This window comes from Microbacterium sp. WCS2018Hpa-9, assembly GCF_031843745.1.
In the GTDB taxonomy this organism is placed as follows: domain Bacteria; phylum Actinomycetota; class Actinomycetes; order Actinomycetales; family Microbacteriaceae; genus Microbacterium.
On sequence record NZ_JAVTIY010000002.1, the window covers coordinates 112,658 to 168,656 of the forward strand.

The 55,999-nt window shown below is 68.6% G+C and carries 56 protein-coding genes and 1 riboswitch (2 of these 57 cut by a window edge); of the genes, 22 read left to right on the forward strand and 34 right to left on the reverse strand.

Annotation, left to right across the window (positions count from 1 at the left end; all coding sequences use genetic code 11):
- Positions 1-387 carry the 3' portion of a sulfite exporter TauE/SafE family protein gene (locus RQG82_RS04315; RefSeq protein WP_311257905.1) on the forward strand. Its footprint begins 363 nt before the window's first position, so only the last 387 of its 750 coding nucleotides appear in the window; its start codon lies off the left edge, out of view; the stop codon is at positions 385-387.
- 139 nt (positions 388-526) lie between these two features.
- On the opposite strand, the gene RQG82_RS04320 is transcribed toward RQG82_RS04315, so the two are convergent.
- From RQG82_RS04320 to RQG82_RS04330, 3 genes are all read right to left on the reverse strand, one after another.
- Positions 527-1,360, reverse strand: coding sequence for an NAD(P)-dependent oxidoreductase (locus tag RQG82_RS04320; protein ID WP_311257906.1), 834 nt, complete (start codon positions 1,358-1,360; stop codon positions 527-529).
- 87 nt (positions 1,361-1,447) lie between these two features.
- Positions 1,448-2,209: an SDR family NAD(P)-dependent oxidoreductase gene (locus tag RQG82_RS04325; protein WP_311257907.1), complete on the reverse strand. Its 762-nt coding sequence runs from the start codon at positions 2,207-2,209 to the stop codon at positions 1,448-1,450.
- Positions 2,210-2,380: 171 nt separating this feature from the next.
- The gene (locus RQG82_RS04330; protein ID WP_311257908.1) at positions 2,381-3,025 is read right to left on the reverse strand and encodes a hypothetical protein; all 645 of its coding nucleotides are present in this window, start codon (positions 3,023-3,025) and stop codon (positions 2,381-2,383) included.
- A 139-nt stretch (positions 3,026-3,164) separates the two neighbouring features.
- On the opposite strand from RQG82_RS04330, the gene RQG82_RS04335 reads away from it, so the two are divergent.
- The gene (locus RQG82_RS04335) at positions 3,165-3,890 is read left to right on the forward strand and encodes an aminoglycoside 3'-phosphotransferase (RefSeq protein ID WP_311257909.1); all 726 of its coding nucleotides are present in this window, start codon (positions 3,165-3,167) and stop codon (positions 3,888-3,890) included.
- Positions 3,891-3,893: 3 nt separating this feature from the next.
- On the opposite strand, the gene RQG82_RS04340 is transcribed toward RQG82_RS04335, so the two are convergent.
- The 5 genes from RQG82_RS04340 to RQG82_RS04360 form a co-directional block, all read right to left on the reverse strand.
- Entirely contained in the window at positions 3,894-5,216 is a 1,323-nt protein-coding gene (locus RQG82_RS04340; RefSeq protein WP_311257910.1) for a hemolysin family protein, read from the reverse strand.
- Positions 5,217-5,310: 94 nt separating this feature from the next.
- Complete coding sequence (locus RQG82_RS04345; protein WP_311257911.1) at positions 5,311-6,396, reverse strand: TerC family protein; 1,086 nt, start codon at positions 6,394-6,396, stop codon at positions 5,311-5,313.
- Positions 6,397-6,613: 217 nt separating this feature from the next.
- On the reverse strand, positions 6,614-7,411 hold the full coding sequence (locus tag RQG82_RS04350; RefSeq protein WP_311257912.1) for an energy-coupling factor transporter transmembrane component T: 798 nt from the start codon (positions 7,409-7,411) through the stop codon (positions 6,614-6,616).
- Positions 7,408-8,868, reverse strand: a complete 1,461-nt coding sequence (locus tag RQG82_RS04355; protein WP_396653555.1) for an ABC transporter ATP-binding protein — start codon at positions 8,866-8,868, stop codon at positions 7,408-7,410. Before RQG82_RS04355 ends, RQG82_RS04350 begins: the two co-directional genes overlap by 4 nt.
- Positions 8,865-9,521: an ECF transporter S component gene (locus tag RQG82_RS04360; RefSeq protein WP_311257913.1), complete on the reverse strand. Its 657-nt coding sequence runs from the start codon at positions 9,519-9,521 to the stop codon at positions 8,865-8,867. The genes RQG82_RS04355 and RQG82_RS04360 overlap by 4 nt, the downstream gene beginning before the upstream one ends.
- Positions 9,515-9,624, reverse strand: a riboswitch (TPP riboswitch). Its footprint overlaps the gene before it by 7 nt.
- Positions 9,625-9,706: 82 nt before the next feature.
- Here RQG82_RS04360 and RQG82_RS04365 point away from each other — a divergent pair.
- A complete protein-coding gene (locus RQG82_RS04365) occupies positions 9,707-11,368 on the forward strand; it encodes a D-alanyl-D-alanine carboxypeptidase (RefSeq protein ID WP_311257914.1) in 1,662 nt (553 codons plus the stop codon).
- A 117-nt stretch (positions 11,369-11,485) separates the two neighbouring features.
- Here the strand turns inward: RQG82_RS04365 and RQG82_RS04370 are convergent, their stop codons facing one another.
- The 3 genes from RQG82_RS04370 to RQG82_RS04380 form a co-directional block, all read right to left on the reverse strand.
- Entirely contained in the window at positions 11,486-13,729 is a 2,244-nt protein-coding gene (locus RQG82_RS04370) for an ABC transporter ATP-binding protein (RefSeq protein ID WP_311257915.1), read from the reverse strand.
- The gene (locus tag RQG82_RS04375) at positions 13,726-15,453 is read right to left on the reverse strand and encodes an ABC transporter ATP-binding protein (RefSeq protein ID WP_311257916.1); all 1,728 of its coding nucleotides are present in this window, start codon (positions 15,451-15,453) and stop codon (positions 13,726-13,728) included. Before RQG82_RS04375 ends, RQG82_RS04370 begins: the two co-directional genes overlap by 4 nt.
- Before the next feature lie 200 nt (positions 15,454-15,653).
- The gene (locus RQG82_RS04380) at positions 15,654-16,715 is read right to left on the reverse strand and encodes an enoyl-CoA hydratase/isomerase family protein (protein ID WP_311257917.1); all 1,062 of its coding nucleotides are present in this window, start codon (positions 16,713-16,715) and stop codon (positions 15,654-15,656) included.
- A gap of 121 nt (positions 16,716-16,836) precedes the next feature.
- On the opposite strand from RQG82_RS04380, the gene RQG82_RS04385 reads away from it, so the two are divergent.
- Entirely contained in the window at positions 16,837-18,801 is a 1,965-nt protein-coding gene (locus tag RQG82_RS04385) for an ATP-binding cassette domain-containing protein (protein ID WP_311257918.1), read from the forward strand.
- An 80-nt stretch (positions 18,802-18,881) separates the two neighbouring features.
- Here RQG82_RS04385 and RQG82_RS04390 read toward each other — a convergent pair whose 3' ends face one another.
- Positions 18,882-19,331, reverse strand: coding sequence for a hypothetical protein (locus tag RQG82_RS04390; RefSeq protein ID WP_311257919.1), 450 nt, complete (start codon positions 19,329-19,331; stop codon positions 18,882-18,884).
- Positions 19,332-19,476: 145 nt separating this feature from the next.
- Between RQG82_RS04390 and RQG82_RS04395 the strand changes: the two genes are divergently transcribed.
- Positions 19,477-20,880: a DUF222 domain-containing protein gene (locus tag RQG82_RS04395; protein ID WP_311257920.1), complete on the forward strand. Its 1,404-nt coding sequence runs from the start codon at positions 19,477-19,479 to the stop codon at positions 20,878-20,880.
- Positions 20,881-20,895: 15 nt separating this feature from the next.
- Here RQG82_RS04395 and RQG82_RS04400 read toward each other — a convergent pair whose 3' ends face one another.
- The 9 genes from RQG82_RS04400 to hemG form a co-directional block, all read right to left on the reverse strand.
- Positions 20,896-22,224 (reverse strand): glutamate-1-semialdehyde 2,1-aminomutase, encoded by a 1,329-nt coding sequence (locus RQG82_RS04400; RefSeq protein WP_311257921.1) that lies wholly within the window; start codon positions 22,222-22,224, stop codon positions 20,896-20,898.
- Between the two features lie 108 nt (positions 22,225-22,332).
- Positions 22,333-23,310 (reverse strand): porphobilinogen synthase, encoded by a 978-nt coding sequence (gene hemB, locus RQG82_RS04405; RefSeq protein ID WP_311257922.1) that lies wholly within the window; start codon positions 23,308-23,310, stop codon positions 22,333-22,335.
- Positions 23,307-24,098, reverse strand: coding sequence for a uroporphyrinogen-III synthase (locus tag RQG82_RS04410; RefSeq protein WP_056374518.1), 792 nt, complete (start codon positions 24,096-24,098; stop codon positions 23,307-23,309). Before RQG82_RS04410 ends, hemB begins: the two co-directional genes overlap by 4 nt.
- Positions 24,095-25,111 carry a hydroxymethylbilane synthase gene (hemC, locus tag RQG82_RS04415; RefSeq protein ID WP_311257923.1) on the reverse strand — a complete coding sequence of 339 codons (1,017 nt, stop codon included), beginning with the start codon at positions 25,109-25,111 and terminating at the stop codon, positions 24,095-24,097. The genes RQG82_RS04410 and hemC overlap by 4 nt, the downstream gene beginning before the upstream one ends.
- 7 nt (positions 25,112-25,118) lie before the next feature.
- Positions 25,119-25,796, reverse strand: a complete 678-nt coding sequence (gene hemQ, locus RQG82_RS04420; protein ID WP_042541315.1) for a hydrogen peroxide-dependent heme synthase — start codon at positions 25,794-25,796, stop codon at positions 25,119-25,121.
- 67 nt (positions 25,797-25,863) lie between these two features.
- Positions 25,864-26,145: a hypothetical protein gene (locus RQG82_RS04425; protein ID WP_311257924.1), complete on the reverse strand. Its 282-nt coding sequence runs from the start codon at positions 26,143-26,145 to the stop codon at positions 25,864-25,866.
- Positions 26,132-26,539 (reverse strand): phage holin family protein, encoded by a 408-nt coding sequence (locus tag RQG82_RS04430; protein WP_311257925.1) that lies wholly within the window; start codon positions 26,537-26,539, stop codon positions 26,132-26,134. Before RQG82_RS04430 ends, RQG82_RS04425 begins: the two co-directional genes overlap by 14 nt.
- Before the next feature lies 1 nt (position 26,540).
- On the reverse strand, positions 26,541-26,963 hold the full coding sequence (locus tag RQG82_RS04435; protein ID WP_311257926.1) for a hypothetical protein: 423 nt from the start codon (positions 26,961-26,963) through the stop codon (positions 26,541-26,543).
- 203 nt (positions 26,964-27,166) lie between these two features.
- A complete protein-coding gene (gene hemG, locus RQG82_RS04440; RefSeq protein ID WP_311257927.1) occupies positions 27,167-28,711 on the reverse strand; it encodes a protoporphyrinogen oxidase in 1,545 nt (514 codons plus the stop codon).
- A gap of 217 nt (positions 28,712-28,928) precedes the next feature.
- On the opposite strand from hemG, the gene RQG82_RS04445 reads away from it, so the two are divergent.
- Positions 28,929-29,105 carry a hypothetical protein gene (locus RQG82_RS04445; RefSeq protein ID WP_311257928.1) on the forward strand — a complete coding sequence of 59 codons (177 nt, stop codon included), beginning with the start codon at positions 28,929-28,931 and terminating at the stop codon, positions 29,103-29,105.
- A gap of 4 nt (positions 29,106-29,109) precedes the next feature.
- On the opposite strand, the gene hemE is transcribed toward RQG82_RS04445, so the two are convergent.
- Positions 29,110-30,132 (reverse strand): uroporphyrinogen decarboxylase, encoded by a 1,023-nt coding sequence (gene hemE, locus RQG82_RS04450; protein WP_311257929.1) that lies wholly within the window; start codon positions 30,130-30,132, stop codon positions 29,110-29,112.
- Positions 30,133-30,193: 61 nt separating this feature from the next.
- On the opposite strand from hemE, the gene RQG82_RS04455 reads away from it, so the two are divergent.
- The 4 genes from RQG82_RS04455 to RQG82_RS04470 all read left to right on the forward strand — a co-directional run bounded on the left by RQG82_RS04455 (position 30,194) and on the right by RQG82_RS04470 (position 33,066).
- Positions 30,194-31,501, forward strand: coding sequence for a glutamyl-tRNA reductase (locus tag RQG82_RS04455; protein ID WP_311257930.1), 1,308 nt, complete (start codon positions 30,194-30,196; stop codon positions 31,499-31,501).
- A gap of 150 nt (positions 31,502-31,651) precedes the next feature.
- Positions 31,652-32,035 carry a hypothetical protein gene (locus tag RQG82_RS04460; RefSeq protein WP_311257931.1) on the forward strand — a complete coding sequence of 128 codons (384 nt, stop codon included), beginning with the start codon at positions 31,652-31,654 and terminating at the stop codon, positions 32,033-32,035.
- Between the two features lie 36 nt (positions 32,036-32,071).
- Positions 32,072-32,644 (forward strand): HhH-GPD-type base excision DNA repair protein, encoded by a 573-nt coding sequence (locus tag RQG82_RS04465; RefSeq protein WP_311257932.1) that lies wholly within the window; start codon positions 32,072-32,074, stop codon positions 32,642-32,644.
- Positions 32,641-33,066 (forward strand): DUF1801 domain-containing protein, encoded by a 426-nt coding sequence (locus RQG82_RS04470; RefSeq protein WP_311257933.1) that lies wholly within the window; start codon positions 32,641-32,643, stop codon positions 33,064-33,066. Before RQG82_RS04465 ends, RQG82_RS04470 begins: the two co-directional genes overlap by 4 nt.
- Positions 33,067-33,123: 57 nt before the next feature.
- On the opposite strand, the gene RQG82_RS04475 is transcribed toward RQG82_RS04470, so the two are convergent.
- On the reverse strand, positions 33,124-34,509 hold the full coding sequence (locus RQG82_RS04475; RefSeq protein WP_042541298.1) for a glycine--tRNA ligase: 1,386 nt from the start codon (positions 34,507-34,509) through the stop codon (positions 33,124-33,126).
- A 104-nt stretch (positions 34,510-34,613) separates the two neighbouring features.
- Positions 34,614-35,303, reverse strand: a complete 690-nt coding sequence (locus RQG82_RS04480) for a GNAT family N-acetyltransferase (RefSeq protein ID WP_311257934.1) — start codon at positions 35,301-35,303, stop codon at positions 34,614-34,616.
- A gap of 92 nt (positions 35,304-35,395) precedes the next feature.
- Here RQG82_RS04480 and RQG82_RS04485 point away from each other — a divergent pair, with 92 nt between their 5' ends.
- Together RQG82_RS04485 and RQG82_RS04490 are read left to right on the forward strand one after the other, a co-directional pair.
- On the forward strand, positions 35,396-36,859 hold the full coding sequence (locus RQG82_RS04485; RefSeq protein ID WP_311257935.1) for a peptide MFS transporter: 1,464 nt from the start codon (positions 35,396-35,398) through the stop codon (positions 36,857-36,859).
- Between the two features lie 57 nt (positions 36,860-36,916).
- Positions 36,917-38,359: an MFS transporter gene (locus RQG82_RS04490; RefSeq protein WP_311257936.1), complete on the forward strand. Its 1,443-nt coding sequence runs from the start codon at positions 36,917-36,919 to the stop codon at positions 38,357-38,359.
- Between the two features lie 18 nt (positions 38,360-38,377).
- On the opposite strand, the gene RQG82_RS04495 is transcribed toward RQG82_RS04490, so the two are convergent.
- The 4 genes from RQG82_RS04495 to RQG82_RS04510 all read right to left on the reverse strand — a co-directional run bounded on the left by RQG82_RS04495 (position 38,378) and on the right by RQG82_RS04510 (position 42,500).
- Positions 38,378-38,773 carry a hypothetical protein gene (locus tag RQG82_RS04495; protein WP_311257937.1) on the reverse strand — a complete coding sequence of 132 codons (396 nt, stop codon included), beginning with the start codon at positions 38,771-38,773 and terminating at the stop codon, positions 38,378-38,380.
- Between the two features lie 34 nt (positions 38,774-38,807).
- Entirely contained in the window at positions 38,808-39,731 is a 924-nt protein-coding gene (locus RQG82_RS04500) for a serine hydrolase (protein ID WP_311257938.1), read from the reverse strand.
- A 179-nt stretch (positions 39,732-39,910) separates the two neighbouring features.
- Positions 39,911-41,875: a M13-type metalloendopeptidase gene (locus RQG82_RS04505; protein WP_311257939.1), complete on the reverse strand. Its 1,965-nt coding sequence runs from the start codon at positions 41,873-41,875 to the stop codon at positions 39,911-39,913.
- Positions 41,876-41,939: 64 nt separating this feature from the next.
- Positions 41,940-42,500 carry a DUF1992 domain-containing protein gene (locus RQG82_RS04510; RefSeq protein WP_311257940.1) on the reverse strand — a complete coding sequence of 187 codons (561 nt, stop codon included), beginning with the start codon at positions 42,498-42,500 and terminating at the stop codon, positions 41,940-41,942.
- A 113-nt stretch (positions 42,501-42,613) separates the two neighbouring features.
- On the opposite strand from RQG82_RS04510, the gene RQG82_RS04515 reads away from it, so the two are divergent.
- Positions 42,614-43,933 carry an MATE family efflux transporter gene (locus tag RQG82_RS04515; RefSeq protein WP_311257941.1) on the forward strand — a complete coding sequence of 440 codons (1,320 nt, stop codon included), beginning with the start codon at positions 42,614-42,616 and terminating at the stop codon, positions 43,931-43,933.
- Positions 43,934-44,061: 128 nt separating this feature from the next.
- Positions 44,062-44,253 carry a hypothetical protein gene (locus RQG82_RS04520; protein WP_311257942.1) on the forward strand — a complete coding sequence of 64 codons (192 nt, stop codon included), beginning with the start codon at positions 44,062-44,064 and terminating at the stop codon, positions 44,251-44,253.
- A gap of 12 nt (positions 44,254-44,265) precedes the next feature.
- Here the strand turns inward: RQG82_RS04520 and RQG82_RS04525 are convergent, their stop codons facing one another.
- Complete coding sequence (locus RQG82_RS04525) at positions 44,266-44,733, reverse strand: VOC family protein (RefSeq protein ID WP_311257943.1); 468 nt, start codon at positions 44,731-44,733, stop codon at positions 44,266-44,268.
- Between the two features lie 71 nt (positions 44,734-44,804).
- The gene (locus RQG82_RS04530) at positions 44,805-45,464 is read right to left on the reverse strand and encodes a TrmH family RNA methyltransferase (RefSeq protein ID WP_311257944.1); all 660 of its coding nucleotides are present in this window, start codon (positions 45,462-45,464) and stop codon (positions 44,805-44,807) included.
- Positions 45,465-45,534: 70 nt separating this feature from the next.
- Here RQG82_RS04530 and RQG82_RS04535 point away from each other — a divergent pair, with 70 nt between their 5' ends.
- A complete protein-coding gene (locus RQG82_RS04535; RefSeq protein WP_311257945.1) occupies positions 45,535-46,824 on the forward strand; it encodes an Nramp family divalent metal transporter in 1,290 nt (429 codons plus the stop codon).
- A gap of 112 nt (positions 46,825-46,936) precedes the next feature.
- Here the strand turns inward: RQG82_RS04535 and RQG82_RS04540 are convergent, their stop codons facing one another.
- A complete protein-coding gene (locus tag RQG82_RS04540; RefSeq protein ID WP_311257946.1) occupies positions 46,937-49,498 on the reverse strand; it encodes a rhamnogalacturonan lyase in 2,562 nt (853 codons plus the stop codon).
- 157 nt (positions 49,499-49,655) lie between these two features.
- On the opposite strand from RQG82_RS04540, the gene RQG82_RS04545 reads away from it, so the two are divergent.
- Genes RQG82_RS04545 through RQG82_RS04565 form a run of 5 tightly spaced genes read left to right on the forward strand, consistent with a single transcriptional unit; the run spans position 49,656 to position 52,208 of the window.
- Positions 49,656-49,958: a hypothetical protein gene (locus RQG82_RS04545; protein WP_311257947.1), complete on the forward strand. Its 303-nt coding sequence runs from the start codon at positions 49,656-49,658 to the stop codon at positions 49,956-49,958.
- Between the two features lie 14 nt (positions 49,959-49,972).
- On the forward strand, positions 49,973-50,605 hold the full coding sequence (locus RQG82_RS04550) for a metal-dependent transcriptional regulator (protein ID WP_311257948.1): 633 nt from the start codon (positions 49,973-49,975) through the stop codon (positions 50,603-50,605).
- 55 nt (positions 50,606-50,660) lie between these two features.
- Positions 50,661-51,470 (forward strand): HAD-IIA family hydrolase, encoded by an 810-nt coding sequence (locus RQG82_RS04555; protein ID WP_167948302.1) that lies wholly within the window; start codon positions 50,661-50,663, stop codon positions 51,468-51,470.
- Position 51,471: 1 nt separating this feature from the next.
- Positions 51,472-52,041 carry a YdeI/OmpD-associated family protein gene (locus tag RQG82_RS04560; RefSeq protein ID WP_311257949.1) on the forward strand — a complete coding sequence of 190 codons (570 nt, stop codon included), beginning with the start codon at positions 51,472-51,474 and terminating at the stop codon, positions 52,039-52,041.
- Positions 52,038-52,208, forward strand: a complete 171-nt coding sequence (locus RQG82_RS04565; RefSeq protein WP_311257950.1) for a hypothetical protein — start codon at positions 52,038-52,040, stop codon at positions 52,206-52,208. Before RQG82_RS04560 ends, RQG82_RS04565 begins: the two co-directional genes overlap by 4 nt.
- 18 nt (positions 52,209-52,226) lie before the next feature.
- Here RQG82_RS04565 and RQG82_RS04570 read toward each other — a convergent pair whose 3' ends face one another.
- Positions 52,227-53,393, reverse strand: a complete 1,167-nt coding sequence (locus RQG82_RS04570; protein WP_311257951.1) for an anhydro-N-acetylmuramic acid kinase — start codon at positions 53,391-53,393, stop codon at positions 52,227-52,229.
- Positions 53,394-53,595: 202 nt separating this feature from the next.
- Here RQG82_RS04570 and RQG82_RS04575 point away from each other — a divergent pair, with 202 nt between their 5' ends.
- Positions 53,596-53,979, forward strand: coding sequence for a hypothetical protein (locus RQG82_RS04575; RefSeq protein ID WP_311257952.1), 384 nt, complete (start codon positions 53,596-53,598; stop codon positions 53,977-53,979).
- A gap of 19 nt (positions 53,980-53,998) precedes the next feature.
- Here RQG82_RS04575 and RQG82_RS04580 read toward each other — a convergent pair whose 3' ends face one another.
- Complete coding sequence (locus tag RQG82_RS04580; RefSeq protein ID WP_311257953.1) at positions 53,999-54,901, reverse strand: ROK family protein; 903 nt, start codon at positions 54,899-54,901, stop codon at positions 53,999-54,001.
- On the reverse strand, positions 54,898-55,458 hold the full coding sequence (gene pyrE, locus RQG82_RS04585) for an orotate phosphoribosyltransferase (protein WP_042541265.1): 561 nt from the start codon (positions 55,456-55,458) through the stop codon (positions 54,898-54,900). The genes RQG82_RS04580 and pyrE overlap by 4 nt, the downstream gene beginning before the upstream one ends.
- A 37-nt stretch (positions 55,459-55,495) precedes the next feature.
- On the opposite strand from pyrE, the gene RQG82_RS04590 reads away from it, so the two are divergent.
- On the forward strand, positions 55,496-55,999 hold the 5' portion of the coding sequence (locus RQG82_RS04590) for an exodeoxyribonuclease III (RefSeq protein ID WP_311257954.1). It continues 345 nt past the right edge of the window; 504 of the gene's 849 nt are visible here — the first part of the coding sequence; the start codon lies at positions 55,496-55,498; the stop codon falls past the right edge of the window.

A 55,999-nucleotide genomic window follows, 5' to 3' on the forward strand; every position in this document is an offset into this window, starting at 1 on the left:
CAGAATCGGGCGGATGCAGTGGCCCCCGCGCCCGGCGGCATCGTGCTCTCGGGCGTCTACGGCACGCTCGGCGGGTTCACCACGATGGTCGCGAACGCGGGCGGACCCGTCATGTCGATGTACTTCCTCGCGACGCGCACTCCCGTGCAGGTGTTCCTGGGAACCTCGGCGTGGTTCTTCGCGATCATCAACCTCGTGAAGATCCCGTTCCTCGCAGGGCTCGGTCTGTTCGACGGACACGTGCTGCTGATGGATGCCGCGCTCGCGCCCCTCGTCGTGCTCGGCGCCCTCGGCGGCATCCGCCTGGCGAAGCGCATGAATCAGGTGCTGTTCGACCGCATCGTGATCATCCTGACGATCGCCGGCGCCGTCTACCTGCTCTTCTGACTCGCGCGCCCGGGCTTTTCCTCGGAAACAGAGACCGATCGCCCTTCGCACGGCGCGTCGCCGAACGACACGCCGCGCCGCGCCGCATCCCGTCTGCGTTCTCCGGCCCGAGACCAGGACGGATGCTGTCAGCAGCCTGTCAGTCGAGGAAGATGTCGGGGAACAGCCGGTCGTCGGGAGTTCCCGGCACGGCGGCGTACTTCGAGAAGTCGGTGACGCCGTCGGCCTCGAGCACATCCTCGACGATCAGCGTCTGCCCGGTGTACTCGGCCGCGGGCTTGAGCAGCACCGCATAGGCGGCGTCGGCATAGATGTCGGGCGTGCGGCTCGCAGCCATGACCTTGTCGCCGCCGAGCAGGTTCTGCACCGCGGCGGTCGCGATCGTGGTGCGCGGCCAGAGGGTGTTGGCGGCGATGCCGTCGCGGGCGAACTCCGCCGCGAGGCCGAGCGTCACCATCGTCATGCCGAACTTCGCGAGCGTGTACCCGGTGTGCGCGCCGAGCCACTTCGGCGTGGGGTTCAGCGGCGGCGAGAGCGACAGGATGTGCGGGTTCTCGGCGTCCTTGAGAATCGGCACGGCCGCGCGCGACAGCATGAAGGTTCCGCGCACGTTCACGTCCTGCATGAGGTCGTACTTCTTCGCGCCGAGATCGAGCGAGCGCGACAGGTCGATGACGCTGGCGTTGTTGATGATGATGTCGATGCCGCCGAACTCGCCCTGCGTCTTCATCACCGCCTCGGTGATGTCGTCGTCGTCGCGCACGTCGCCGACGATCGGCAGAGCCTGGCCGCCGGCGGCCCTGATCTGCTCGGCCGCAGAGTGCACCGTGCCCTCGAGCTTCGGATGCGGAGTGTCTGTCTTCGCGAGCATCGCGATGTTCGCGCCATCGGCCGCGGCGCGCAGTGCGATCGCGAGGCCGATGCCGCGGCTTCCGCCGGACATGAGGATGGTCTTGCCTGCCAGTGTGCTCATCGGCCGCCTTCTCGTTTCGAATCGCGTGGATTGCTGCATGTCGGCTCGAATCGGGTCAGCTGCGCGATTCGGACGCCGGTGGGAGGTTTACTTCGGTGCCATGCGGATCGCGCCGTCGAGACGGATCGTCTCGCCGTTGAGATAGCCGTTCTCGACGATCTGCTGCACGAGGGCGGCGTACTCGTCGGGGCGTCCGAGGCGCGAGGGGAACGGCACCTGCTGGCCGAGCGAGTCCTGTGCGGCCTGCGGCAGACCCATCAGCATCGGGGTCTCCATGATGCCGGGTGCGATGGTGCAGACGCGGATGCCGTAGCGGGCGAGCTCGCGGGCGACCGGAAGGGTCATCGCGTGCACGCCGCCCTTCGATGCCGAATACGCGGGCTGGCCGATCTGTCCGTCGAAGGCCGCCACGCTCGCGGTGTTCACGATCACGCCGCGGTCGCCGTCGCCTGTCGGGTCGTTCTTCGCGATCACGGCGGATGCCTGCGAGAGCACGTTGAAGGTGCCGACGAGGTTGATGCGCACGATGCGCTCGAAGTCGGCGAGCACCGCGGGGTTGCCCTCGCGGTCGAGCACCTTGGCCGGCGGGGCGATGCCGGCGCAGTTGACCACGATGCGCAGCGGCGCTGCCGCCTGAGCCGCGGCGACGGCAGCCGCGGCATCCTCGGCGCTCGTGACGTCGCCCCCTGCGAAGACTCCGCCGAGTTCGTCGGCGATCTCGGCTCCGGCCGACGACGGCAGGTCGAGGATCGTGACCACGGCGCCTGCGGCGGCGAGCGTTCGTGCGGTGGCGAGGCCCAGACCGGACGCACCGCCGGTGATGAGAGCACTCGAGCCCTGGATCTGCATGCGGTTCTCCTTCGAAACGTGTGCGACTCAGTGTCAGTTTAGCTGATTCCGAGTTTCAGGCGACACGTCGGGAGTGTGGCATCCGTCGACCGTGTCGATCCCGAGCCTACGCCGCGCACGCCGAAGGGGCGGAGCCATGCCGGCCCCGCCCCTTCAGAGCGACTCGCGAGATCAGACCTCGATCTGCGCGGCGATGCCCTTCAGCTTGTGACGTGCGAGCGCGAGGTTCGCCGATGCGCTGTTGAGCACGAGGTAGATGAAGAGACCGCTGGCGCCCGTCGTGTTGAGCACGTTGATCAGGTGGTACTGCGAGCTCAGGGTGATGAGGATGTCGTCGATCTCGTCGGTGACCCCGAGGTCTCGCATGGTGGCGAGCTTGGCGCGCACGACGTTCGAGTTGCCGGCCGCGGCGATGCCCAGGTCGAACGAGGGGTTGCCGCCCTGGGCGAGTGCCATTCCGCTGCCGTAGTCGACGATCGCGGCGCCCGTGGCACCCTCGATGGCCAGCAGCTGCTGCAGGGCGTCGTCAAGTGAACTCATGTTGTACTGCTCCTCAATGGTGATGCGTGTGCTCTCGACGGTCTCGTCGGGAGCGGATGCGGGCGCGGATGCCTCAGCGTCTCCACTCCAGATCCACTCCACGAACTGGTCGAGATCCCGTTCGCCGGATTCCTGTGCCGAGATCACCGGCGCCTTCGGCAGCCCGATCGCGGTAGCCTGAGCGGCGTCCGAGCCGGGTGCCCCGGATGCGGATGAGGAGGCGTCGGCATCGCTGCCGTGCCGCCGCCACCACTGCGACCGATACGAAACGCGCACGAAGACCTCTGTGTGTCGAGTGGAATGGATGATGCGGCCGCCGACGGCGACCGGGACTGAGACTAACCGCGCACGGCCCCCCAGAACCGGGAAAATACGTGCATACCGATATACGTTCACACACGAGGTGAGTGACCCCATGAGCATCCCTTCCGTCACGACGGAGATACCGCCGATCGTGCTGGCTCTGGCCGCGGGCGCCGCGCTGAAGCCGGTGTGGTTGAACGGCATCGGCGGGCTGACATTCCGCACCGACGACGGGCGCTACATCAAGTGGGGGCCGCACGACGCCGAGGCGAACATGCGCGATGAGGCAGAGCGCATGCGGTGGGCTCGGCGCTGGATCACGGTTCCCGAGGTGATCGATCAGGGCGAGGACGACGCTCACGAGTGGCTCGTCACCGTCGCGTTGCCCGGCCACAGCGCCGTGGACCGCCGCTGGATCGACGATCCCGAGACCTCGGTGCGCGCCGTGGGCGCCGCTCTGCGGACGATGCACGACTCGCTGCCGGTCGCCGAGTGCCCCTGGACGTGGGACCCGGCGTGGCGGATCGCGAACGCCGAAGAGCGCGGCGTCACCGTGCCCGCCGACCTGCGCGAGCCTCCGCCCGTCGACCGGCTGGTCGTGTGTCACGGCGATTCCTGCATGCCGAACACGCTGCTCGACGACGCCGGTCGACCGCTCGCACATGTCGATCTCGCGGCGCTCGGCGTCGCCGACCGCTGGGCAGACATCGCCGTGGCCTCGATGAGCACCGAGTGGAACTTCGGTCCCGGCTGGGCCGACGCGCTCATCGAGGCCTACGGCATCGCCCCCGATCGGGAGAGGCTCGAGTACTACCGGAGGCTCTGGAACGAGTCCTGAGCCTCAGCCCTTCGATGCGGCGGCGGCCGATGCTGTCTTCGCGGCGGCATCGACGTCGGCATCCTCGTGCAGAACCACCCGGATCTCGGCGATCCGGCGCCGGTCGACGGCGGTGACGCGGATCGTCGCACCGGGCACCTCGACCGAGTCGCCGACCACCGCGAGGCGTCCGAGCATCTCGGTCACGAAACCGGCGACCGTGTCTGACGACCCTCGGGGCAGGGCGATGCCGGTGATCTCGGCGAAGTCCTGCAGGTTCAGGCGTCCGTCGAGCGGCCCACCGGCGTCCGACATCCGGTCTTCGGTGTCGTACTCGTCGAAGATCTCGCCGACGACCTCTTCGACGAGGTCCTCGAGGGTCACGATGCCGTCGGTGCCGCCGTACTCGTCGATGACGACCGCGATCTGGTGTCCGGCCGCGCGCATGCGAGTCAGGGTCGGCAGCACGCCCGCGGTCGAGGGCACGTACTCGACAGGGCGCATGAGGCCGAGCACCGCGCGCGTCGAGTCTTCCGCTGCGGCCTCGAAGAGGTCGCGCACGTGCACGAAGCCCACGATGTCGTCGAGCGAGGCGTCGATCACGGGGTATCGCGAGAACGGCAGTTCCCGCACCTCGGCGATGGCCTCGGCCAGCGTCGCCGCACCGTCGAGCGCGACGACCTCGGGGCGGGGTCGCATGACCTCGCTCACCTGGCGGCCACGCAGCGACAGCACGTCATCGAGGATCCGCCGCTCGTCGTCGGGGAGGCTCTGATGCGTCGCGACGATGTCGCGCAGCTCCTCCTCGCTGAGCTCGTCGGCGGCCTTGTGCGGGTCGCCGCCGAGCAGGCGCACGACCGCGTTGGTCGACACCGAGAGCAGCCAGATGACCGGCCGCATGAAGGTGGCGAAGCCGTCGAGCACCGGCGCGACGGCATACGCGAACTGGGCGTTGCGCTGGATCGCGAGGCGCTTGGGCACCAGCTCGCCCAGCACGAGCGAGAGGTAGGCGATCACCAGCGTCAGCAGCACGGTCGCCAGGGTCAGGGCCAGGGGCGCCGCGACGCCGAGGTTCTCGAGCAGCGGGGCGACCGACGGAGCGATCGACGTCGCACCGTAGGCGGCTGAGGCGAAGCCGGCGACCGTCACGCCGATCTGCACCGCCGAGAGGAAGGTGTTCGGGTTGCGAGCCAGGCTCGCGACCTTCTCACCTCGTCTGCCGCGGGCGGCGATCGCGTTGATCTGGCTCTCACGCAGCGTGACGAGCGCCATCTCGGTGGCGGCGAACACGCCGCCGACGAGCACGAAGACGAACACCAGGGCGATGTTCACCGCGAGGTCGCCCATCAGCGGATCACCTCATGCAGTGCGGGGGTGCCCGAGGTCATTCGGGCACCGGGTCTGTCAGGGTCTGCGGACGCGTCGGAGCGGCGCGACTGGTTCACGAGTGTTCCTTCTGGGTGTCGGTGAGGGATACAGAGGTGGAGGATGCCGAGGTGGAGGAAGCAGCGGGTGCATCCTCGACCGCGACCGGTGCCGATGCGGTCTCGAGCGCGTCGCGCTTGTCGTCTCGTCGCGTCTTCATGAGGCTCGCGATGGTGGCGACGGCGATGGTCGCGCCGATGAAGACCAGCGAGAACCAGATCGGGATCTCGGGCACCCACAGCAGCGGTTCGCCGCCGTTGATGAACGGCAGCTCGTTGACGTGCAGGGCGTGCATCACGAGCTTCACACCGATGAAGGCGAGGATGACCGCGAGGCCCTGGGCGAGGTAGACCAGGCGCTGCAGCAGACCGCCGATGAGGAAGTACAGCTGTCGCAGACCCATGAGGGCGAACGCGTTGGCCGTGAAGACGATGTAGGCCTCTTCGGTCAGACCGTAGATCGCGGGGATCGAGTCGACCGCGAAGATCAGGTCGACGAAGCCGATCGCGATGATCACGAGGAACATCGGCGTGAAGAAGCGCTTGCCGTCGCGCTGCACGGTCAGGCGGTCGCCGTTGTACTCGTCGCTCACCGGCAGGACGCGGCGCACGAAGCGCATGAAACGGCCGTTGGCGGGGTCGGACTCACCGTGGGCGAAGGCCTGGCGGTAGGCCAGGAACAGCAGCAGGGCGCCGAAGAGGTAGAAGATCCACGAGAAGTTCTCGATCAGCGTGGCACCGAGGGCGATGAACCCACCGCGCATGATCAGCGCGATCACGATGCCGATCATCAGCACCTTCTGTTGGTAGATCCGCGGCACGGCGAAGCCGGTCATCACGATCAGGAAGACGAAGAGGTTGTCGATCGACAGCGCCTTCTCGGTCAGGTAGCCGGCGAAGTACTCACCGCCGTACGTCCATCCCGACACGGTGCCGATGCCGACACCGAACAGCAGCGCGAGGCCGATGTAGAAGGCCGACCAGCGGGCGGACTCACCGATGGTCGGCTCATGGGGCTTTCGCACATGGGCGAAGAACTCGTACACGAAGAAGGCGATCGTGACGGCGATCGTGATGATCCACACGAGGGGGGTGATGTTCAAGGAGGTCTCCAGAAGACGAGGCGTGACGATGTCGACGCCAAGGTCTTCTCCATCCTCGAGAACGAGAACCGGGGACCCGGGATGCAGGGACATCCGTAATGACGAGCCGCCCGTGGTGGAGTACTCCCCTTGGGTTCACTCGATGCTAGCGAATACATCGGCATGTCAGCTATGAGAAAGCTGAGTGCACGCTGCCGGTCCGCCGCGTCCCGGCGCCTCAGGCGGTCGGGCCGAGGATGAAGTTCCAGGCCCCCGTCAGCACGGCGACCGTGATCGCGACCACCGGGATCACCGCCGCGACGACCACCAGCACCGTGTCTCGTCGGTCCCACCTCGACTCCCGCGCCCACGAGCGTCGGCCGGTGCCGCCGAAGCCGCGGGCCTCCATGGCGGTGGCCAGTGAGGATCCGCGGCGGATGGCCAGCACGAACAGCGCGAAGGCCATGCCGATCGCTCGGCGCACCCGCCCCTCGTCGGCGACGCCGCGCGCCCGCCGCGCGAGTGCCAGTGCACGCCAGTCATCGGCGAGCAGGCCCAGCATCCGCATTCCGGCGAGCGCGCCGACGACGAACCTCGCCGGCAGCTTCACCCGCTGAGCCAGGTCGTCGGCGAGGTCGGTGGGGTCGACCGTGATGAAGAGCACCACGGCGGGCAGCCCGATCGCGAGCACCCGCACGGCAGTCGCTGCGGCGAGGGCGAGCGATCCGTCGCTGACGCGCATGACCAGCCACTCGAAGTGCACCGTGCCGCTGGTCGCGCCGTAGAGGGCGATGGTGACCGCGCTCAGCGGCGCTGCGATCCACAGCACGGCGGTGCGGGTCCAGAACTCCTTGGCCCGCAGCCCCGCGAGAAGGAGCAGCGGGATCTCGAGCAGCAGTGCGACGGATGCCGAGACGACGTCGATCGTCAGCACGAGCGGCAGCGCGATCAACAGCGCGGCGGCGAGCTTTGCAAGGGCCGAGCGAGGGGCGATCGGCCCCGGTCGTTCGATGCGGGCGGTCAGCGGATCGATCATCGGCCGACCTCGATGCGCCGCGCGTGCAGCGCTTCCAGCACGGCCTCGTCATGGCTGATCGCCACGATCGCCGTGCCCTCGTCGCGCAGCCGTGCGATGAGGCCGACGAGTTCGGCCCAGGTCGTGGCGTCTTGCCCGAAGGTGGGTTCGTCGAGCACCAGCATCCGGGGCCGAGTGGCGAGGGCCGCCGCGACCGTGAGCCGCCGTTTCTCCCCTCCCGACAGCGTGTAGGGGTTGGCTCCGGCGAGCGAGGTCAGCCGCAGCCGTTCGAGCAGGTCGTCGACACGAGCGGTGATCTCGGCGTCCGGCAGCTTCAGCGCCCGCGGTCCGACCGACAGCTCGTCGCGCACGGTCGTTGTGAGCAGCTGGTGCTCGGGCGTCTGCATGACCGACGCGATGCGGGTGAGCAGGGCTCGAGAAGACCAGCGGATGGGGTCGGGCTTCTCTCCCGCTGCGAGCGCGGGCAGAGCCGAGACCCGGCCATCCTCGGCCGGGATCAGCCCGGCGAGTGTGAGCCCGAGCGTCGATTTGCCTGCGCCGTTCGCGCCGGTCACTCCGAGCACCTCGCCCGCGCGCACCTCGACATCGAACGGACCGGCTACCGCGAGCCCGCGCCGGCGGGCGACGGTGAGACCGCGCGCTGCGAGGAGGGTCTCCCCCGGCTCGTGCGCCGGCGCGGGCGGAACGGCGGGCGGGTGGCCGGGAACCCACACACCGGATGCTGCGAGCTCGGCCCCTCGCGCGCCGAGAATCTCGTCCGGGCTGCCATCGGCCAGCACGACCGTGCCCTCCGGCTCGGCACCGAGCACGATCACTCGGGTGACGAGCGGCAGCCAGACGTCGATGCGATGCTCGATCACCACGAGGGTGGCGCCCGTGGCGTCGAGGGCGGCGGCGACGGCATCGCGCACGTCCTGCACTCCCTCGGGGTCGAGGTTGGCGGTCGGCTCGTCGAGGAGGATGGCGCCCGGTCGCATGGCCAGCACGCCGGCGAGAGCGAGACGCTGCTTCTGACCGCCCGACAGCGCGGCCGTCGACCGATCGGGTGCGACGTCGAGCTCGACGGCATCCAGCGCCGCGCGCACCCGGTGCCAGATCTCGTCACGAGGGACGCCGAGGTTCTCGCAGCCGAACGCGACGTCGTCGCCGACCCTGGCGAGGATCGTCTGCGTGTCGGGGTCCTGCAGCACCATGCCGACCCGACCGCGCGCCTCGGTGGGCGGCACGCCGTCGACGAGCAGACCACCGTGCGTCTCGCCCTCGTCCGCGCCTCCGAGCACCCCGCCGAATCCCTGCAGCAGGGTCGACTTGCCAGAGCCCGAGGCGCCCAGCAGCAGCACCCGCTCGCCGGGTTCGATGCGCAGGGCGATGTCGCGCACAGCCCAGCGCAGCCGCGTCGCGTACCGCCACCCCCAGCCGCGTGCTTCGAGGGTGGCGGGAGTCGTGGGCGAGCTCACACCCGTGCGGTGACCTCGCGGCCGGCGGCGAACCGGCTGAGGGCGCCCGTGGCTGCGAGTCCTCGGGCGATCAACCACGCTCCGAGTCCGGCGATGACGGCACCCGAGATGGTCGTCGAGACGATGTACACGCTGGTGAAGAGCGTGTCGGCACCGGCGTACCAGAGGATGCGGTCGTTGATGCCGCACGCGAGTCCTGCGCCGGCACCCGCCAGCATCGCGACGGGCAGACGCCAGACGCCGTAGAGGAACACGAGGAAGATCAGCTCGGCACCGAGACCCTGCACGAGGCCCGAGACGATGGTGAGCGGACCCCACGCGTTGCCGACGAGGGCCGAGATGATCGCGGCGACCAGCTCGGTGTAGAGCGCGGCACCCGGCTTGCGGATGATCAGCGCGCCGAGCACACCGGCGATGAGCCAGGGGCCGGCGAGCAGGCCCTGCACACCGGGGAGCAACGGCTTCAGGATGCTGCTGGGCACCTCGTAGCCGACGTTCCAGAGCAGGAAGATCAGCGCACAGGCGACGGCGATGACGCTGGCGACGACGATGTCGACGACCCGCCAGCGCCAGAGTTCAGGGCGACCGAGGCCCCTCGGGGCGTGCGAGACGGATGCGGATTCCGTGGTGGATCCGGACGTGGATGTACTCATCAGTGACTCCTCCCTGCGCTGGCATTACCCAGATCAGGTTCGACGGTCGAAGCGCGATTCGCTCCCTCTCAGCCCGGCTCGCCGGACTCCCGTGGTTGTTCTGACGATCTTACCCAGTGCCGACACTCACGTCTGCTCCTGTTGCAGCGACACGGATCCCTGCGCGAGTTCGGTACCGTGAGGAGGTGACCGCTCCTGACTCCGCCGAGGCCACCGCCTCCGCCGTTCCTGCGGGCGACGCGTCAACGCCCGATGCGTCAGCGCCTGCCGGGTCGACGGCTGAAGCGTCGGCGCCTGCTGAGTCAGCGCCTGCCGGTTCGACGGCAGCCGGCTCGACGGCGGCACAGCCTGATGCCGACGTCTCGTCGGCCGGCCCCGTGGATGGGACATCCGAATCGGATGCGGGTGACGACGCCGCCGCGCTCGGCGCTCTGGAGACCGCTCTCGCCACTCCCGATCCCGAGACGACTCCCGATGCCCAGTGGGCGGAGGGCACCAGCGGTGGGACGCCGCTGACGTGGGTCGATGCGGTCGAAGTCGCTCGACACCCCGCGATCGAGGCGCTCGATGAGACGCCTCCCCCGGCGAGCGGCGGCGCACTTCTGACGGGAGCGCACCTGCGCCCCGCGATCACTCGCCCCGGCGTTCTGGTCCCGCTCGGTGTTCTCGTCGGATTGCTCGGCACCTATGTCGGGTCGGCCATGCTGTGGCCGTTGCACGAGGTGGCGCCGACGGTGCAGGCAGTGGAGCTCACGACCGTCGCCGCACCCGCGGCCGCGATCACCTGGCCCACCCAGGGAAGCGCGGCTGTGGGAATCGGCGGAATAGGCACGATGTCGTCGTCGCTCGATGCGGCTGCGATCGCGAGCGTCACCAAGGTGGTCTCGAGCCTGATGGTGCTCGATCGAATGCCTCTCGCCGTGGGCGAGCAGGGCCCGGAGTTCTCGTTCACGCGGGCAGACAACCTGGCGTACTGGGACTACCGCCGCTCCGACCAGTCGGCACTCGACGTGCCCGTGGGCGGCACTCTCACCGAGTTCCAGCTCCTGCAGGGAACGCTGCTCGGTTCGGCGAACAACTACATCGATCGTCTCTCGCAGGAGATCTGGGGCTCCCCGTCGGCATTCACCGCCGCGGCGGAGGTGTGGCTGCGCGACCGCGGCCTCGACGGCATCACGATCGTGACCCCGTCTGGCTTCGACGACCGCAACAGGGCCACGCCCGAGTCGCTCGTCGCGCTCGCCGAGCTGGCGATGCAGAATCCCGTGTTCGCCGGCATCGTCGGCACCCCGTCGGTCGATCTTCCGGGCGCGGGCACGGTGGTGAACACGAACGGGATGCTGGCGGATCCTGGCGTGGTCGGCGTCAAGACCGGCACGCTCGGAGACAGTTGGAACCTGTTGACCGCGAAGGTCATCACCATCGACGACACGACCGTGCACCTCTATGCGTCGGTTCTCGGGCAGGCCGACGATGAGCAGCGCCTCGCCCAGACCCGCTCGCTGTTCTCGCAGGTCGAGACCGCCTTGGAGCAGCAGGCTCCCTCTGTCGCGGCGGGCACGGTCGTCGGCACGGTCACGACGCCGTGGGGTGCGACCGCCGATGTCGTGACGGATGCCGACGCCGACATCGTGCTGTGGAACGGCGCGATGGCCGAGGCCTCGACCGACTTCTCCCTCGGCGACGACCGCGAATCGGGCGACGAGGTCGGCACGATGACGAGCACCGGACCGTTGAACACGGTGACGACGTCGCTGTCGCTCGCAGAAGACGTCGATGCCCCCAGCCCGTGGTGGCGCCTGACCCATCCGCTCGAGCTCCTCGGCATCACCGAAGCTCAGCGCTGAGGACAGCAGAATGCCCCGCCCCCGAATGAACGGGAGTCGGGGCAATCTGCTGATCAGGTCAGGTGCTGACAAGGTCGCGCGCTGACCCGGTCTGGTGCTGACCGGGTCTCGTGCGGATCAGGCCCTCTGGCCGCCGTCATCCGGACGCTCGACGACCGCCTGCGCGGCTGCAGCCTCGGCGGCAGGAACCTGCGCCCCGACCGAGACTCCGACCTGTGCTGCCGCAGCCGCTTCTTCGGCGTCGCCGCTGACGACGACAGGGGTCGAGCCCGTGAGCGCGTCCTCTGCGTCGATGTCGGTCGCCGCCTGCTCGAACTGCGACTGGTAGAGGCGCCAGTACGCGCCCTGCGCGGTGATGAGCTCGTCGTGCGTGCCCTTCTCGACGATGTCACCGTGCTCCATCACGAGGATGAGGTCGGCGTCGCGGATGGTCGACAGACGGTGGGCGATCACGAACGATGTGCGTCCCTGGCGCAGCGCCGCCATCGCGTGCTGCAGCAGCACCTCGGTGCGGGTGTCGACCGCCGACGTCGCCTCGTCGAGGATCAGGATCGACGGCTGAGCGACGAACGCCCGGGCGATCGTGATCAGCTGGCGTTCACCCGCTGAGACGTTCGACGCGTCCTCGTCGAGCACCGTGTCGTAGCCCTCGGGGAGGGAGCGCACGAAGCGATCGACATACGTCGCCTTCGCCGCCTCGAGAACCTCTTCGTCGGTCGCCGTGGAGCGCCCGTATCGGATGTTCTCGCGGATGCTCCCGGCGAACAGCCACGGGTCCTGCAACACCATGCCGGTGCGCGAGCGCAGCTGCTCGCGAGTGACCTCCGAGATGTCCTGGCCGTCGAGCAGGATCCGCCCGCCGTTCAGTTCGTAGAACCGCATGATGAGGTTGACGAGCGTCGTCTTGCCCGCTCCCGTCGGACCGACGATCGCGACCGTCTGACCGGGCTCGACCCGGAACGAGAGGTCGGTGATGAGCGGACGCTCGGGCGTGTACGAGAACGCGACGTTCTCGAACTCCACGACGCCCTTGCCGTCGGCGAGCTTCGGAGCGTCGATGGCATCGGCCTCCTGCTCTTCGGTGTCGAGCAGCTCGAACACCCGCTCGGCGGACGCCGTTCCGGACTGCACGACCGCGGCCATGCCACCGAGCTCCGACAGCGGCTGCGTGAACTGCTGCGAGTACTGGATGAACGCCTGCACGTCTCCGAGACGCAGCTGTCCGCTCGCGACCATAAGACCGCCGAGCACCGCGATGCCCACATAGGTGAGGCTGCCGACGAAGGTCATCGCCGGCATGATGATGCCGGAGAGGAACTGCGCCTTGAAGCTCGCCTGGAACAGCTCCTCGTTCTCGTCCTTGAACTTCTCGAGCGCATCCTGCTCGCGACCGAAGACCTTGACCAGCGCGTGGCCGGAGAAAGCCTCTTCGACGCGGGCGTTCAGTCGGCCGACCTTGCGCCACTGAGTGCCGAACGCCTTCTGCGACCGCGGGCCGATGACACCGAAGATCACGCCCATGAGCGGCAGTGCCACCAGAGCGACGAGCGCGAGCTGCCACGAGATCGAGAACATCAGCACCAGCACGCCCACGACCGTGAGCACGGCCGTGATCGCGCCCGACAGCGACTGCTGCATCGTCTGCGTGATGTTGTCGATGTCGTTGGTCACACGCGAGATCAGGTCGCCGCGCTGCACCTTGTCGAAGTACGACAGGGGCAGGCGGTTGATCTTCGCCTCGACCTCTTCGCGCAGGCGCCACATGGTGCGCACCATGATGACGTTGATCACGTAGCCCTGGAGCCAGCTGAGGAAGGCGGCCGTGACGTAGATCGCCAGCACAGCGATGATGATCCACCGCAGCGCGTCGAAGTCGACGCCGTCACCGACCCGGAAGCTGCCGAGAGCCTCGACCTGGTTGGCGAAGTCGTCCTGCCCGCCCTGGCGGAGCGCGTCGACGACGTCGTCCTGCGGGGTGCCTGCGGGGAAACCGGGGAAGTCCCCGTTCGCCTGAGCGAGCTGCACCGAGATGAAGCCCTTGTAGATGAGGTTCGTTGCCTCGCCGAGCACCTTCGGTGCCGCGACCGTCAGCACGACGCCGACGGCGCCGGCGATCGACACCAGGATGAACCACACGGCCGACGGCTTCAGCAGCCCGATCATCCGGCTGAAGCTCTGGCCGAAGTTGTCGGCCTTGCCGGGTGCGACGCTGTCCCAGCCGCCGCCGTCCTGGCGCGCCTTCTCGGCGAGCTCGGCCTCGTACTTCTCTTCTTCGGTCAGTTCGGGCTCGACCGCAGTGGTCGCGGCCGTGGCCTTGGCCGCGCGACCGCGGCGGGTCTGAGGAGTGTTCTGCTCGCTCATGCGTCCACCCCCAGCTGCGATTCGACGATCTCTCGGTACGTGGTGCTCGTCTCGAGAAGCTCCTCGTGCGTGCCGACGCCGACCATGGTGCCCCCTTCGAGCACGACGATGCGATTCGCATCGGTGATGGATGAGACGCGCTGCGCGACAACGATCTTCGTCACGTGCGGCAGCTCACGCCACAGGGCCTGCCTCAACCGGGCGTCGGTGGTGAGGTCGAGCGCCGAGAACGAGTCGTCGAACACCAGGATCTGCGGCTGACGGACGATAGCGCGGGCGATCGCCAGACGCTGACGCTGGCCGCCGGAGACGTTCGTGCCGCCCTGGGTGATGCGCGATTCGAGGCCCTGCGGCATCTCTTCGACGAAGTCACGGCCCTGAGCGATCTCGAGGGCGTGCCAGAGCTCTTCGTCGGTCGCGTCCTCTCTGCCGTAGCGGAGGTTCGACGCCACCGTGCCGGTGAAGAGGAACGGACGCTGCGGAACGAGGCCGATCGTCGCCCACAGCGACTCGACGTCCGCCTCGCGGACATCGGCGCCGCCGACGAAGACGGCTCCGCCCGAGACGTCGAAGAGTCGCGGGATCAACGACACGAGTGTCGTCTTGCCCGCACCGGTAGAACCGACGATCGCGACGGTCTCGCCGGGCTCTGCCGCGAAGCTGATGCCCTTGAGCACGGGAGAGTCGGCCCCGGGATAGGTGAACTCGACATCGTCGAAGGCGACCGAGCCGGGGGTCGGGAAGTCGGTGACACCGTTCGCCGGGCGCTCCATGCTCGACTGCGTGTCGAGGACCTCGCCGATGCGCTCGGCCGAGACCGCAGCGCGCGGGATCATGATCGCCATGAAGCTGGCCATGATGACGCCGCCCATGATCTGACCGATGTACTGCATGAAGGCGAAGATCGTGCCGACCTGCACCGTGCCGCTGTTGACCTCGATGCCACCGAACCACACGACCGCCACGATCGTGACATTGAGGATCAGCATGAACAGCGGAAACAGCAGGACGAACAGGGAGCCGACCTTGCGACCGACCACCATGATGTCGGTGTTGGCGCCGCGGAAGCGCTCTTCTTCGATGTTCTCTCGGACGAACGCTCGCACGACGCGCACACCCGTGAGCTGCTCGCGCAGCACTCGGTTCACGGTGTCGAGCTTGCCCTGGTAGCTGCGGAACAGCGGAACCATGCGGCTGACCACGAGCCCGGCGACGATCAGCAGCAGCGGCACGGACACGGCGATGAGCCAGCTCAGACCGATGTTCGTCTGCACGGCGAAGATGATGCCGCCGATCGCGAGCAGCGGCGCGGTGACGAGCATGGTGGCGCCCATCATCGCGAGCATCTGCACCTGCTGCACGTCGTTCGTGTTGCGCGTGATGAGGGAGCCGGCACCGAACTGCGACACCTCGCGCTCGGAGAATCCGCTGACCTTGGCGAAGACGTCGGCGCGGATGTCGCGCCCCGCGCCCATGGACGCGCGGGCGGCGAAGTAGGTCGCGATGACCGAGGCGATGATCTGGCCGAGCGAGACGGCGAGCATGAAGAGCCCTGTGCGCCAGATGTAGGCGGTGTCTGACTGGGCGACGCCCTTGTTGATGATGTCTTCGTTCAGGCGCGGGAGGTAGAGAGTGGCGAGCGCGCTGGCGAACTGGAACACCAGGACAGCCGCGAGCAGCCACTTATAGCGGGCGAGATAACGGAGGAGGATTTTTCCCAGCACAGGCGGACTTTCTAGGAAGGATGAATCGGCGGATCTCCCGACGGGCGGACGCAGGCCGACGATCACGCACTTGCAAGAGTGGCATGAACTTCGGACATTCGTATCCCCCGATGGGCGGACCTTCGCTGACAGCGAACCATTTCACCTACGGCCAGCGGTTTATGCACCGCGGAGAACAACCGCAGATATACCGAAATACCTCAGAACAGCGAGTGCTCGGGCACGAAATCCCGAGCCTCGGCTCCGGCATCCGACGGAAGTTCAGCGATGGTCGCCGGGTTCCACTTCGGATTGCGGTCCTTGTCGATGAGCTGGGCGCGGATGCCCTCGACGAGATCGGGATGCCGCGTCACGAACCACATCACGCGGCGGTACTCACCCTCGAGAGCAGCACGCAGGTTCGGCAGTCGACGCGCCTCCCTGATGGCGTCGAGGGTGACGGCGAGTCCGGTCGGGGCCAGGCTCTCGAGCAGGTCTGCGGTCGTCGCGGCATCCGCAGCCTCCTCCGAACGCAGGCGCGACACGATCTCCGTGATCGTGTCGGCCGAGAAGGCGCGATCGATCCAGTCGCGTGAAGCCGGCAGAGCAGACGGCTCAGGAGTCTCGTCGAACAGCAGCACGATCTCGGCCGGCCCGGTCGGGTCGGCGCGATACGCGAGCGCCTCGCGCAGCGCGTCGAGCCGATCGGACGGCACGAAGTGGTCGGCGAAGCCGAGCAGCACGGCATCCGCTCCGTTCATCGTCGAGCCCGTGAGTCCGAAGTACTCGCCGAACCGGCCGGGCATGCGCCCCAGCAGCCACGTGCCGCCGACATCCGGGGTGAAGCCGATCCGCGTCTCAGGCATCGCCAGCTTCGAGCGCTCGGTCACGATGCGGATCGCCGCGTGACCTGCGAGTCCGACGCCCCCGCCCATCGTGATGCCGTCGGCGACAGAGACGATGGGCTTCGGGTACTCCGCGATCATCGCGTTCAGCGCGTACTCGGCGCGGAAGAACTCGGTGGTCTCCTCGGTGCGTCCCGCCACGATCTGCGCATGCAGTCCGCGGACGTCTCCCCCGGCGCACATGCCCCGCTCGCCCGCGCCGTCGATGACGACGATCTGCACATCGGTGTCGTGACGCCAGTTCTCGAGTGCCTGCGTCAGCAGCTGGATCATCCCGGGGTCGAGCGCGTTGATCGCCTCCGGCCGGTTCAGGGTCAGCCTGCCGAGGGCTCCTTCGGTGCGGACGAGGACCCGGGGAGCTGCACTGGATTCGGTCACGGGTGCCAGGCTACCCGGTGGACGGACCCTTGCATCCGGCCGCGTTTGTAGGGTAAATGCACGATCCTGCGGCTTTTCCGGCAGGATAGACAGAACTGCCCACTGCAACGAGAGGTCGCAGATGCCCGACGGACAGGTGCTCGAGTTCACGCACGTCACGAAGCGCTTCAACGACGTGACGGCGGTGTCCGACTTCTCCGCGCGAGTCGAGCCCGGTGTCGTGACCGCTTTCCTCGGCCCGAACGGCGCCGGAAAGACCACCACCCTGCGCATCCTCCTCGGGCAGGTGCGCGCCACGAGCGGCACCGCCACGATCGGTGGAACCGCGCATTCAGAGCTGCGCCACCCGCTGCGCACGATCGGATCCGTCCTGGAGGAGACCGCTTATCGCCCTCGCCGATCGGCCTCGCGCCAGCTGACGATCGCGGCCAAGGCCAACGGCATCCCCCTCTCGCGTGTCGACGAGGTCCTCTCGCTGGTCGGTCTCGAGCACGAGGCCGACGGGCGCATCGGCAGCTTCTCGCTCGGAATGCGTCAGCGACTCAGCGTGGCCCATGCGTTGCTGGGCGACCCCGGCGCTCTGGTCTTCGACGAACCGGCGAACGGCCTCGACCCGGAGGGCATCCGCTGGATCCGCCTCCTCCTGCGCCGCCTCGCCGACGAGGGCCGCACGGTTCTCGTCTCCTCGCACGTGCTGAGTGAGATCGAGCAGGTCGCAGACCACGTGCTCGTGCTCTCGAAGGGCCAGCTCGTGCTCTCGAGCGGCATCGAGAAGCTCGCCGACCCGTCTGCAGGTTCGGTCGTCGTCGACGCGGCGGATCGTGGCGCGCTCAAGTCGGCGCTCTCGGCGGCCGGCCTCGAGGTCGAGGTGCTCCGCTCGGGTCTCACCGTTCGCGGCAGCAACGCGGGAGCGGTCGGCGCCATCGCGGCTTCGGCCGGCATCGCCCTCGCCACCCTGGTGCAGCGCGGCCCCACTCTCGAGGACGTCTTCATCGAGCTCGTCCGCGGCGGCAGGCTCGCACCGCAGGCCATCACCGCCGCGCCGGTCCCCGATTCCGCACCGGTCACGGATGCCGAAGCGCCGGTCGCGGATGCCGAAGCACCGGTCGTCGGTGTCGCGGCGGCGGTCGTCGGTGTCGCAGCGGCACCCGATTCGCAGGTCGAGGCTGACTCCGAGCGTGCCGACTCCGAGACCTCCCCGACTCAGGATGTCGCCGAGCCTGATGTCGCCGAGTCCGATTCGGTCGACTCTGATGTCGCCGAGTCCGATGTCGCCGAGTCCGATGCGGCCGCGTCCGATGCGGCCGCATCCGATGCGGCACGTGCAGAGGCTGACGCGGCGGATGCCGAGGCCGACGCCGCAGCGGACGCGGCGGATGCGGCTCGCGATGTCGAGTACGCCGCGGCAGAGCTCCGCTACGCAGCGGATGCCTCGGATGCGAACGATGCGGAGGATGCGGCCGACGTCGCCTCGGAAGCAGCGCATGCACACGGTGACGATGCCCCCGGCGACGATGACTCGGCAGGCGGATCGACTGAGCCGGCGACGCCCACGGATGCCGAGGAGAAGGGCGCCCGGCCGTCGTTCGACGACATCCTGTTCGGCACCGTCCCGGCCGATGGGGCGGACGCTCACGTCGACGAAGACACCGACACCGACACCCCCGACGCCGACGCCGACGCCGCTGACGAGACCGACACGACTGCGAACGTGGACGGCACCGGCGAGCACTCCGGGGTCGAGTTCTTCGCCGAGGTGCACGACTCCGACGAGTCCAATGAGTCCGACGAGTCCGATGAGTCCGACGAGTCGGCGGATTCCCGGACTTCCGATGACGACCCTCGCTCGGCGGCCGTCACCTCGATGCTCGCCGCCGCTGCTCGCGCGTACTACGAGGACGAGCCCAAGGACTATCCGCTCGGAGACGCCGACGCATCGGCGGAGGCAGACGCGGATGCCGCTCCGGAGGCGACCGACGGTCGCGATGGGCAGCAGCACGAGGGCGAGCACCACGACGGCGAGCAGCATGAGCAGCACGAGGGCCAGCACCACGAGCACCACGAGGGCGAGCACGACCGGTCCTGAGGCCGCCTCGAACAGGCCCCTGATGCGAACGCCCTCCGCGCCACAAGGCTGCGGAGGGCGTTCGCTCGTTCTCGGGTCGCTCAGGCGGGCCGCGGGCGGATCACCGGACGGCGACTCCCCTTCGAGGTCGGCGTAGGCGCCGTCGCGACGATCTCCTCGACGTCCGCCGGCTCATCGGACACCTCAAGTCGGAGCGCCTGGGTCAATGCGAGGCCGTGCCTCGTCGTGAGGATCAGTCGTCGGTACTGCGCGTCACCCGAGAGGTCGATGACCACGCTGGGACGTCGGCGGCGGATGAGCACGAAATCGACGCTGCCCGCGGCCTTCCACGTTCCTGCGGCGAGCACGCCGGGAATGTGCGTTCCCGGATTCGGCACCCCGCGCAGCCAGGTCCACGCGTCGTCGATCAGCTGCACCTTGGTGATGGTGTCGCGCACGAGCCGCACGTTGTCACGGTGGAAGCTCGCCGCACGCTCGATCGGCGAGAGCACGATCTCGAGTTGCGTCTGGTCCAGCAGCAACGTCACCATGCGTCCAGTCTGCCAGCGGCACCCTTCCAGATGTCTGTGTCTTGTTCACAGGAAGGCAACGATCCCTTGTCGGTTCCCACGATTCCACCCCTCTTCCATTCCGATGTTCTGCTCGACCTTCGAACAAATCTACTAGAATCGAAGCATGACATCCGCCACCGATCCCGACCTCGAGCAGCGCGCTGAGCTGCTCGACTCGTGGGTCGAGAAGCGGCGACAGATCGCCAGCCTCGAAGCTGAGGCGTCCGATCTTCTCGCTGAGCGGATGCGCCTGAGCCGGTCGGACTCCGACGAGAATCCGTTCCACCGCGATGCCATCCACAGATCGATGATCGCGGAGTACTCCGCAGCGGGCCGCCTGAGCCAGGGCAGCATCGAGTACGCCTTCACCGATGCCGGATTCCTCGACGCCAGCCACCCCGGCGTTCGCTCGGCTTTCAGAGCGGGCAGCATCACGGCCGCGCACGTCCGCGAGATCGTGCGTGCCGCCGGAGTGGTCCGCGAGGCCGTCAACAACGGGCGAGCGGATGCCGACGTGCTGCCCCTGTACGACACGGTCGCCGTCATCGTGGCCGAGGGCGAGACTCCTGCCCGCACACGAGTGCACCTGCGCGAGCTGGCAGCCGTCCTGGCAGGCTCCACGGTCGCCGAGCGCCATGCGCGCTCGAAGGCGGAGCGCACCGTCACAGTGCGGCCGGCAGGAGACGGCCTCTCCGTGCTGACGGTCGTGCTGCCCGAGCATCTCGCGACGGCGATCCTCGACCGCCTCACCCGACTCGCGCGCGCCGTGATCGATGGACGGAACGACCGTGAGCCGACTCTCGATCCGATCGACGACGGCGAGAATCCGATCCGCCCCGAAGACATCGCGCAAGACGACCCGTCCCGCGACGATTACGCGATCTTCGGCGACGGGACTTTCACGACCGACCCGACCGAGCCGACAGTCGAGCACATCCCCTGTGACAGCCGCACGATCGATCAGGTTCGGACAGATCTGCTGATCGACCTCCTGCTCGCCTCCGATCCGAGCGCCGCGAACGGCTCAGGACTCGACAACATTCAGGGGCGCATCCACGTCACCGTCGCCGCCACGACGCTCGCGGGCTGCGACGATCGCCCCGCGCAGCTCGACGGACACGGGCCGCTGCATCCCGATATCGCGCGTGATCTCGCTGGCCGCAACGGCGGGTGGACCCGGTTGTTCCTCGATCCGACCGGACTGGTCGTCGAAACCGACACCTACCGGCCGACAGAACCCATGCGACGGTTCCTCCGAGCGCGAGATCAGCACTGCCGGTTCCCCGGCTGCAGGATGCCGGTGCATCGATGCCAGATCGACCACACCTTCGATCACGCGAAGGGCGGGCGGACCGAGATCCACAACCTCGCCCATCTGTGCGCCCGGCACCACTCGCTCAAGCATCCGGATGTTGCTGACGACCATCGCTGGACCGCACAGCAGCTTCCCGACGGCACGATCGACTGGTTCAGCCCGCTCGGCCGCACCTATCGGGACTCACCACGGCGACGAGTGATGTTCGCCTGAGGTTCTGGGCGCTGCTCAGGCCTGAGCGCGGGCCGCAGCAGCTGCGCGCGCGGCAATCGGAAGGGCCGCTTCAATGCGCTGAAGCTCTTCCTCGCCGTGCGCGGCGGTGAGGAACCAGGCCTCGAACACGCTCGGCGGCAGCGCGACTCCCTGCTCGCGCATCGCGTGGAAGAACGGTGCGTACCGGAACGAGTCCTGAGCCTGCGCGTCGGCATAGTCGCGAGGCGCAGAAGCACGGAAGGACGCACTGAAAAGGTTCCCCGCGTGCGCGACGGCGTGAGTGACGCCTGCGTCCGTGAGAGCGGCGTCCAGAGCGCTGGAGACCCTGGTTGCCGCGGCATCGACGGTCGCATAGACCTCGGGGGTCGCGAGCCTCAGCGTCGTCAGGCCTGCGGCCACCGACAGCGGGTTGCCCGAGAGCGTGCCTGCCTGGTACACGGGGCCGAGGGGGGCCAGCAGGTCCATGACCTCGGCACGTCCACCGAGTGCGGCCAGGGGCATGCCTCCGCCGACGACCTTGCCGAACGTGATGATGTCGGGCAGATAGTCCTCGCCGGCTGCGGCCTGGAGACCCCAGAAGCCTGCAGGGTGCACGCGGAAGCCCGTCAGCACCTCATCGAGGATCAGCAGAGCGCCATGAGAGTGTGCGGTCTCGGCCAGCAGTCGATTGAACCCCGGCAGCGGCGGGACCACGCCCATGTTCGCGGCTGCGGCCTCGACGATCACCGCTGCGATGCGCGGGCCGTGCTCGGCGAAGACGGCCTCGAGCGCTTCCGGGTCGTTGTAGTCGATGACGAGTGTCTGCGCGGCGATCGGCGCGGGCACCCCCGCGGACCCTGGCAGGGCGAGAGTCGCGACGCCGGAACCGGCAGCAGCGAGCAGGCCGTCTGAGTGCCCGTGATAGTGGCCGGCGAACTTGACCAGCAGGTCGCGCCCGGTGGCACCGCGGGCAAGACGGATCGCGGTCATCGTGGCTTCGGTGCCGGTCGACACGAGCCGCACCCGTTCGACGGGCCGGATCTCGCCGAACCGCACGCGATCCGCGATCAGCTGAGCGAGTTCCACCTCACCCTCCGTCGGAGCGCCGAACGAGAGTCCTCGAGTGGCTGCCGCCTGCACCGCGGCGACGACCTCAGGTTGCGCATGACCGAGCAGCGCGGGACCCCACGAGGCGACCAGGTCGACGTACTCGTTGCCCGCGGCATCGGTCACCGTCGCACCCCTCGCGGACGCGAGGAAGCGCGGCGTGCCGCCGACGGAACCGTAGGCGCGCACCGGCGAATTCACACCACCGGGGATCACCGTGCGGGCAGCGGAGAACAGGTCGTCATTGCGGTCGGTCACAGCACACTCCTCAGCGATGCGCGGAACTCTCCCGCCATCACTTCCAGGCTAGTCCGCAGACCTGAGGGAGGGACTCAGATCACCGCGTGACGAGTCTACGAAGCGCGATCAGGGGCGCAGCCAGCGCGCGGCTTCGGTCGCCCAGTAGGTAAGCACGACGTCGGCGCCAGCGCGGCGGATCGACAGCAACGACTCGAGGATCGACGCGCGGCGGTCGATCCAGCCGTTCGCCGCAGCGGCCTCGACCATCGCGTACTCGCCGGACACCTGGTATGCCCACACCGGAATATGCACGGTGTCGCGCACCTCGCGCAGCACGTCGAGGAAGGCCATGGCGGGCTTCACCATGACGATGTCGGCGCCCTCTTCCTCGTCGACGACAGCCTCCCGCACACCCTCGCGGCGGTTGCCGGGGTCGAGCTGGTACGTGCGGCGGTCGCCCTTCAGCTGCGAATCCACGGCCTCACGGAACGGGCCGTAGAACGCACTCGCGTACTTCGCCGCGTAGGCGAGAAGCAGCGTGTCGGTGAAGCCCTCGGAATCGAGAGCCTCGCGGATGACGGCGACCTGGCCGTCCATCATTCCCGACAGTCCGAGCAGCTGAGAGCCGGCCCGGGCTTGGGCCAGGGCCATCGACGCGTAGCGCTCGAGAGTCGCATCGTTGTCGACGGTGCCGTCAGCGGCGAGCACGCCGCAGTGACCGTGGTCGGTGAACTCGTCGAGGCACAGGTCGGTCTGCACCACCAGGGCGTCTCCGACCTCGGCCGCGAGCACCTCGGTGGCGACGTTCAGAATGCCCTTCGGGTCGTCGGCACCCGAGCCCTGAGCGTCTCTGACGGCCGGCACTCCGAAGAGCATCACCCCGCCGACACCCGCCTCGGCAGCCTCGACGGCTGCGGCACGCAGAGAATCGAGCGAATGCTGCGCGACCCCGGGCATCGAACCGATGGGGGCGGCTTCGGTGACTCCCTCGCGCACGAACAGCGGGAGCACCAGCTGCCGCGGCTCGAGAGAGGTCTCCCGCACCAGGCCCCGGACGGCAGGAGACTGCCTCAGGCGACGCAGTCGGACGTCGGGGAAGCTCACGGTGCCAGCTCGTCCGCCGCGTGCGGGAGCGTGTAGCTCGACACGGCATCGATGAGCGCGTCGACCGTCTGACGATCGGCGACGACCGTGATCGGAAGACCCGCCTTGTCGGCGTCCTTCGCAGTCCGCGGGCCGATCGCAGCCAGCAGCGTCTCATCCGGGATCAGGGGGAACTGCTCGCGCACCTGCTCGGCGACCGAACCGCTCGTGATCAGGATCGCGTTGATGCGTCCGTTCTCGACGTCGCGCTTGATGCGGTCGGTGACCGGCACGCCGACCGTTCGGTAGGCGACGACGCTGTCGACGTCGTGACCGGCCTCCTGCAGCAGGACGCTGAGCACGGGCTTCGCGATCTCGCTGCGCAGCGCCAAGATGCGACGCGGCTCGGCCTCGAGGGCGATGAGCTGCTCGGCCATCCCCGCTGCTGAATTGTCTTCGTCCGGCACCATCGCGACTTCGTACCCGACGGCCTGCAGAGCGGCCGCGGTCGTCTCGCCGACTGCCGCGATCTTCGTGCGACGCGGCACCACCGCGCGGTGCGCGAACATCACGTCGACGGTCGTCGCGCTCGTCACCGTCAGCCAGTCGTACTCTCCGGCAGCCAGTCGGGTGAGCGCCACGTCGAGCGCGGCCTGATCGGTGGTGGCCGCGAAGTTGATCAGCGGCGCGACGACCGGCACCGCTCCACGGGAACGCAGACTGGCGGCGACGCCGTCGCCCCACGGGCCTCCGCGGGGTACGAGGATGCGCCAGCCGTCGAGCGGTCGGTCCTGCTTCGAATTGGTCATGATGAGGAATGCTCTCGGGAGACGAGGTCGGCCGCCCCTTGCTCGAGCAGCCGATGGGCGACAGACAACCCGAACTCGCGCGCTGTGCGCATCGGGTCTGCACCACCGGCAGCATCCGCTCCATTGCCGCTGCCGTTCCGACGAATATACTCCCCGTTCAGAGTCTCCGTGACGTCGAGGCCGATCCGGCGACCGCCGTCGGTCGAGTAGACGACCGTCCTGAGGCGGATCTCATCGCCCTCCACGACGGCATGAGCGGCCATCGGCGCCTGGCATCCGGAGTCGAGTCCTTCGAGGACTCCGCGTTCGACCGTGATGGCCAGCCGGGTGTCATGATCGTCGAGTTCGGCGAGCGCGGCGAGCAGCTCAGCCGGAGCGTCGGAGCGGGTCTCGACAGCCAACGACCCCTGCCCCGGCGCGGTGGGCCATTCGGAGAGTCCCAGCTCCTCGCGGCGAAGCGGCGAATCTGTTCCGAGGCGCGACAGCCCGGCGGCAGCGAGGATGACGGCATCCAGCTCGCCGGATGCGACCCGCTGCAGACGTGAGTCGACGTTGCCGCGGATGTCGACGACCTCCGCGTGCGGGGCCCTGCGGTGCACCTGGGCGATGCGGCGAGGAGAACCCGTGCCGACCTTGCTGCCTGAACGCAGCTCGTGCAGAGGCGTCCCGCCACGCGTGATCGCGACGTCCCTGGCATCCTCGCGCACGGGGGTGGCCGCGATGACGAGCCCCTCGGGGATCGCCGTGGGCAGATCCTTGAGCGAGTGCACGAGGAAGTCGCACTCCCCCGCGAGCAGCGCCTCACGCAGGCGTGTTGCGAAGATGCCCTGGCCGCCGATCTCCGACAGCGACGCACGATTCGTGTCGCCTTCGCTGGTGATCGGCACGAGCTCGACGGGGCGCCCCGAGATCTTCTCGAGGGCGGCGGCGACATGACCCGACTGCGCCTGCGCGAGCGCGCTGCGGCGGGTGCCCAGTCGGATCGGGACGGCTGTGTGGCTCTGAGTGCTCATCGTCGACCTACTGCAGCACGTCCGCGATCTCGTCGAAACGAAGGCGACGGCCCGTGTAGAACGGGATCTCCTCCTTCACGTACAGACGCGCGTCGGTGTAGCGCAGGTCACGCATGAGGTCGACCAGCTCGGTGACCTCGTCGGCTTCGAGCGGCAGGATCCACTCGTAGTCGCCCAGGGCGAACGCGGCGACCGTGTTGGCGATGACACCCTTGAAGGCGGCACCCTTGCGACCGTGGTCGGCGAGCATCTTGCGACGCTCCTCCTCGGGCGCGAGATACCACTCGGGCGTGCGGACGAACGGGTACAGGCACAGCCAGTCCTTCGGTTCGACACCGCGGAGGAATCCCGGCACGTGCGCACGGTTGAACTCAGCGTCCCGATGCACGCCCATGACGTTCCAGACAGGCAGCAGAGTGCGCAGCAGCTCGGTGCGGCGCAGGCGCCGCAGGGCCTTCTGCAGATCTTCTGCGGTGTCTCCATGCAGCCACACCAACAGGTCGGCGTCGGCCTTCAGGCCGGAGACGTCATAGAAGCCGCGGACCGTGACGCCCGAGTCCTCGATGTAGGAGACGATCGTCTCGAGTTCGGTGGAGTCGGACTCGGTGACCGCGACGTCGGGGTTTCGTCGCCAGACGGCCCACAGGGTGAAACCGGACGGGTTCTCTTCGCGTGCATCGGACATGGATCCAGTCTGCCCCCTTTGTGAATCACTCGCGAACGCGAGTCAGGATGCGAGAATTCGCCCCCGGTCAGCGAGAGAGCGCGCGGGCGATGACCCAGACGAGGCCGCCGACGGTCACGGCGACTCCGACGGCTCCGGCGATCGCCGCGGCCGGGTTGCGGTCGGCGAAGACCCGTGCCTTCGCTGCCGCGCGCTTCGATGCCTTGTCGATCCGCCGAGGGAAGTTGCCCTTGACCTCGATCGCCGCAAGCGCGGCCTTGAGCTCGGCGCGGGCGGACTGCACCGGATCGACGATCCCCGCGGGGACAGCCGTCTTGGGCAGCGGCCGCGTGATCTCAGAGTTCGTCATAGCCGGCTTCCTTCACGAGTCTGATGTCCTCGCCCACCGCCTGGGCGGGGTTCTTGCGAGCGAGCACCTTGCGGAACTTCAGGATGCCGAGCAGCGCGAACAGCAGCACGGCGAGGATCAGGATTCCGAAGACCGCCAGCGCCGAGAGCCAGACCGGCCACCACGACGACAGCCCGGCGATCGCGAAGACCAGGATCACCGGCACGGCCCAGAACAGGAAGAAGAGCGCGACGAGGAACCAGACGGAGCCGATCCCCGCATCCTTCGCGGTCTTCGAGATCCACGTCTTGGCTGCGTTGATCTCGGCCTTGACGAGGCCGCTGATGAGCTCCGGAAGATCGCCGATCAGGGACAGCAGGCTGTCCTCGGCACGATCGCGGTATCCGCGGGGCATGTCAGCTGCCAGACTTCGCGGCGGTGGAGCGCGGGGATGCCGGCTTCTTGGCCGCAGGCTTCTTCGCGTCGTCCTTCTTCGCGGCGTCCTTGACTTCTTCGACGGCGTCTTCTGTGGCATCGACGATGTCGTCAGCGGCTTTGCGGCCGGCCGCGACAGCGGAGTCGAGTCGCTGGCCGGCGGTCTTGTCGCCGCCGCTGGCCGACTTGACGACCTTCTGCACGCCGGTCCAGATCGCACCGGGCACCGCCGCCGCCTTGTCGCCGACGTAGCCCTTGACCTTGACGACCTGCTCCTGCACGGGGTCGAGGTTCCAGACCTTCAGCCACTGCGTCTTGATCTGCTCATAACGCTCGCGCCCTGCGCGGGTTCCGAGCACGTATCCCACGCCGATTCCTACGACGAGTCCGATCTTCCCCTTCATGGGGTCTCCTCACGTTGTTCCGGTGTGAACGCCAGGGGCGAACCGACGACATGGAGCCGCCTGCCAGGTGTCCAGCGTAGCCCCGTATGCCGATTTCGGCATCTGTCAGGCAGAGGGTTGACAGCAGAGCGACTTTCGGGTTGACCTCATGTGGCGCGTCGTGCTCGCGGCAGCGCGACCTCAGGGTGCGCCGACGCGGGGCGTCAGTCCCAGAGCAGCGAGCGACGCAGCCGATCTGCCTCGTCTCGCGCGTCGGGGATCACCTGCGCGAGTCCGGTGCCGGCGAGCCATGCACCCACCGCTGCCAGGCCGGGGACGGCCTGGATGGCCGACCGTGCCGCCTCGCGCCGCTCGCCCGAGCCGATGATCGACGCGGGCTGCGACTGCACGAACCGTGAACGGTGCGCACCGATGAGATCGCCGGGCGCAAGCGGGACGCCGAGCAGAGCGGATGCTTCGCGGAGCGCGAGACCCGCAGCCGCGTCGTCATCGAGGCCCGCCGTCGCGGCCGGCTCTCCCTGAGCGCCGAACGAGACGCGCACCAGCTGCCGATCTCCGGCGGCGGCCCTGAGCCACTCCCACTTCGCCGTCGAGTGCGTGAGCGCCTTCGCGGTGTGGCTGCCTGGCACTGTCAGGACGCCCGTGCCCCGGGGAGCGCCCTGCAGGGCGGAGCCCTGGAGCAGCAGCGTGACGATCTCGATCTCCGGCGCATCCGCCGGCGTGGTCTCGGCGAGTGCAGGTGCGATGTGCTCGACCAGACGCCGCGCCACCGCCTCAGAGGTCGCGAGCACCACGCCGTCGGCGGTGAACTCGAGTGCCTCCGGGGCCGAATCCGCATCCACATCCGAATCCGAATCGGCGAGCGGCTCCCCCTCGGCACGCACGGTCCAGCCCGCAGCGGACTGTGCGATCTCGGTCACCCGGACGCCCGTGCGGACGGCGCCGCCGAGCTTCTCGATGTCGGCGACCAGCGCCTCGATCAGCACCATCATGCCGCCGGCGAGGCCTTCGACAGCAGCACCGGGCGCCTGTGCCGCAGCCGCCTGCGACGCACGCGCCGCGCTCTCGTCACGCAGAGCCTGCACAGCGCCCGACAGCGAACCCACGCGCGTGAGCGCGGCATTGAGCCCGGGAGCAGCGATGTCGACATCGACGTCTTCGGGTGACGCGGAGTACACGCCCGTCGTCACCGGAGCCACCAGCCGGTCTCGCACCTTGACGCCCATTCGCGAAGACACCAGCTTGCCGAGGCTCTGGTTGTGGCCGATCGTTAGGGGCGGGCGCACGCGATCGAGGTAGGCGCGCCACACTCCCGACCAGCCGATGATGCGGCGCACGTCCTCCTGGAACGGATTGCTCGGGATGCCGAGGATGCCGCCGACCGGCAGCGGCGCAGCTCCGATGCCGGGGATGCCCGCGAGCCAGGCGCTCCCAGCCGCGGGGGTGACGATGCGATCGGTGAGTCCGAGTTCGGTCAGGAGCGCTCGCACTCGTCCGCCGCGCGTCGCATAGCTCTCCGCACCGGCATCCACGACGACACCGTCGATCTCGGCCTGACGGATCGCGCCGCCGACGGCATCCGACCCTTCGAGCACGGTGACATGCATGCCGACCTTGACGCATTCGCGAGCCGCGATCAGCCCACCGACGCCTCCGCCGATGACGACGATGTGGCGCGTGGCCGCGCGCGCTGCCAGGGTGGCGGGCTCGGCTCGGGACGACTCACGGTTCGCGGAATTCGACGGCATGCGTCAATCCTTTCACCCGCGACCCGGATGCCTCGCCGGTTGCGACCGGAGAAACGCGCACAGCACGCAGAATCCTCGAGGAGCGCTCAGACGTGGATGCGCGGGTTCAGGCCTCTGCAGCTGCAGTCGCGGTGCGTCCGGAGCCGCGCTTGCGCACCTCGCGGAGCACGATCTGCTCGGGGCACACCGCCCGCTGGTCGCCAAGACACAGGCGCGGATGCTCGCGGAAGGAGTGAGCGAGGCGCTGCCCCCTGCCCCGGAACCGCCCATCGGCATCCGCCCGTCACGGCCGTTCAGCGACACCGCGATCCGCGAGGCACTGCCCGAAGGCCGCTTCGGTCTCGACGACCTCAGGATCGTGCGCCGGGCGAGGCGCCGCGCAGCGAAGGCGTGAGCCCTCAGATCGAGTGCACCAGCTCGACGATGCGGGTGAGCTGATCGGGATCCGTCTCGGGCGGAACGCCGTGTCCGAGGTTGACGATGTGCCCCCTGGCCGCGCGCCCCCGCTCGACCACGTCGCGCACGTGCGCCTCGAGCACCGGCCACGGCGCCGAGAGCAGCGCCGGGTCTATGTTGCCCTGCACCGAGACATCGGGGCCGAGGATCGCGGCGGCCTCATCGAGCGGCAGCCGCCAGTCGACGCCGACGCCGTCGGCGATGCCCCCGAGACGCATGTCATCGAGGAAAGGGCCGGTGCCCACGCCGAAGTGGATGCTGGGCACGCCGACGCCGTCGAGCGCCACCCGGGAGTGGGGGGCGACGAAGGCGCGGTAGTCGGCCGTGCTCAGGGATCCCGCCCACGAGTCGAACAGCTGCACGACGGATGCTCCGGCGTCGCGCTGGATCTCGAGGAACCGGCGTGAGACCTGCGCCAGCCACCCGGCGAGACGGTTCCACGAGTCGGGGTCGGCGTGCATCATGGCGCGGGCACGCAGGTGCTCCTTCGAGGGGCCGCCCTCGACGAGGTATGCGGCCAGCGTGAAAGGTGCTCCGGCGAAGCCGATCAGCGGGGTGTCGCCGAGCTCTGCGGTGACGATGCCCACAGCTTCGGCGATCGCGGTGCCGTCGAGCGAGAGGGGATCGATCGCGGTGATGCGATCGACGTCAGACGCGGTGCGCACGGGGTTCGCGAACACCGGCCCGCGGCCGGCTTCGATCTCGACCTCCACGCCGGCCAGGCGCAGCGGGATCACGATGTCGCTGAAGAACACCGCGGCATCGACCCCGTGGCGTCGCACCGGCTGCAGCGTGATCTCGGCGGCGAGATCGGGCGTGAGGCAGGCGTCCAGCATCCGTGTTCCGACCCGCAGCTCGCGGTACTCGGGCAGCGACCGGCCGGCCTGTCGCATGAACCACACGGGGGCATGCTCGGGTCGGGGGCCGGTGAGGGCGCGCAGCAGCGGAGCGTCGGAGAGGGGCATGCATCCATCCTCCCACCCGCCCCTGGGCCGACCTGCATGAAGCCTCAGGTAGAATCGAAAGGTGCTGCTGGTTGTCACGGCGAGTCACAAGACCGCCCCCTTCGAATTGCTCGAACGCCTGAGCCGCACCCCCGATGACGTCGCCTCCACGGTTGTGGACATGGCGTCCTGCGTGCAGGGTGCGGTCGTTCTCGCTACCTGCAACCGTTTCGAGGCCTACGTCGAGATGGACGAGCCCGTCACGGCTGCAGGCGCGATCGGCGTCGAGGCGGTGCTCGAAGCCGTCGAGTCGTCGACCGGCATCCGCGCCTCCGAACTCGACGGCGCCTACGAGGTGCACTCCGGTCGCCGCGTCGCAGAGCATCTCTTCTCCGTCGCATCCGGTCTCGAGTCCGTCGTCTCGGGCGAAGGCGAGATCGCTGGCCAGGTGCGCCGAGCACTGAAGGCCGCACGCAAGGAGGGCACCACCTCCCCCGAGCTCGAGCGCCTCTTCCAGCGGGCCAGCCAGGCACAGCGCAAGGTCAAGAACGTCACGGCACTCGGTCGCGCCGGCCGTTCACTCGTGCGCCTCGCTCTCGAGCTCGCCGACAGCCGCATCATCGACTGGTCGGCCGAGCGCGTGCTGCTCGTCGGCACCGGCGCCTATGCGGCAGTCACCCTCGCGACGCTGCGCGAGCGAGGAGCCGTCAACATCTCGGTGTACTCACCCTCGGGTCGCGCAGAGAAGTTCGCAGCGAAGCACGGCATCCGTGCGGTCTCTGCAGAGGACTACGCGCGCGTCGCCTCGCGATCGAGCCTGCTGATCACCTGCACGAACGCGGCCGCTCCCGTGCTCACCCCCGAGCACCTGCAGGCTCCGACCGGCATCGCCCCCGAAGGCTGCCCCGTCGCGTCACACAACCAGATGGTCGTCGACCTCGGCATGCCGCGCAACGTCGACCCCGCTGTCGCCGCGCTCGAAGGCGTCGCTCTGCTCGACCTCGAGACCATCAGCCTGCACGCACCGCTCGAGGAGCTGCAGGCGACGGATGCCGCACGCACCGTCGTGCGCGAAGCAGCAGACACGTTCCACATCGTCGGCAGCCGACAGAGCGTCACCCCATCGGTCGTGGCGCTGCGGTCGCACATGTTCGCGCTGCTCGAGTCCGAGATCGCGCGAGCGCGCGCCCGGGGCGACGATGACGGCAAGGTCGAGCAGGCCCTGCGCCACCTGACCGGTGTGCTGCTGCACGTGCCGACCACTCGCGCGCACGAGCTCGCCGCCACCGGCCGCGCAGACGACTTCGCCGCCGCGCTCTCGACGATGTACGGTATCGAGCCGATCGAGCCCGCGCAGGCGTCCGACGCAGACGACGCCGCGACCGCCTGAGGGCCTCACCCTTTCTGCACGATCGGTCTCCGCGGAGATCTCTCACCCGGCTCCGGGGATCTCGCCTCGGACGCCCGCACGCACCGCCCGTGCTTCATATCGTCGAACCATGACAAAGCCCATCCCCGTGCGCAGACTGGGAGGATGCTCGTGGATCCGAACCTGATCGGCATCGCCATCGCCCTCTTCGGCGTCACCGCCACCGTGCTCGGCGGCGTCTCCCGAATGCTCGCACGGCAGGCCAGAGGGCTGGACGTCCGGTTCGACAGGATCGATGAGCGGTTCACGAAAGTCGAGACGCAGATCACCGATCTCCGGGTCGAGCTCAAAGGTGACATCGCCGAACTCCGCACGGAACTCAAAGGCGACATCGCTGACGTCAAGGCCGAACTCAGGACCGAGATCGCCGACGTCAAGACCGAACTCAAGGCCGACATCGCCGACCTCAAGACCGAACTCAAGGCCGACATCGCCGACGTCCGGGTGTCGATCGCGCGGCTCGAGGGCCCGCTTCCGAAGCTGCAGCGCATCTGACTCCACTGCCGCGATCGGGGGTGCCAGACTGGAGGTATGGCCCTTCACATCACCGGAGACACCGCCGCCGACGCACTGCTCACCGACAACCCGCTCGCGCTTCTGGTCGGGATGCTGCTCGATCAGCAGGTGCCGATGGAGACGGCCTTCGCCGGACCGCTCAAGATCGAGCAGCGCACCGGCGCGGCCGACGCCACCACGATCGCCCGCATGGACCCTGATGAGTTCCTCGAGGCGTTCAAGACGACCCCGGCCGTGCATCGATTCCCCGGCTCGATGGCGGCGCGCGTGCAGACGCTCTGCCAGGAGCTCGTCGATCAGTGGGGCGGAGACGCCTCGGCGCTCTGGACCGAAGGCGACCCGTCGGGCGCCGAGGTGCTCAAGCGCCTCAAGGCTCTGCCCGGCTTCGGCGAGCAGAAGGCGAAGATCTTCCTGGCTCTGCTCGGCAAGCAGTACGGGTTCACCGGCGCAGGATGGCGCGAGGCCGCGGGCGACTACGGCATCGAGGGTTCGTACCGCAGCGTCGCCGACATCGTCTCGCCCGAATCGCTCACCAAGGTGCGCGAACACAAGAAGGCCATGAAGGCCGCGGCGAAGGCGACGACATGAAGCCCACCGGCGATGACGTCGCCGGACTCATCGCGCGCTCCACTCCGGCGGTCCGTCGTCGGGATGCCGAGACGCTGACCGCCCTCATGCAGGAGATCACGGGCCGCGATCCTCAGACCTGGGGCACGATCATCGGATTCGGCAGCTGCCACTACCGGTATCCGACCGGCACCGAGGGCGACAGCGGACTCCTCGGCTTCGCCCCGCGCAAGGCGGCGACGACGATCTACCTGTTCGACGGCCTCGACGCTCACTCCGAGGCGCTCGAGAAGCTCGGCCCGCACAGCACCGGCGTCGGATGCCTCTACATCAAGGATCTCGAGAAGGTCGACCTCGACGTGCTGCGCGGCATCCTCGAGCGATCGCTGGCCTGGGTCGAGGCGGGCGGCACCGATCAGGTGCAGCTCACCGTCACCGGCTGACGCGAGAGGCCCGCCGTCCTCTCGGACAGCGGGCCTCTCGTTCGGATCTCCCGGGCGTCAGGCGCCCTTGAGGCGCTCTGCGAGGTACTGGTGCAGTTCGTCGATCGAGACGCGCTCCTGCGCCATCGTGTCGCGGTCGCGCACGGTGACGGCACGGTCGTCGAGCGAGTCGAAGTCGATCGTGACGCAGAAAGGCGTGCCGATCTCGTCCTGTCGGCGGTACCGGCGGCCGATGGCACCCGCGTCGTCGAAGTCGACAGCCCACGAGCTGCGCAGCGTGTCGGCGACCTCACGAGCGAGCGGCGACAGTCGCTCGTTGCGGCTCAGCGGCAGCACGGCCGCCTTGACCGGAGCCAGACGAGGGTCGAGCTTGAGCACGGTGCGCACGTCGGTGCCGCCCTTGGCGTTCGGCACCTCCTCTTCGCGGTACGCGTCGACGAGGAACGCCATCATGGCGCGCGTGAGCCCGAACGACGGCTCGATCACGTACGGCGTGTAGCGGTCGCCCGTGGCCTGGTCGAAGTACGTCAGGCTCTGGCCCGATGCCTCGCTGTGACTCGACAGGTCGTAGTCGGTGCGGTTGGCGACACCCATGAGCTCGCCCCACTCCTTGCCCGTGAAGCCGAAGCGGTACTCGACGTCGATGGTGCCTGCGGAGTAGTGCGCGCGGTCGTCTTCGGGCACGTCGAACTGGCGCATGTTCTCGGGGTCGATCCCGAGATCGATGAACCAGTTCCAGCATGCCTCGACCCAGTGCTCGAACCACTGCTGCGCGTCGGCCGGCGGGGTGAAGAACTCGATCTCCATCTGCTCGAACTCACGCGTGCGGAAGATGAAGTTGCCGGGGGTGATCTCGTTGCGGAACGCCTTGCCGACCTGGCCGATGCCGAAAGGCGGCTTCTTGCGGCTGGCCGTGAGCACGTTCGAGAAGTTCACGAAGATGCCCTGCGCCGTCTCGGGGCGGAGGAAGTACAGGCCCGACTCGTCGTCGACGACACCGAGGTACGTCTTGACGAGACCCGAGAACGACTTCGGCTCGGTGTACTGGCCCTTCGTGCCGCAGTTGGGGCACGGCACGTCGGCGAGGCCGTTCTCTGCCTTGCGGCCCTTGCGCGCCTCGAAGTCCTCGATCAGGGTGTCGGCGCGGAAGCGCTTGTGACAGCTCAGGCACTCGACCAGCGGATCGGTGAAGGTGGCGACGTGACCCGACGCCTCCCACACGCGCTTGGGCAGGATGATGCTGGAGTCGAGGCCCACCATGTCGCCGCGGCCCCGCACGAACGTCTGCCACCACTGGCGGCGGATGTTCTCCTTGAGCTCCGTGCCGAGGGGCCCGTAGTCCCACGCGGACCGCGAACCGCCGTAGATCTCACCCGCCTGGAAGACGAACCCGCGGTGGCGGGCAAGGGCGATGACCTTGTCTAGACGGGACTGTTCGGCCACGGTGGCTCCAATGGTCGGCTGCGGGAAAGCCCGTGATCACGGGCACGTCAATCTTATCCGCGACCGGTTCGCGTCAGGACCCTGGCCAGGTCGGGGCCGAGCCGTCAGGCCGTGAAGAGGTAGCCCTTGTCGACATCGAACCCCGAGAGCGTCAGGCCGCTGCTCAGCAGGCCTTCCATCTGCGCGCGCAGACGGGTGCGCCATTCGTGCGCGGCATCCGGGTCCTCGACGCGGATCGTCTCGATGTCCGACGGGATCTCCAGCGTCTCGACGACCGCATCGGATGCCGGCGACTTGGCGATGTCGGCGAGCGCCCATTCGACGTCGAGCCGGTCGCTCTCGTCTCCGGCATCGCCTCCTCCGAAGATGCCGTAGCGGTTCACCGAGTACCCGGTCACGCGGGCACCGAGAACCGTGAGGAAGAAGTGCGCATTCCGGGCGACGAGCGGGTCGAACGTCCACGTGATGCGACCGACGTCCCGCGAGAACGCCCATTGGCGCTGGTGCTCCTTGAGCTCTCGTCCCCAGCCGCGTCCGCGGTACTCGGGCAGCAACGCCGTGATGTGCGAGTGCATCGCCCGGCGTCCGGGGGCGCCGAAGAAGGCGATCGAGGCACCCACCATCCGCTCTTCGCCGTCCTCGGCGTCGAAGAGTCCGACGACGTAGTTGCCCGACTGCTGCAGCGCTCGCAGAGTGCCCGCGTCGATCACACGCTCGGGGCCGCGGATGGAGTCGAGCAGGCCCTGCGCGGCGATGATGAGTTCAACGGTGTCCAGATCACGGATGGTTCGCACGCCCCCAGTCTGCCCCTCCGGTCGCAGATATCGGAATCGAACACGTGCGAGAGGGCTGGGAACCACGCCGCGACCCGGCGTACCGTGGAGGAATGGCAACCAGCGATACGACGGCCGAGAAGTCCGACACACGGTTCTTCGGGCAGCCCTGGGCACTCGTCCACATCTTCGGCGTCGAGATGTGGGAGCGGTTCAGCTTCTACGGCATGCAGGGCATCCTGCTCATCTACTTGTACTTCTCGGTCACCGAGGGAGGCCTCGGCCTCTCGCAGGCCGTCGCCGGCGGGATCGTCGGTGCCTACGGCGGGTCGGTCTACCTCTCGACGATCCTCGGTGCCTGGATCGCCGACCGGATGCTTGGCTCGGAACGGGTGCTGTTCCTGAGCGCGATCGTGATCGTCGCAGGACACATCGCCCTCGCCCTTCTTCCCGGGTTCATCGGCGTCGGGGTCGGCCTCGTTCTCGTCGCGCTCGGCTCGGGCGGCCTCAAGGCGAATGCGACCTCGGTCGTCGGCACCCTCTACAGCGCAGACGACACCCGTCGGGATGCCGGATTCTCGCTGTTCTACCTCGGCATCAACCTCGGCGCCTTCCTGGGTCCGATCCTCACCGGCATCCTGCAGTCGTCCCTCGGATTCCACTACGGATTCGGACTCGCCGCGATCGGCATGACGCTCGGACTCGTGCAGTACTCGTTCGGCCGCAAGGCGCTGCCCGACGAGGCGCGACGTGTGCCGAACCCGCTGCCGTCGTCGCGGTATCCGCTCGTCGCGATCATCGCGGTCGCAGCGGTCGCACTCATCGCGGCGCTGGTGCTCATCGGAGTGATCAGGGCCGACAACCTGGCGTCCATCGTGATCATCGGAACGATCGTCGCGACGGTGGCCTACTTCGCGGTCATCCTCAGCAGCCGCCGGATCGACGGCACCGAGCGGTCGCGCGTATGGGGATTCCTGCCGCTCTTCGTCACGAGCGTCGCCTTCTGGTCGCTCTACCAGCAGCAGTTCACCGTGCTCACGGTCTACTCCGACGAGCGCCTCGATCGCAACATCTTCGGATTCGAGATGCCCGTCTCGTGGGTGCAGTCGATCAATCCGGTGTTCATCATCATCCTGTCCGGCGTCTTCGCCGCGATCTGGACGCGCCTCGGCCGCCGTCAGCCGTCGACTCCGGTGAAGTTCGCCCTGGGCGCGATCATCATGGGCGCCGCCTTCCTGCTCTTCCTCCCGTTCGCGGGCGGGGGCGCCAACTCCACCCCGCTGATCGCGATCGTCGGCATCCTGTTCGTGTTCACGATCGCCGAGCTGCTGATCTCGCCCGTGGGCCTGTCGGTGACCACGAAGCTCGCCCCGAAGGTGTTCCACACCCAGATGGTGGCGCTGTTCTTCCTGTCGATCGCGCTGGGCACGGCGATCTCGGGTTGGGTCGTGCGGTTCTACGACCCGACGAACGAGGTGCCGTACTTCTCGATCCTCGGCGCCATCGCGATCGTGGTCGGGCTCGGCCTTCTCTTCGCCGTCAAGCCGGTGCTGCGACTGATGAAGGGCGTGAGCTGACGATCGCATCACGCGGGCTCGCGCCTCGGGGGTCTCAGACGCCGATAGCCTGAAGCGATGGGAGAGAACGATGATCGCGCGCGCAGAAGACTCTCCCGAACATCACCGAAGTGGGCGATCGTCGCGGTGCTCGCCTTCGCCGGGCTCTGCTCGTCGTTCATGTTCACGCTCGTCGTGCCTCTGCAGGCCGAGCTCCCTCGCCTGCTGAACGCATCGCGCGAAGACACCACCTGGGTCGTCACGATCACGCTGCTCGTCGCTGCGGTCGCCACCCCGATCTCGGGCCGGCTCGGCGACATGTACGGCAAGCGCCGCGTCGTGATCGTGCTGCTCGGGCTGCTGATCCTCGGCTCGCTGATCGCGGCCCTCTCGGGCTCGATAGTCGGCGTGATCATCGGGCGCGCGCTGCAGGGCGCGGTGACCGGCGTGGTGCCGCTGGGCATCGCCATCATGCGCGACGTGCTGCCGCCCGAACGCCTGGGCACGGCCGTCGCCCTGATGAGCGCCACGATGGGCGTGGGTGGTGCGATCGGGATGCCGGTGGCCGCCCTGCTGGCGGTGAACGCCGACTGGCACTGGCTGTTCTGGCTCGCCGCCGCTCTCGGCGTCGTCGGCCTCGCCCTCGTGCTGCTCGTGATCCCCGAAGACGTGCTGCGGTTCCCCGGGCGCCTCGACGTGATCGGCGCGATCGGACTCGCGATCGGTCTCACCGGCATCCTGCTGTTCGTGTCGCGCGGCGCGGAGTGGGGCTGGACGGCTCCACTCACGCTCACGTGCATCATCGGCGGCGTCGGCGTGCTGCTGGTCTGGGGCTGGTATCAGCTGCGCACCAAGGATCCGCTGCTCGATCTGCGTGTCGCCGCCCGCCCCGCTGTGCTCTTCACCAACATCGCCGCGATCGGCATGGGCTTCGCGCTGTTCGCGTCGAACGTCACGTTCCCGCAACTGCTCGAGGGGCCTGCCGCCTCGGGTGCGGGCTTCGGACTCGACATGGTCTCAGCCGCACTCGTGATCATGCCGGCGGGTCTGGTGATGATGGTGATCTCGCCACTCTCGGGCTGGCTCGAGCGCACCGTCGGCCCTCGCCCGCTGTTCACCGTCGGCGCCGGCGCGATCGTGCTCGCCTACGTGTTCGTGCTGCTGTGGTCGAGCGAGGTCTGGCACATCCTCGTCGGCAACCTGCTGATCGGCGTCGGCATCGGATTCACATTCGCCGCCATGCCGATGATCATCATGCGATCGGTGCCCGCGAACGAGACGGGCGCGTCGAACGGGTTGAACGCGCTCTTCCGCTCGGTCGGCACATCGAGTGCCTCCGCCGTGATGGGCGGCGTGCTCGCCGCCATGAGCATCGACGTCGGTGGAGTCTCGGTGCCCACGAGGGCGGCTTTCGATCTGTGCTTCTGGCTGGCGATCGCGGCCGGCATCGTCGCCCTCGTCCTGTCGCTGTTCATTCCCCGACAGCGTTCGGCCGAGCCGCATCCCTCTCTGCCCGGGTGACCCCCGCCTGAGTTCGGGTCAGAACACCCGCGGGTCGGGGTCCGTCGGCGACGGCGGACGAAGCCGATCGGGGGCCGGCCAGGCGAGCACGTACTGCTGCGTGAGCGGGCGGGTGATGTCGCCGAAGTCGTCGATCTTCACGACGATCCGTCCCGATGCACGGTCATCGTCCGGCGTGACCTCGAGGATGCGGACGCGCAGCGGACCTCCGGCTTCGCCGTCGAGCATCCACGGGTCAGCGAGCCACGAGATGCCCCGCTCCTCGAGTGCAGCCTCGGCATCGAGCCACTCGGTCGGCTCGGACGCGGCGCGTCCGAGCACGTCGACGGCGACCCACTCGTCGCCCTCGGGGTGGATCCAGCCGAGCAGCTCGCCGTCATCGCGGCGATGCGGCGTCCAGTCTGTGCGGGGCATGCCTCCAGGCTAGCCGCGACGGGATCGGCCGGAGCTAGTGCGTGTACTCCATGAGCTCGACCCCCAGGACGCGGAAGGCATCGTGTGCACGCAGCCGGTGCGTGATCGACAGGTCGTCGAAGCAGACGATCAACGAGTAGGCGACCCCTGCGCGGGGCCCGGCGAGGACTCCCGCCTCTGCCCGCACACCGCGATCGCGACCGGTCTTGTTGATGAACAGCAGACCGTGGGCGTCGTGGTCGTGCGCGAACGGATCGAGGCCCGTCGACGAGGCCACCAGACTCAGGTCCTGGTTCAGGCTGAGCCACTCGGCCACCTGAGCACTCACCGAAGCACCCACCACTTGTGAGTTCACGAGTGCCGAGAAAAGCCCTGCGAACTCGCGCGCGGAGCCCACGGCGACCTGGGGCGCGTCGTCAGGGCCCCGTTCGTCGCGGAATCGATCGAGAAGGGCCGTGCGGCGGAGGCCGAGAGCCTCGATGCGTTCACGCACGCGATCGTGGCCGACCCGCTGCAGCAGGGCGTTGACCGCGATCGGGTCACCGGCCGTCGCCGCGAGCACGGCGAGGTCTTCGAGCGGCAGCGCGGGCGCATGAAGGTGTCGCCAGAGACCCGAGGTCGACACGGGGTCGACGGCGGTGCGCTCGACGATCTCGAGCGGGTCGAGGGTGCCGGCCTCGAACGCTGCCGCCACCTCGATCAGCAGCGGTACGACGCCGAGCCCCGCGACCGGCATGGTCACATGGTCATCACCCGAGAGGACGTGCGCGTGACTGTCGAGATCGACGACATGCACCGATACCTGGGCCCCCGCGTCGGCGAGCTGTTCGAGCGCCCGCAGCGTCGAGGTGAACGACCGACGCCCCGTCGCCGCGCGACGCGGCAAGCGTCGGCTGGGCCGCTGAGAGCGGCGCAGCGAGGCCAGTGGCAGGCCGTCGGCAGGCTCGGAAGCACCCACGCGTGATCCTTAATAGGGGGGTTGGATTGGCGGGATGCTGCGGTGTCCATCCTCCGCAGCACCGATATCGTAACCCCGTCAGGTGAGGATGCCCTACATACTCCGGTATACGGTCATCAGATCGTCATGCAGGAGACAGCAGGGCACCCGTCGAGACCCGATCGGCTAGGCCGAACGACTCACCAGATCGTCACTCGCGAGCCCTGCGGCAGCCACAGCGCGTCGGATTCGGCGACGTCGAACGCCTCGTAGAAGGCGTCGATGTTGCGGACGATCTGGTTGCAGCGGAACTCGTTCGGCGAGTGCGGGTCGATCGTGAGCAGTCGCAGCGTCTCGGCGTCGCGGCTCTTCTGCTGCCAGACCTGCGCCCATGACAGAAGCAGGCGCTGCACGCCCGTGTAGCCGTCGATGACCGGGGCCTCCTCGCCGTCGAGCGCGATCTCGTACGCCTTGAGCGCGATGCCGAGGCCGCCAAGGTCGCCGATGTTCTCGCCGATCGTGAGGGCGCCGTTCACGTGGTGCTCGGCGTCGAGGCCCTCCGGCACGAGTGCGTCGTACTGCGCGATCAGGGCCTTGGTGCGCTGTTCGAAGGCCGTGCGATCCGCATCCGTCCACCAGTCCTCGAGCTTGCCGTCGCCGTCGTAGCGGCTGCCCTGGTCGTCGAATCCGTGACCGATCTCATGGCCGATGACCGCGCCGATGCCGCCGTAGTTCGCAGCCGCGTCGCGCGATGCATCGAAGAACGGGTACTGCAGGATCGCCGCCGGGAACACGATCTCGTTCATCGAAGGGTTGTAGTACGCGTTGACCATCTGCGGCGGCATGTGCCACTCGTCTCGGTCGATCGGCTTGCCGACCTTCGCGACGTTGCGGTCGTGCTCGAAGATCGCCGCGCGCCGCACGTTGCCGAACAGGTCGGCGCGGTCGATCTCGAGGCTCGAGTAGTCGCGCCAGACGGCGGGGTGCCCGATCTTCGGCGTGAACGAGTCGAGCTTGGCGAGCGCTCGCTCGCGGGTCTCGGCGGTCATCCACTCGAGGTCGGTGATGCTCTGCCGGTAGGCCTCGATGAGGTTCGCGACGAGCTCGTCCATCGCCGCCTTCGCCGTCGGCGGGTAGTGCCGCTCGACGTAGACCTTGCCGATCGCCTCGCTCAGCGCGCCTTCGGTCACCGAGACGCCCCGCTTCCAGCGCTCGCGGATCGAGGGGACGCCGGTGAGCTCGGTGCCGTAGAACGAGAAGTTCTCCTGCACGAAGTCGTCGGTCAGATACGGAGCCGCGGCGTGCACGACCTGCGCGCGCAGCCAGGCCTTCCAGTCGTCGAGGCGCTCGGGGGTGAGCAGGGATCCGAGCCCTTCGAGGAAGCTCGGCTGCGAGACGACCACCTCGGCGAAGGCCTCGGGGTTCCCCGGCGCCACGGAGTCGCGCCACGGCTCGAGGTCGACACCGGCGAGCTCCTGGATCTCGGCCCACGACTTGAGGTTGTAGGTGGCGACGGCGTCGCGGCTGCGCACGTTGTCCCAGTGGTGGCCCGCGAGCTCGGTCTCGAGAGCGATCGAGCGGTCGGCGGCGCCAGCGGCATCCGCGATGCCAGCGAGCGCCAGCAGCCGCTCGAGGTGCGCGCGGTAGGCCGCCCGCGTCTCGGTGAAGGTGTCGAGTCTGAAGTAGCTCTCGTCGGGCAGCGACAGGCCGGACTGCACGATCACCGGAAGGTAGCGCTCGGGGTTTCCGGGGTCGCCGTCGACGTAGAACCCGATCAGGTGCGCCCGACCGTCGCGGTCGTAGGTGCCGACCGTGCGCAGGAATGCGGGGATGTCATCGATCGCCTCGATCTCGGCGAGAGTCTCGGCGAGCGGCGCGACGCCGGCCGCGGCGATGCGCTCGGTGTCCATGAAGCTCGCGAACAGATCGCCGATCTTGCGGGCGAGGGTGCCGGGCTCGGCATCCTGCGACTCCTCGATGATCGCCCTGACGTCTTTCTCGGCCTGCTCTGCGAGCAGATGGAACGAGCCCCAGCGCGCCTTGTCGCCGGGGATCTCGGTGCGGGCGAGCCACGCGCCGTTGACATGGCGGTACAGGTCGTCCTGCGGGCGGATGTCGGAGCTGAACTCGGAGGTCTCAAGGCCAGAGGGAAGCACGTCGGTCATGCCGACCAGCCTAGGCGTCGCTCCGACATTCGGGCAGGATCGGGGCTGGCGCTCCCCGATGACCTCAGCCTCGGCGACGGATGCCGAAGCGGCGCCTGCGGGGCGGAATCGGCTCCTGCGTCGGCCGGGCGGCCAGGCGCGCCGCGCGACGCTCGGCCCACGCAGCCACCTCGGCATCGATGTCGCGAGGATCCGTCACGACGGGCGGGCCGCCCTGCAGCTGACGTCGAGCCTCGATCACCCGACGGTTGAAGTCCTCGAGCACCGCCCGCACGTCGGCCTCGCGACCGAGCAGATCGAGCTGGCCGTCGAGCTCTCGGTTCTCGGTCCGCAGCAGGATGGCGGGCGGGCCGAGACCCGTGAGGTTCTCCTGCTCGATCTTGCGCCGGATCCACCAGTCGGGGTCGTGGTGGGTGCCGAGACCCTCGAGCGGCTTGCCCGCCCCGGGAAGATCGTCGAAGTCGCCCCTGCGGATCGCGACCTGGATCGCCGTCTCGATGAAGGCGGCTCGGTCGGTGGCTGCGGCGATGCCGGGGGCCGTGCCGTGTTCGGCGTCACCCTCGCCCTCGCCCTCGCTCTGCTGACGCGCGCGGTACCGCGCCGCGGCCTCTCGTGGATCCGTCATGGGCACCTCCTCGGCATCAGGGTTCCTCCAGGGTACGACTGCACGAGATCGGACGGGCGAAGCGCGGGCGTGCTGGACTCTGTCAGGTCGACGCCAGCCCATAGGCTCGGAGGATGACCGAGCGCACTCTCAACCGCGAGATCCTGCACCTCGCCGTCCCCGCCCTCGGCGCCCTGATCGCAGAGCCCGCGTTCCTCATCGTCGACGCCGCGCTGGTCGGGCACCTCGGCACGACGCCGCTCGCCGGCCTCGGCATCGCGGGTGCGGTGCTGCAGACGATCGTCGGGCTCATGGTCTTCCTCGCCTACTCGACGACCCCGGCCGTCGCCAGGCTGTTCGGCGCCGGCAGGCCGGGAGAGGCCGTCTCGGTCGGCATCAACGGCATGTGGCTGGCGCTGGCGATCGGAGCCGTGCTCGCCGCGGCCGGGGCCGTGGCATCCCCGTGGCTGGTGTCGCTGTTCGGTGCGAGCGACGCCGTGGCCGCCGATGCCAACGCCTATCTGGTCGTCTCGATGTGGGGGCTTCCGGCGATGCTCATCGTGTTCGCCGCGACCGGACTGCTGCGCGGGATGCAGGACACCATGACGCCCCTGTGGATCGCCGGCATCGGCTTCGGCGCCAACGCGCTGCTCAACGTGGTGTTCATCTACGGCCTGGGCTGGGGCATCGCCGGATCGGCGGCCGGCACGGTCGTCGCCCAGTGGGGCATGGTCGGCGCGTACGTGCTGGTGATCCGGCGTCTCGCGGCGACGCACGATGCGTCGCTGATGGCGCAGCGAGCGGGCATGGGCAGCACCGCACGCTCGGGCGGCTGGCTGTTCCTGCGCACGGTGAGCCTGCGGGCCGCCCTGCTGGCCACCGTCGCCGTCGCCACGGGCATCGGCACCGAAGAGCTCGCCGGGTGGCAGATCGTCTTCACGATCTTCTCGGCGGCCGCGTTCGCTCTCGATGCTCTCGCGATCGCGGCCCAGGCTCTGATCGGCAAAGAGCTCGGGGCAGGTGACGAACGGCAGGTGCACCGCGTGCTCAGACGCACGGTCGCCTGGGGGGTGTGGTTCGGCGTCGTGGTCGGCGCGCTCATCGCGGCGCTCTCGGGCGTGCTCGGCATCGTGTTCACGGGCGATCCGTCGATCGCCGCACTCGTGCAGCCGGCGCTCCTCATCCTCGCCGTGGCTCAGCCGATCGCCGGTGTCGTCTTCGTGCTGGACGGGGTGCTGATGGGTGCGAACGACGCGCGCTATCTCGCGATCGCGGGCGGGCTGAACCTCCTGCCCTTCCTCCCGGCGCTCTGGATCATCGCCGCGACGGGCGTCGACGCGGCCGCAGGTCTCATCTGGCTCTCCGTCGCGTTCTTCGGCGTGTATCTGCTCGCACGGCTGCTCACCCTCGGCTGGCGCGTGCGCTCAGGACGCTGGGTCGCTGCCGGGGCCTGACGCCACGGCCCTTCCTGCACGGATCCGCTGCGGCGAGAGTTATCAACGCATGCCGGAATCTCGCGAATCGGGGCACTCCGGCCGTGGCATTCTCGTCCGAGTCGGTCGAGAATCGGAGGGTGCTGACAATGAACGAGCCTCAGGTGTGGGTGCTGATCGGCGTCTTCGCCGCCTCGATGTTCGGCATGATCACGGTCGTGTCGACGCTCTTCGTCCATGTCGTGAAGACGGAGATCCGGAGCGTCCATCACAGGATCGACACGCTCGACCGCGACGTCACCGCGCTCTACCGGAACACGTTCGGCATCGACCGGGACTGACGTGCCAGGCGATCAGGCGTTCTCGAGCTCGGCGATCACGATCTTCTTCATGTGCATGAGCGCTTGGATCTGCTCCGGCCTCTGCTGAAGCAGATCGAGGCCTGCGGGCACGACCTGCCAGCTGACCCCGAACCTGTCCTTGCACCAGCCGCACGCCTCTGCCTCCGGCACGGCCGAGAGCGCCCGCCAGTAGTGGTCGATCTCGGCCTGGTCCTCGCAGCCGATCACGAACGAGATCGACTCGTTGAACGCGAACTCAGGACCGCCGTCGAGGCACCCGAACGGCGTGCCGTTCAGCGTGAAGTCGCCGTTGAGCACCTTGCCGCTCATGCCCTCGAAATGTCGATCGAGCGATTCGTCGGGGTAGAGCACCACCTGGTCGATCGACGAGTTCGGGAACACCGAGACGTAATAGTCCATCGCCTCCCGCGCACGCCCGTCGAACCAGAGGAACGGGCGGATGGGACTGATCGCTGCCATGTCGACCTCCTCAGATCGGCACTCACGCTACGCCCGAGCAGGGGCCGTGTCGAGAGGGTCCGTGCACGACGTCAGGCGGCGTATCTCCGACACCACTCGTACATGATCACGGCGGCGGCGGCGCTCGCGTTGATCGATCGCGTCGAGCCGTACTGCGTGATCTCGACATGGGCGGATGCTGCGGCGAGCGCGGCATCCGAGAGCCCTGGCCCCTCCTGGCCGAACAGCAGCACGCAGCTCTGCGGCAGGTCGGCGCGGTCGACCGGCACTGCGCCGTCGACGTTGTCGACCGCGATGATCGGCAGCCCCTCTGCCGCGGCCCAGGCGGTGAAGGTCTCGACGTCTTCGTGGTGCACGACGTGCTGGTAGCGGTCGGTGACCATGGCGCCCCGTTTGTTCCAGCGGCGCCGCCCGATGATGTGCACGGTGTCGGCGAGGAACGCGTTCGCGCTGCGCACGATCGAGCCGATGTTCATGTCGTGCTGCCAGTTCTCGATGGCCACATGGAACGGATGTCGCTTGGTGTCGAGGTCGGCGACGATCGCGTCCATCCGCCAGTAGCGGTAGCGGTCGATCACGTTGCGCGTGTCGCCGACGGCCAGCAGCTCCGGGTCGTACTGCTCTCCGGCGGGCCATTCCACCTCGCTGCCGGGCCAAGGGCCCACACCGTAACCGGGCTGCGTCGACGATCCGCCTGTCTCCGCCGCATCCGCGGGCGCCTGCTCTTCCATTCCGCCAGGCTATCCGCCGCGCACCGCACAACATATTTAGGTGCGCCGAAAAGTCCGCTAAGGTTTCGGCATGCCTAAAAATTCCGCGCTCGCGACGTCGGCGCCGACCGCTCGCGCCACCGCGCCCCGCAGCCTCTGGCTTCTCGGACCCGCGCTGGTGGCCGGCGTCGCCTATCTCGATCCGGGCAACGTCGCGAGCAACATGACCGCGGGCGCCCAGTACGGGTATCTGCTCGTGTGGGTCGTGGTCGCCGGCAACATCATGGCGTGGCTGATCCAGTACCTGTCGGCCAAGCTCGGCGTCGTCACCGGCCAGAGCCTCCCCGAAGTGCTGGGAGAACGCCTGAAGAACCCGTGGGCACGACGCGCGTACTGGCTGCAGGCCGAGCTCGTCGCGATGGCGACCGATCTGGCCGAGGTCATCGGCGGCGCCGTCGCGCTCTACCTGCTGTTCGACATCCCGCTGCTGCTCGGCGGGATCATCACCGGGGCCGTGTCGATGGTCCTGCTCGCGGTGCAGAGCCGCCGCGGACCCCGCCCCTTCGAGTTCGTGATCATCGCGCTCATGGTGATCATCACCGTGGGTTTCATCGCGGGTCTCTTCGTCGCGCCGCCGGATGCCGCGAGCATCGTCGGCGGCCTCGTGCCCCGCTTCGAGGACACCGGATCGGTGCTGCTCGCCGCATCGATCCTCGGGGCCACGATCATGCCCCATGCGATCTACGCGCACTCGTCGCTCACCCGAGACCGCTTCGGCTCGGCCACGACCGACGCACCGGTCGAGGCCGCGCGCACCGAGACCTCGCGCATCCGTCGCCTTCTCACCGCGACCCGCTGGGACGTCTCGATCGCGATGGTGATCGCCGGCACGGTGAACCTCGGCATCCTGCTGCTCGCCGCCGCCAACCTGGCCGGCGTCGCGGGCACCGACTCGCTCGAGGGAGCGCACGCCGCGCTGGCCGCCGGGCTCGGCCCCGTCGTCGCGACGTTCTTCGCCGTCGGACTGCTGGCCTCCGGTCTCGCCTCGACGTCGGTGGGCGCCTACGCCGGGGCAGAGATCATGCACGGACTGCTGCACGTGCGCATCCCGCTGCTCGCGCGTCGACTGGTGACGCTGATCCCCGCGCTCGTGATCCTCGGCATCGGCTTCGATCCGACGCTGGCCCTCGTGCTCAGCCAGGTGGTGCTCTCGTTCGGCATCCCGTTCGCCCTGATCCCGCTCATCGCGCTCACGGCTCAGCGCCGCACGCTCGGCGTCTGGGCGAACCGCGTGTGGACGACGGCGGCCGGCATCATCGCGTCCGTCCTGCTCATCGCCCTCAACGGCGCTCTGCTCTGGCTGGTGCTGACGGGGGCCTGACACCGCACCCCCTCAGGCAGACGCACACGAGAACACACGCAAGGACGCACAGAACCGCCCCGAGCCGGCACGGGAAGAGTCGGCTCGGGGCGGCGTCCTGTCACCGCGGCGGTCAGCGCGAGCGGAGGTTCTCCGTCCACTGCGAGGTCGCACCGTCGGCGATGCGGTAGCCGGCGTCGGGCACAGCCACCACGGTCACCTCACCGGTGACCCGCACCTTGCCGTTGCGGGACTCGACCTTCTCGCCGTTCACGTAGTAGCTGATGCCGATGATGTTCGTCGGCACCTTGACCTCGTCGCGCGAGGTGCCCGGCTTGTCCGTGAACTTCGGCGTCTTCGGCTCCGTCGGGGTGGTCAGCACCGGCACCTGCGACCAGTCGAGGTCACTCGCGAGATAGAACGAGGTGTACGCCGGCTGGTTGTAGGTCGTCTGCTGACGCGCGGTCTCGACCCGGTACTGCACGTCGTGCATGAGAGTCGTGAGCTTGTGCGCAGTGGGTTCCGTCGTGGTGAAGAACCGCAATGCGCTCGAGTCCGCCGTGCGCACCAGAAGCTCCTCGCGCCAGTCGCCCAGCACGTCGGCGACGAGCGAGGGGTTGCCCTTCGTGCCGTTGTTCGTGCGAGTGTCGACCGCCGTGAGCACGGTGCCCCGCGTCCAGTCGTCGATCGTAGGCGTCTGGTCGCCGCTGCCGTTGACCAGCTGCGTCGTCAGGTCGCCCGCCCAGCGGATCGACATGTTCGTGCCGGGTGTCTGTGCCTGCAGCACCTCGCCCGCGGCGCTCAGCAGACCGCTGCCCTCGGTGCCGCCGGGCATGCTCGACCACACCTCGATGCCCGGCACGTCCGGGCGCACGTCGCCGATCATCGCCCGACCCGTGTCTCGACCGGAGTAGGCGCCGAACAGCGACTCTCCCGTCGCGGCGTCACGCATCACAGACCCGTAGGGTGCGCTGGTCGCACCCTCATGGGCTGTCCAGATCTCCACACCAGGGCGGCTCGGATCGATGTCGGTCACGTGCATCGCGTCTCCGTGCCCGAGACGCACGGTGGCACCCGGGTCGGCACTGCCCGCGGGCAGCACATCGAACGAGCTGTAGAGCAGGCTGCCGTCATCGTCGATCGTCGCAGAGCCGTAGACCAGCTCCTGCCTGCCGTCGCCATCGACGTCGGCGAAGCTCAGCGAGTGATCGCCCTGCGTCGTGATGGTGCCGAACTCGGGGTCGGTGCCGTCCCGGCCGTGCGGGGAGTCGTTGAACGGATTGGTCATGGGCACGTGTCCACTGTCGACATCCCAGCGCTGCGTCAGCCGCTTGCCGTCCCAGTCGAAGGCGGCGACGGTCGTGCGGGTGTAGTAGCCGCGAGCGAAGACCGCTGACGGATGCTGGCCGTCGAGGTAGCCGACACCGGCGAGGAAGCGGTCGACGCGGTTGCCCGGTTCGATGCGCGACATCGCGTAGTCGCCCCACAGCAGGCCGTCGTCGCCGCGCTCGGTCGGATACGGGATGGTCTGCAGCTCCTCGCCCGTGGCGCTGTCGAACACCGTCAGGTACTCGGGCCCATCGATGATGAAGCCCTCGAACTCGCGCAGCAGGTTGCGAGCGCTGCGGCTGGGTGCGTAGACGTCGATGAAGGTGGTGGCGAGCTCCTGCGCAGACTCCTGCGAGAGCGGATACTCGTGCGTGATGGGCATGCCCCACGCCTCTTCGAGAGTGGCCGGCCACTGACCCGACACGACCTCCTCTCGTTCACTCCATCCGAGGAACATCTCGACGAGGTGCTGCTCGTAGTCCGCGGCGCTGAGGCGGTAGTCGTCGTCGTTCGAGTACCCCGCCTTGCGGTCGGCTTTCGGCAGCGTGATGTACGACTCGCTCGCGACGGTGCCGTCGGAGGAGTACTGGACTGACTTGGTGCCAGGGGCCGTCTTCAGCATCGTCTCGGAGCGTCCGTCGCCGTCGAAGTCGTAGACGAGGAACTGCGTGTAGTGCGCACCCGCGCGGATGTTCACCCCGAGATCGAGGCGGTTCAGCAGCGTGCCGTCGAGCTCGTAGGTGTCGAGGTAGACGGGGCCCGTGTAGCCGCGCTGCGAGACGTCCTTCGAGTTCGAGGGATCCCATTTGACGACGTACTCGTACTGCCCGTCGCCGTCGACATCGCCGACCGACACGTCGTTGGCCGAGTACGTGTACGCCTCGCCCTTCGGCGTCACGCCGTCTGCGGGCTTCTGCAGCGGAAGGTCGTAATGCCCCTCGGCCCACGCAGAGACGGATGCCGAGGCGGATGCTGTCAGCTCGACGCCGTTCACCACCGGCACGACGGAGTACTGTGATGTGGCCGCGCCGTCGGCATCCGCGTAGTTCGTGCTGTCGGTGACCGTGGCGATCTTCGTGCCGTCGCGGTAGACGGCGAAGTCGGGGCCCGCGAGCCCGGTGTCGGTCGCGCCGCTCGCCTCGGTGGCGAGCAGTCTCCAGCTGAGGAAGACTCCGTCGGCGGTCGAGACGGCGACGAGACCGCGGTCGAGGGCTTCGAGCTGCGGAGTCTTCGGCCCGGAGTCATGGCGGCCGGCCGCGGGTGCTGTGGGTGAGGCGGCGGTCGCAGTCTGCGCGCCTCCCACGAGGAGGCAGCCGGCGGCGGCCACCGCCACGGCGGCGCGGAACGATCGGTGTCGGATATTCATCGTCGAAATCCTTCTCTGGGCATGCAGCCCGCTCGGATAGCGTTTTCCCGTGCCCGTCGAAGCTACCCGCAGGGCTCGTGTCCAGTCAAGGAATCCGGCTCGATTGACACGATTCACAGCGTGCGCGACGAACCCTGCCGACGGTTAGGCTCGAAGAATGTCTGCCGAAACCGCGCGCCGCAACGTCCGCATCCTCACCTGGATCGGCATCGCGACCGGCGTGATCGGCGGGCTCCTCGTCGCCTTCCCGACCGTGCTGCCCTTCGGCGGCCCCTGGGTGCAGCTCGCCCTGGGCATCGCGACCCTCGTGCTGGCCTTCCGCGCGCGCAAGATCGGCATCGCCGAGATCGAAGGCGTCGACGGTCGCCTCTCGCTGTTCGCCGCGCTGCTCGGGTTCCTCATCGTGTTCTTCGCGGGGCAGGTCGCCTTCGGCATCCTCGTCGACGTCGCGAACCCCTGATCTAGGCTGAACCCGTGGCATCTCCGGCAGCAGACGACTATCTGAAGACCGTCTACGCGCACACCGAATGGCAGGACGCGCCGATCACCCCCTCGGTGCTCGCCGCGAAGCTCGGCATCGCCCCGTCGTCGGTGACCGAGATGGTCAAGAAGCTCGCCGCCGCCGGGCTCGTCTCGCACGTGCCCTACGGCGCGGTGCGCCTCACGGATGCCGGCACGCGGCGCGCCCTGGCCATGGTGCGTCGCCACCGCCTGATCGAGACCTGGCTGGTGCAGGAGTTCGACTACGGGTGGGACGAAGTGCACGACGAGGCCGAGGTGCTCGAGCACACGATCAGCGATCGGCTGCTCGAGGGCATCGACGCACGCCTCGGACGCCCGCGGTTCGACCCGCACGGCGACGCGATCCCCGACGCCGCGGGTGTCGTCGAACGCGAGCCCTTCGTTCTTCTCGCCGACGCTCCGGCCGGTCACGTCGGACGCGTGCTGCGCGTCGATGACCGCGACCCCGAACTGCTGCGCGCTCTCGAGGCCGCGGGTGTCGCCGTCGCGGCCAACATCACGACCACCCCCTCGGGCATCGAGCTCGACGGCACCGAGACCGAGCTCCCTGACGGCGCCGCGCAGGTGGTCTGGCTCAGCGCCTGAGAACCTCGTCAGAACCTGACACCTGCCCGTAACCGCCGCCGCATAGGCTGTGCACATGGCACACCGCGACAACATCGAATGCTGGCTGACCGACATGGACGGCGTTCTCGTGCACGAGAACGACGCCATCCCCGGAGCGTCCGAGCTGCTCGCCGGGTGGGAGCAGAACGACATCCCCTACCTGGTGCTGACGAACAACTCGATCTTCACGGCGCGCGACCTGTCGGCCCGCCTCCGCGCCAGCGGGCTCATCGTGCCCGAGGAGCGGATCTGGACCTCGGCTCTCGCGACGGCCGACTTCCTCGCCCAGCAGCTGCCCGGGGGCTCGGCCTTCGTGATCGGCGAGGCGGGCATCCTCACGGCCCTGCACGAGGCCGGCTTCATCATGACCGAGACGAACCCCGACTTCGTGGTCGTCGGAGAGACCCGCAACTACTCGTTCGAGGCGATCACCAAGGCGATCCGACTCATCATCAAGGGCGCGCGCTTCATCGTCACGAACCCGGATGCCACGGGGCCCTCGGCCGACGGCGTCATGCCCGCGACGGGCGCGATCGCCGCCCTGATCACCAAGGCCACGGGCAAGGAGCCGTATGTCGTCGGCAAGCCGAACCCGATGATGTTCCGCTCGGCGCTCAACAAGATCGGCGCGCACTCGAAGAAGACCGGCATGATCGGCGACCGCATGGACACCGACATCATCGCGGGCATCGAGGCAGGGCTGCACACCGTGCTAGTCATGACGGGCATCAGCGATGAGGCCGAGGTCGAGAAGTACCCGTTCCGGCCCGACGAGATCGTCGACTCGGTCGCCGATCTGCTGCCGACGGTCACCGAGTCGATCCCGACGCTCGACGAGGACTGACATGGGTGCGCTCGACGAAGGAGAGCGGGTCGTCGCAGCGGATGCGGCCGCCTGGCGCGCCTGGCTCGAGGAGCACCACGAGCGCACTTCGGGCGTCTGGCTGCTGAGCGTGCGCGGCCAGAACGTCGGCAGGGTGGGATACGACGACGCCGTGCGTCAGGCCCTCTGCTTCGGGTGGATCGACGGCCCCGTGCGCACGTTCGACGACGAGACGGTGGGTCAGTGGTTCTCGCCCCGTCGTCGCGGCAGCGGGTGGGCGGCGACCAACAAGGCGCGGCTGATCGACCTCGAGGCCGCCGGGCTGCTCGCACCCGCCGGCATCCGGGTTCTCGAGGCCGCCAAGGCCGACGGGTCGTGGACCATGCTCGACGGTCCTGAGGCGGGTATCGAACCCGCCGAACTGACCGAGGCGCTGGATGCGGTTCCCGCCGCGCGGGCGAACTGGGACGCCTTCCCGAAGTCGGTCAAGAAGTTCGGCCTGACGCACATCGCGATGGCCAAGCGTGCAGAGACGCGATCCGCGCGGATCGCGAAGATCGTGGCGGATGCCGCCGAAGGGAAGCGCCCATGAACCAGTCCGACGTCATGTTCCTGGTGGTCTTCCTGATCCTCCTCAGCACCCTCACCGTGTTCATCGTGCAGTTCGTCCGCTCCCGCCGTCGCGGCGGCGGAGGCGAGGGCGGCGGTCGCGCCGGCTGGTGGGAAGGCCCCTGGGACGACGACGACCGCAAGCGCTGAGCGCGGCCGACCTCTGGATCAGCTCAGAGTCAGGCTGCGCACGCGCTCGACGGGCTCGGGCATGCGCAACGGCCCGGCGCCCGGTGTGATCGTGCCGAGGATGCGGGGCTCGCGAGCTCCGGTTCCGCCCGGCGTCACCGCGGCGACTCCGTGCATGGTGCACCAGCCGATCAGCGCGAACAGGATCGCCTCCTTGCTGTCGACAGGGGCACCGAGCTCATCGGCGAGCACGACCTCGACGCCGGGGAGCGCATCGCGCAGTCCCTGCATGATCAGGGGGTTGTGGCATCCGCCTCCCGAGACGGCGAGGAATCCGATGCCGGCAGCGCGCACGTCCTGCGCCACGGTGCGAACGGTGAGTTCGGTGAGGGTGCGCACGAGGTCGGCGACCGAGATCTCTCGTCCGTCGGCGGCCAGCCGATCGAGGTGAGCACGCACGTAGTCGAGGTGGAAGTGCTCCTTGCCCGTGCTCTTCGGGGCGGGGAGCGCGTAATAGGGGTCGGCGAGGAGCGCGGCCAGCAGCGCATCGTCGACCGTTCCGGTGCGGGCGATCGCGGCATCCGCGTCGTAGCCGCGCTCGTTCAGTCCCTCCGCCACGACGACAGCGTCGACCAGCGCGTTCGCCGGACCGATGTCATACGCCGAGAGCCCGTCGGGGCCCACCACGGTCATGTTCGCGATGCCGCCGAGATTGACCGCCGCTGATACCCCGGCGCGACCGCGCAGCAGCAGTTCGTCGAGGAACGACACGAGCGGTGCGCCGTGGCCGCCTGCAGTGATGTCGCGGATGCGGACATCCGACACGACCGGCGCGCCCACCCGCTCGGCGATCCATGCCGGCTGACCGATCTGCAGGGTGCCGAGCGCGTGGCCGTCGGCGACCCAGTGGAAGACGGTCTGCCCGTGCGTGCAGACGGCATCCACTCCCCCGACCGCGTCGGATGCTGTGGCGGCGACGTCGGCGAAGGCCTGCCCGATCAGAGTGTCGAGCTCGCAGACCTCGGCGAGGGTCGTGGGCGCCGGGGGCAGCGCGGCCACGAGTCGAGCCCGGAGCTCTGGAGCGTACGGGATGCTGTCCTCGTGCAGCACGGTGCCGCGCAGCGCGCCGTCGCTTTCCTCGAAATCCACGACCGTGACGTCGATGCCGTCGTGTGAGGTGCCCGAGAGCAGTCCGAGTACGCGCATGCGTGTTCCTTCCGTCGCCTCCTCCGAGCGTAAGGCTGATTTGTTAGGGAGGCGAACGGAACGGATCGATCTCTTCTGCACGATCACTTTCTAGACCGCGTTCTCCCTAGTGCACGAAGGATGACCTGCACCGCCGGCGGCCCCCGGTCGTCGCCCGCGTAGCATTCTGCGAGACCTCGCCCTCCACCCCCAGAATGGGAGCATGTTCGTGTCCGTCGAGATCATCACGATCGTCATCAGCGCAGTCGGCCTCCTGCTGGCGCTGGGCGGCACTATGTTCGCGGGCTTCGCCTGGTGCATCCGCCGATCCGACTCCCTCCGCACCGATCTCGCAGGCGTCGAGAAGTCGCTCGGAGCGCGGATCGACGGAGTGGAACAGAAGCTCACCGCACGCATCGACGGAGTGGAACAGAAGCTCACCGCACGCATCGACGGAGTGGAACAGAACCTCACCGCACGCATCGACGGAGTCGAAAGCTCGCTCGGCGCACGCATCGATGCGGTCGCCGTCGACACGACCGAGCTCAAGATCGCGATGGCCAGACTCGAAGGACCACAACGTCATCTGATCGTCGCGTCGCGCTGACCCGCTCTGCGCTGAGGCGTCAGCGCAGGACGAGCGCCGCGGCGCCGATGAGCGGCCCCTCGTCGCCGAGACCCGAGCGCACGACACGCGTGCGGCGGGAGTACTCGTGCGCCGCGCTCGCGGTGAGGGCCTGCTGCACGAGGTCGATGTAGTCGGCCGAGACCCGCGAGAACCCGCCGCCGATCGCGACCATGTCGAGGTCGACGAGGGTCGCGGCATCCGCCAGCGCTTCGCCGACCGCCTTCGCCGACCGTTCGATGGCCGCACGGGCGATGGAGTCGCCTGTAGCGGCATCCCGCGCCAGGTCTTCGCCGGTGGCTCCGGCCCAGCCCTGCTGCTGTGCCCAGGCGGCACTCGCCGGACCCGAGGCGATCTCCTCGAGCGTGAGTCCGCCCTCGCGGCGCACCTGCCCGAGATGCCCGGCGTTGCCGGTGGCGCCGGGGATGTACGCGCCGTCGACGACGAATCCGCCGCCCACGCCGGTCGAGACGACGATCGACAGCGAGGCACCGGCATCCTGCGTGGCACCGAGCCACGACTCCGCCAGTGCCAGCGCACCGCCGTCGTGGCCGAGAATGGTCGGCACTTCGCGGCCGAGCGCACCGGATGCCGCTGAGCGCACCGACTCGGCGAGACCGAAGCCGCGCGCGAGCGGCATGTTCACCGGCATGATCGCTCCGGCGCCGCGGTCGATGGGGCCAGCACTTCCGGCTCCCGCGCCGACGAGCTCGGCATCCGCCGGCAACGCGGCCAGGGCGTGCGACACGATCGCGATGACGGCGAGGTTCAGCGACTCGAGCGTCGCTTCGCGGCCTGTCGCCTGGCGCGAACGGCTGCCGTCGACCAGCGCGCCGTGCTCGTCGACGAGCGCGGCCTCCATCTTGGTGCCGCCGACGTCGACGGCGAGCGCGTAGCGGGTCACTGGGGGTCGAGTCCGAGGTCGTCGAGGTCGAAGGCGGCACGCCATTCGAGACCCTCGGCTTCGATCGCGGCCTGAGCGCCGGTCTTGCGGTCGACGATCACGGCGACGGCCACGATCTCGGCACCCTCCTTGCGTAGCGCCTCGACGGCCTTGAGCGCGGACTGACCCGTGGTCGAGGTGTCTTCGAGCACGACGACGCGCTTGCCCTTGACGTCTGCGCCCTCGATCTGGCGGCCGCGGCCGTGATCCTTCGGCTCCTTGCGCACGACGAACGCGTCGAGTGGCTTGTCGGCGGCGACCGAGGCGTGCAGCACCGAGTTGGCGATCGGGTCGGCGCCGAGCGTCAGGCCGCCGACCGCCACGACGTCGAGGTCGCCGATCAGGTCGAGCATGATCCGGCCGATCGCGGGGGCCGCGCGGTGGTCGAGGGTGAGCTTGCGCATGTCGACGTAATACGTCGCCTTCTTGCCGCTCGAGAGGGTGAAGTCTCCGTGGAACACGGCCTCGTCCTTGATCAGGTCGAGGAGGGTCTGGCGGTCTGCGTCGAGTGCGGTCACGGCATCCAGTGTAGGAGGCAAGCCCTAGGCTTGACGCATGCGCTTGGCCACCTGGAACGTCAACTCCATCCGCACCCGTGTCACCCGCACCGTCGAGTTCGCCGTCAGAGAAGACATCGACGTGCTGGCGATGCAGGAGATCAAGTGCAAACCCGAGCAGTTCCCCTACGGGCCGTTCGAGGAAGCCGGGTACCACGTCGAGGTGCACGGACTGAATCAGTGGAACGGCGTCGCGATCGCGAGCCGTCTGCCGATCACCGACGTGCGCACCGCGTTCGACGGCATGCCGGGCTTCGCCAAGGGGCATGAGGGGCCGGATGCTCCGCTCGAGGCGCGCGCACTGGGCGTGCTCGTCGACGGCGTGCGCGCGTGGAGCCTGTACGTGCCGAACGGCCGTTCGCTCGACGACCCGCACTATGCCTACAAACTGCACTGGCTCGAGGCGCTCAAGCAGTCGACCGCGGCCGAGCTCGCGGCGAACCCCGATCTGCCGCTCGCCCTGGTGGGCGACTTCAACATCATCCCGTTCGACAAGGACAAC

What these genes read in the sequence shown, in the direction of transcription:
- RQG82_RS04320 (WP_311257906.1), bottom strand. Translation starts at nt 1,360, where the DNA reads ATGAGCACACTGGCAGGCAAGACCATCCTCATGTCCGGCGGAAGCCGC.
- RQG82_RS04325 (WP_311257907.1), bottom strand. Translation starts at nt 2,209, where the DNA reads ATGCAGATCCAGGGCTCGAGTGCTCTCATCACCGGCGGTGCGTCCGGT.
- RQG82_RS04335 (WP_311257909.1), top strand. Translation starts at nt 3,165, where the DNA reads ATGAGCATCCCTTCCGTCACGACGGAGATACCGCCGATCGTGCTGGCT.
- RQG82_RS04340 (WP_311257910.1), bottom strand. Translation starts at nt 5,216, where the DNA reads ATGGGCGACCTCGCGGTGAACATCGCCCTGGTGTTCGTCTTCGTGCTC.
- RQG82_RS04350 (WP_311257912.1), bottom strand. Translation starts at nt 7,411, where the DNA reads ATGATCGATCCGCTGACCGCCCGCATCGAACGACCGGGGCCGATCGCC.
- RQG82_RS04360 (WP_311257913.1), bottom strand. Translation starts at nt 9,521, where the DNA reads ATGAGTACATCCACGTCCGGATCCACCACGGAATCCGCATCCGTCTCG.
- RQG82_RS04370 (WP_311257915.1), bottom strand. Translation starts at nt 13,729, where the DNA reads ATGAGCGAGCAGAACACTCCTCAGACCCGCCGCGGTCGCGCGGCCAAG.
- RQG82_RS04385 (WP_311257918.1), top strand. Translation starts at nt 16,837, where the DNA reads ATGCCCGACGGACAGGTGCTCGAGTTCACGCACGTCACGAAGCGCTTC.
- RQG82_RS04390 (WP_311257919.1), bottom strand. Translation starts at nt 19,331, where the DNA reads ATGGTGACGTTGCTGCTGGACCAGACGCAACTCGAGATCGTGCTCTCG.
- RQG82_RS04395 (WP_311257920.1), top strand. Translation starts at nt 19,477, where the DNA reads ATGACATCCGCCACCGATCCCGACCTCGAGCAGCGCGCTGAGCTGCTC.
- RQG82_RS04410 (WP_056374518.1), bottom strand. Translation starts at nt 24,098, where the DNA reads ATGACCAATTCGAAGCAGGACCGACCGCTCGACGGCTGGCGCATCCTC.
- hemC (WP_311257923.1), bottom strand. Translation starts at nt 25,111, where the DNA reads ATGAGCACTCAGAGCCACACAGCCGTCCCGATCCGACTGGGCACCCGC.
- hemQ (WP_042541315.1), bottom strand. Translation starts at nt 25,796, where the DNA reads ATGTCCGATGCACGCGAAGAGAACCCGTCCGGTTTCACCCTGTGGGCC.
- RQG82_RS04425 (WP_311257924.1), bottom strand. Translation starts at nt 26,145, where the DNA reads ATGACGAACTCTGAGATCACGCGGCCGCTGCCCAAGACGGCTGTCCCC.
- RQG82_RS04430 (WP_311257925.1), bottom strand. Translation starts at nt 26,539, where the DNA reads ATGCCCCGCGGATACCGCGATCGTGCCGAGGACAGCCTGCTGTCCCTG.
- RQG82_RS04435 (WP_311257926.1), bottom strand. Translation starts at nt 26,963, where the DNA reads ATGAAGGGGAAGATCGGACTCGTCGTAGGAATCGGCGTGGGATACGTG.
- hemG (WP_311257927.1), bottom strand. Translation starts at nt 28,711, where the DNA reads ATGCCGTCGAATTCCGCGAACCGTGAGTCGTCCCGAGCCGAGCCCGCC.
- RQG82_RS04445 (WP_311257928.1), top strand. Translation starts at nt 28,929, where the DNA reads ATGCTCGCGGAAGGAGTGAGCGAGGCGCTGCCCCCTGCCCCGGAACCG.
- hemE (WP_311257929.1), bottom strand. Translation starts at nt 30,132, where the DNA reads ATGCCCCTCTCCGACGCTCCGCTGCTGCGCGCCCTCACCGGCCCCCGA.
- RQG82_RS04465 (WP_311257932.1), top strand. Translation starts at nt 32,072, where the DNA reads ATGGCCCTTCACATCACCGGAGACACCGCCGCCGACGCACTGCTCACC.
- RQG82_RS04470 (WP_311257933.1), top strand. Translation starts at nt 32,641, where the DNA reads ATGAAGCCCACCGGCGATGACGTCGCCGGACTCATCGCGCGCTCCACT.
- RQG82_RS04485 (WP_311257935.1), top strand. Translation starts at nt 35,396, where the DNA reads ATGGCAACCAGCGATACGACGGCCGAGAAGTCCGACACACGGTTCTTC.
- RQG82_RS04490 (WP_311257936.1), top strand. Translation starts at nt 36,917, where the DNA reads ATGGGAGAGAACGATGATCGCGCGCGCAGAAGACTCTCCCGAACATCA.
- RQG82_RS04495 (WP_311257937.1), bottom strand. Translation starts at nt 38,773, where the DNA reads ATGCCCCGCACAGACTGGACGCCGCATCGCCGCGATGACGGCGAGCTG.
- RQG82_RS04505 (WP_311257939.1), bottom strand. Translation starts at nt 41,875, where the DNA reads ATGACCGACGTGCTTCCCTCTGGCCTTGAGACCTCCGAGTTCAGCTCC.
- RQG82_RS04510 (WP_311257940.1), bottom strand. Translation starts at nt 42,500, where the DNA reads ATGACGGATCCACGAGAGGCCGCGGCGCGGTACCGCGCGCGTCAGCAG.
- RQG82_RS04515 (WP_311257941.1), top strand. Translation starts at nt 42,614, where the DNA reads ATGACCGAGCGCACTCTCAACCGCGAGATCCTGCACCTCGCCGTCCCC.
- RQG82_RS04520 (WP_311257942.1), top strand. Translation starts at nt 44,062, where the DNA reads ATGAACGAGCCTCAGGTGTGGGTGCTGATCGGCGTCTTCGCCGCCTCG.
- RQG82_RS04525 (WP_311257943.1), bottom strand. Translation starts at nt 44,733, where the DNA reads ATGGCAGCGATCAGTCCCATCCGCCCGTTCCTCTGGTTCGACGGGCGT.
- RQG82_RS04530 (WP_311257944.1), bottom strand. Translation starts at nt 45,464, where the DNA reads ATGGAAGAGCAGGCGCCCGCGGATGCGGCGGAGACAGGCGGATCGTCG.
- RQG82_RS04535 (WP_311257945.1), top strand. Translation starts at nt 45,535, where the DNA reads ATGCCTAAAAATTCCGCGCTCGCGACGTCGGCGCCGACCGCTCGCGCC.
- RQG82_RS04540 (WP_311257946.1), bottom strand. Translation starts at nt 49,498, where the DNA reads ATGAATATCCGACACCGATCGTTCCGCGCCGCCGTGGCGGTGGCCGCC.
- RQG82_RS04545 (WP_311257947.1), top strand. Translation starts at nt 49,656, where the DNA reads ATGTCTGCCGAAACCGCGCGCCGCAACGTCCGCATCCTCACCTGGATC.
- RQG82_RS04555 (WP_167948302.1), top strand. Translation starts at nt 50,661, where the DNA reads ATGGCACACCGCGACAACATCGAATGCTGGCTGACCGACATGGACGGC.
- RQG82_RS04560 (WP_311257949.1), top strand. Translation starts at nt 51,472, where the DNA reads ATGGGTGCGCTCGACGAAGGAGAGCGGGTCGTCGCAGCGGATGCGGCC.
- RQG82_RS04565 (WP_311257950.1), top strand. Translation starts at nt 52,038, where the DNA reads ATGAACCAGTCCGACGTCATGTTCCTGGTGGTCTTCCTGATCCTCCTC.
- RQG82_RS04570 (WP_311257951.1), bottom strand. Translation starts at nt 53,393, where the DNA reads ATGCGCGTACTCGGACTGCTCTCGGGCACCTCACACGACGGCATCGAC.
- RQG82_RS04575 (WP_311257952.1), top strand. Translation starts at nt 53,596, where the DNA reads ATGTTCGTGTCCGTCGAGATCATCACGATCGTCATCAGCGCAGTCGGC.